This window comes from Shewanella sp. SP1S1-7, assembly GCF_031932105.1.
Lineage (GTDB): Bacteria > Pseudomonadota > Gammaproteobacteria > Enterobacterales > Shewanellaceae > Shewanella > Shewanella baltica.
Genome location: NZ_JAUOEU010000026.1, coordinates 1 through 57,671, shown reverse-complemented (window position 1 = coordinate 57,671; position 57,671 = coordinate 1). Strand labels below are relative to the sequence as shown.

The window sequence follows — 57,671 nt, the reverse complement described above, 5'->3', positions numbered from 1 at the left end:
GCCGAACAGATTCGCCCATCACCAGCATAGCGTCGATCGTGACATCTAATTTATTAAAACTGCGGCATAAACGCCCTTTGGAAATCGAATTAAAACGAATACCTTGATTGGGGATAACCCAACGGACTCGACTTCCCACAGGGCGATCTTTGCCATAGTCGCAGGCAATTAGCTGCTCACCAAATTTAAGCCAAGTGAGATTTTTAGTGCTGTCTTGAAATACCACTTCACCATCAAAAATATTTCTTAGCCCCATCTGCCTAGCCACAGCTTCATTTCGTGGCCGCGATAACACCTCGAAAGGTGCACCTTGCTGTAGCATCTTGCCTTGGCTGATCAAAATCATCGAATCAGCCAGCAGTAAGGCTTCATTTAAGTCGTGGGTGACCATTATCACTGGGCAAAGTAACTGCTCTTTGAGGCGCGCAAGTTCAAGGTATAAACGCTCGCGAGTTTCCCTGTCCACCGCAGAAAAAGGCTCATCCAGCAACAAAACCGACGGTTCGCGGGCAAGCGCTCTCGCTAAGGCGACGCGCTGGCGCTGGCCGCCCGATAAATGCGCCGGTAATCTATCGGGTAATCCCTGTAGATTGACCCGTTCGAGCCAATCTTTCGCGCGCGGTATGCGCTCAGCCTTGGGAATATGATCAAGCCCAGCAACCACATTCTCTAGGGCGGTAAGGTTAGGAAATAGTCCAAAATGCTGTGGCATATAACCGATATGGCGTTGCTGCGGGCTTAAGGCGATGCGCGCTTTATCATCAAACCAAGGTCGATCGCCAAAGTGGATTTGTCCCGTATCGGGATGATTCAACCCAGCGATCATCCGTAGCAGCGTGGTTTTTCCACCGCCAGACGGCCCTACCACAGCAAGTACTTCACCCGCTTTACAGCGAAAATCGGCGTTGAGTTTAATGTGTTTATGATTTTGGATCTGACACTGCAGATCAGCGATGATTTGCGCCACGCTGACCTCCTAAACGCCGCGATAGACTGGTTGTTAGTGCTAACGCCGTCACGGCAAACAGCAATAAGACTAATGACATAGTGCCAGCAGCATTAAAATCGAATGATTGCACACTGTCATAAATTGCAATCGAAATCGTCTTAGTCTCGCCAGCAATATTGCCGCCCATCATCAGCACAACGCCAAACTCCCCAAGCACATGGGAGAAGCACAGAACTAATGCCGTTAGCACACCCGGCCACACCATAGGCAATTCAATTTTAAGTAGAATTTTAAGTCGACTCATGCCGCAACAAGCGGCTGCGTCGCGAACATCATTAGGTACAGTTTCAAAGGCGCGTTGTATCGGCTGCACTGCGAAGGGAATATTAACTAAAACGGAGGCGATAACCAGACCAGAAAAGTGAAACACGAGTTGCTGACCCATGACTTGCTCAATCCATTGTCCGAGCCAACTTTGACTGCCAAGCCCCACCAGCAAGTAATAACCAATCACAGTTGGCGGCAATACTAAGGGCACCATGATCAGCGCCTCGACCCAAGATTTGCCGACAAATTGACGATAGGCTAATGCCCGTCCAGCCAAAATAGCTAAAGGAATCAACACTAAAACTGTGATGCCACTCAGCTTGACCGATAACCAAAGTGCCTGCCAATCCATCATGGTTGCTCTGGCAATGAAAAACCATAATCGGCCAAAACACGACGAGCACTATCGGCTCTTAAATAATCGTAAAAATGCTGAGCTGTTTCACCCGCCTTGGCCATTAATGCCATACGCTGAAACAGTGGACTATGCATTTTTGCTGGCACTATGGCGTAATCACAATGTTTGGCAAAAGTAGGAGACATAGCTAAAGAGAGCGCAATAATCCCGCCCTGGGTTGAACCACTAATCGCAAACTGCCCTGCTTGGGACACATTTTCCCCGAGGATCAATTTAGGTTGAATCGCATCCCACAACTGCACAAACTGCAATGCTTCTTTGGCCTTTTCGCCATAGGGAGCGTGATCAGGATTAGCAATAGCAAAACGGGTAATTTTTCCTGCAGCGAGAGCGTCGGCTAACCCCTTAAGTTCAGGATCAACGGACAAACGACCAGTTTTAGGTACAACAATAGCGAGTTGCCCTTGGGCATAAAGCACGCCAGCATCGCGGGCAACGCCAGCACTATGCAATTGTTGAATATATTTTTCATCCGCAGATAAAAATAATTCATAGGGCGCACCGTTTTGGATTTGAGTAGCAAAATTGCCCGATGATCCATAGGATATTTTTACTTTTAGCCCAGTTTCATTGGTAAATTTTTGGCTAATATCATCGAGGGCAAAACGTAAATCTGAGGCAGCGGCAATTGCGGGAATCCCTGTATTATCCGCCGCTCGACTGAACGATGGCGCGACCGCCAAGCACCAGAGTAATGCAAAAACACAGGTATGGAAGAAACGGGTCAAACTCTGCATTGGGTCACCTTAGTGCAATATTCGCGCGGGTCTTAAACTGGCAAGCTGCGTTGCGACTACGAGTATCTCTGCCACGCGACTAGTCTTTGTGTTGCCATAGCTTAGCCGCTTGTTCATCGGCATCTTTCGCTTCAACCCAACTTTTACCTTGCTCGCCCGCTTCTAATTTCCAGAATGGCGCTTTGGTTTTTAAAAAGTCGATTAAGAATTCACAGGCAGCAAAAGCGGCCTTGCGATGGGCGCTGGTTACGCCGATAAACACAATCTGCTCACCCAGAGCCATAGTACCGACACGGTGAATAACCGTCACTTTATTGAGCGGCCAGCGGCTACGCGCCTCGGCAACGATTTGTTCTAACACGGCTTCGGTCATACCCGGATAGTGCTCTAAGGTTAAGTCTGTCACCGCGGCCCCATCGTTAAAATCACGCACTTTGCCGACGAAAGTGACTACGGCACCATCGCTATCATCTTGAGCTAACTGCCGATATTCGTCGGTCACACTAAAATCGATTTCTTGCACTCGAACTGCGGGTAATAAACGCATATTAACCTCCGGTAACCGGCGGGAAAAAGGCGACTTCATCACCATCGTTTACAGGCGTATCCCATTGACTAATGGTCTGATTTACCGCCACCAGCAATTTGTCAGAGGTTAATACTTTAGCCCATTTGTCGTCGGTTGCCGCCAGCGTTGCCCGTAACGCTTCGGCAGTTTGAGTCTGCTCGCTCGCCTCTAGACTTAATTTAGCTGTGCCCAACAATTCTCGAACTTGAGCAAAAAACAACACGTTAATCATAGTCTTCTCTCGTTTTTGATCCGCTAAACCTTAAAATGTCCCGACTTGCCGCCACGCTTTTCCAACAGACGGACTTGGGAGATCACCATATCTTTTTGCACGGCCTTGCACATGTCATAGATAGTTAACGCCGCCACTGAAGCTGCAGTTAACGCTTCCATCTCTACGCCCGTTTTACCGGATAACTTGCACAGGCTAGTAATACGCACGCGGTTATGTTCAGGTTGTGCCTCTAAATCGACTTCAACTTTCGTTAGCATCAGCGGATGGCAGAGAGGGATAAGATCTGAGGTTTTTTTCGCAGCTTGAATGCCCGCAATACGCGCGGTCGCAAACACATCACCCTTGTGGTGGCTGCCACTCATGATCATCTCGAGTGTCGTGCTCGCCATCTCGATAAAAGCTTCTGCACGGGCTTCGCGCTCGGTAACGGCTTTTTCAGTTACATCGACCATATGGGCATTGCCATCGGCATTAATATGAGTAAATACATTGCTCATTGGAGCGATCCTTTAATTGAGGTCAAAACAGGGTACAAGGGAAATTGAGCTTTTACTCGCGCTAAATTGGCTATAGCCACAGACCTAAAATCAGGTCTAGCCGCCAATAGAGGCAAGATGCTGAGTGACACCTGTGATGCCTTGATGCAAGTAATGGGTTTCTTTCTTCTGGGCTAATTGACCGTGCAGACGCTCAATTAATTCCGCTTGCTGGTTAGAATGCTGTAGCAGATCACGTAAATCGACACCGGATTCCGTAAAGAGGCACAAGTGCAATTTACCCTTAGCAGATACCCGTAAACGGTTACAGGTAGCACAAAAATTATTGGCATAGGGCATGATCAAGCCGATACGGCCCTGATAATCGCTGCGGCTGAAATTTTGGGCTGGACCATCGGAGGCACTTGGCGTATCTAATTGCCAGCCATCTGCCAGTAACTGTGCTTTGATGTCGGCGCCCGCTAGGTGATGGGCTTCAAAATACTCACGACCAAGACCCGTTTCCATCAGCTCGATAAAACGCAGGTCGATTGGCGTGTGTTTAATCCAGTGTAAAAAACGTGGCAAATCTTTATCGTTTAAACCTTTAAGCAGTACGGCATTGATTTTTACTCGCTCGAAACCTGCCGACAAGGCGGCATCAATCCCCCGCATCACTTCATCAAACTTATTTTCGCCGGTGATCTGGTAAAACATTTTGGGATCTAAACTATCCACGGACACATTGATACGACGCAAGCCAGCATCGAACCATTCTTTGGCATGCTTTTCGAGTCGATATCCATTAGTCGTCGTCGCAATAGTATGAATGCGCGGGTTATCAGCGACGACACGAATGATGTCGGTAAAGTCTTTACGCAGGGTAGGTTCACCGCCTGTAATGCGGATTTTTTGGGTGCCGACTTGGCTAAATGCGGAGACCAAGTTTTCTATCTCATTGAGAGATAAGAATTTTGGTTTACCTTCTGGATGATAACCATCAGGGAGGCAGTAACTGCATTTGAAGTTACAAACGTCAGTGACTGACATCCGTAAATAGTGAAATTTTCGACCAAAGCTGTCTTGTAATTGAGACATGATCACCTTTCCAAGTGTGGGAGGTGAGAGCATTTCTTATCCCACCCCGGTGGCATTATTACCACGGCTACACCTCCATATCTTTCGACTTAGGCAGGCAAGCTCGGAGAACCGTCGTCGGTGATTATAGGCCGAAAGTACTCACTAGCTATACCCCTAAACAGGTATTTATTAACCTAGATCACGCTAGCGTGAATAATCTGTGACAGTCCTCACCTAAAGATTTGTATTGAATTAGACTAAACAGCAACTTAATCCACTGTGACCTTATCTTATTTTCAGGTAAGGTGGTGCAAGCAATAAAACGCCCGTTTACAAACTACAACACTCGATAAAAATCGGGGAAACGTGAAGGAAGAGGTGAACTGATGGAACGCGAATCAATGGAATTCGATGTTGTTATCGTCGGCGCAGGTCCAGCAGGCTTGGCCACCGCGTGTCGATTAATGCAAATATCACAGGATTCAGGTAAAGAAATTACCGTCTGTGTGGTCGAAAAAGGCTCAGAAGTGGGCGCGCATATTCTGTCAGGCGCAGTGTTCGAGCCAAAAGTGCTGGACGAGCTATTCAGCGACTGGCGCGAGAAAGACGCCCCAGTAAAAACCGCTGTCACCCACGACGAAATCTACCTACTCAGCTCAGCCACCGACGGCAGAGTCATGCCTAATGCTTTTGTGCCAAAAACCATGCACAACGACGGCAATTTTATTATTAGCGTTGGTAATCTGTCCCGCTGGCTTGCCAATCGCGCAGAAGAACTCGGGGTCGAAATATTTCCCGGCTTTGCCGCCAGTGAGTTGCTATTTAATGCCGATAACAGCGTTAAAGGTATTTTGATTGGCGATATGGGCGTGGGCGCCGATGGTGAGCCAAAAGACAGCTTTATGCCCGGCATGGAACTGCATGCTAAATATACTGTTTTCTCCGAGGGTTGCCGCGGCCACTTAGGCAAGCAACTGATCGAAAAATACCATTTAGATAATGGTAAAACACCCCAGCATTACGGCTTAGGCTTCAAAGAAATTTGGAAAGTCCCCGCCGAGCAACATGAGCAAGGCAAAGTGGTGCACACTGGTGGCTGGCCATTAACCGAGGGCGCATCGGGTGGCGGCTTTCTGTATCACATGGAAGACAACCAGATTGCGGTCGGTCTCATTATCGATTTGAACTACAAAAATCCACATCTGAGCCCATTTGACGAATTCCAGCGCTATAAAACCCATCCTGTGATTGCAAAGTATTTAACCGGTGGCGAACGTCTCAGTTACGGCGCCCGTGCTATCACTAAAGGCGGCTTGAACTCGCTTCCTAAGATGAGCTTCCCCGGCGGCCTGATCATTGGCTGTAACGCAGGTACGTTGAACTTCGCTAAAATCAAAGGCACTCACACTGCGATGAAGAGCGGTATCGTTGCGGCAGAAACCTTAGGCAAAGCCATGATGGCGGGTGTTGAAGGCGGTAAAGATCTCGACTGTTACCAGACTCATATCGAAGAAAGCTGGCTACATGAGGAGCTGTATAAATCGCGCAACTTTGGCCCAGCGATGCATAAATTTGGCACCTATTTAGGCGGCGCATTCAATTACATAGATCAAAACTGGTTTGGTGGAAAGTTCCCGATCACGCTACGTGATGAACACCCAGACTATGCACAAATGGCCTCAGTGAGCGCTTACAGCAAGATTGATTACCCAAAACCCGATGGCAAGCTTAGCTTCGATAAACTGTCCTCAGTGTATCTGTCGAGCACTTATCATGAAGAAGACCAGCCTTGCCATTTACGTCTTAAAGACAGCAGCATTCCACTGGGCATCAACCTGACTCAGTTTAATGAGCCAGCACAACGTTACTGTCCAGCTGGTGTGTATGAAATTGTCGAAGAGGCGGGTCAGCCTAAATTTGTAATCAATGCGCAAAACTGCATTCACTGCAAAACCTGCGATATTAAAGATCCTAGCCAAAACATCACTTGGGTTACGCCGGAAGGCGGTGGTGGTCCTAACTATCCCAACATGTAATTAGTTGCCAACAAATGTTAATAACGGCGCTCAATAGAGCGCCTTTTTTTCACCTTTGACACAAATATCTCACTTTTTTTGCTTGCCCTTAGCTACGACATTAGCCACAATTACCACACAAAAAAGAGTTCGTTTTCAATCACCATCTCATTTCCATCTATACTCTACATAATTAGATCTACTGCAAGACCAACGGGTTAAGCCAAATAAGTTTTTTATACGCTGTTTTATTCGGCATTCGGCCTAGACTAAGGTTAACTTTTCACATTCCTGTCCGATAATCTTTTACCGTACAAGAGTGCGTTGACCGATAACGCAAAACAGTCCAACACAGGCATATTGATATTTATGATATTTAATAACCTCACCATTAAGCAGAAAATTCTGCTAACAGTGACATTTGCAGTACTGCTGTCGACCATACTCGTCGGCGTATTAAGCCAACGTAGCGCTAAAAATGTCGTACAACAACGGATGTTAGGTTCGGAACTGCCGAGTTTGATGATGCAGATCCGCAATAAGATCGATCTCGACATCTCCACTTTAATGAATGCTGCAGAGCAATTGGCCAGCAGCCGCATGTTACTGCAATGGCTCGAAGATGGCAGACCGCAGGCCCAAGAAACCCAAGTGGTTGCTCAACTGAAAGACATCACGCGTCAATATAAGCTAGCGCAAGCCTCCTACGCCGACAGACAAACTGCCGCCTATTACACTCAGGATGGATTTTTGCGCGTGCTCACCCCCGCGCAGGATGGCTGGTTTTTTGGTTACCGCGACAGTGGCCAAGAACGTATGTTGAACGTATTCACTGAGGCCAACGGCGAAGTCAAACTCTTCATCAACTACCAACAACCCAATGGTCGTGGCTTAGTTGGGCTCGCTAAATCACTCGATGATATGGTGCGCTTACTAAGCTCGTTTAAGATTGAGGAAACGGGATTTGTTTACTTAGTTGATGCTAAAGGTGAAGTGAAACTCCACCCAGATACGGGTCAAATTGGTAAGAGCAACTTAGGTAACTTATATCAAGATGCAAACTCAAGCGCCATACTCAACCGTGGCGATTTCAATCTTATCGAAACCAAGATCAATGGCGAAAACATGCTGGTTGCCAGTAGCTATATCGCATCTATGGATTGGTATTTAGTGGCACAAGTGCCAGAAGCCGAAGTGTTTGCGCTATTAACCGAAGCCGCTTATCAGATCTTAATCTGGACGCTGATTATTGCTGCGGGCTTTATCGTCCTCGCTATCGCTGTTGCGGGCTCTGTGAGCCGCCCCATAGCCCAAGTTGCCGCTATGTTCCGCGACATAGGCGAAGGTGAAGGTGACTTACGCCAACGCTTACCCGTCAATGGTGAAGATGAAATTGCGCAGCTCGCTAAAGGATTTAACAGCTTTATCAGCAAGATCCAAGATTCGGTCATCGAAGTAGCGCAAACCAGCGAACAACTCGGCTTCTCGGCTAAGGATGTGTCGAATCAAGCACAGCAAACCTTAGAAGACAGCCACGAGCAGAAAGATCGCACTATGATGGTGGTCACAGCCATTAATGAAATGGGCGCGACGGTTAACGAAATCGCTAGTAATGCCGCCCAAGCAGCGGTTGCGGCAAGAGATGCCGACACTGAAGCCAGCAGCGGTCAAGTGGTCGTGACCCGTGCCCGTGATACCATTAACCAATTGTCGAAGGACGTTGGCCAAGTAGGTGAAGTGATTGAGTCCCTCGCGACCCACACTAAATCCATTGGTGGGATTTTAGATGTGATCCGCGCTATCTCTGAACAAACCAACTTGTTAGCCCTCAACGCGGCCATCGAAGCGGCACGTGCCGGTGAAGCTGGGCGCGGTTTTGCTGTCGTCGCCGATGAAGTACGTAACTTAGCATCACGCACAGCAGCATCGACCAATGAAGTGCAAGGCATGATCGACAAGCTGCAATCGGAAGCCAGCCGCGCGGTTAATGCGATGGCTCAGAGTCGTACTCGCTCCCACGAGGGGGTTGTGGCCGTCGATGAAGCTAGCAAATCGTTGATTGGTATTAGCGACCGCATTGGTCTTATCAGCGACATGAACATCCAAGTTGCTGCGGCAACGGAAGAACAATCCACTGTAGTGGAAGACATCAACCGTAACGTCACAGAAATCAATGACATTACTCAACGTACTGCCAATACTGCACAAGCGGCAGCACAGGCGAGTTTAGCCTTGAATCAACTGTCACACCGCTTAGATACCTTAGTGGCCAAGTTTAAGGTGTAACACCTTAAACTTACGCCATAAAAAACGCCTTAGATGTTTCCATCTAAGGCGTTTTTCTTTAATTCGAAAAAGCGATTAATCCATAGCAATGAATTTAATCGTTAATGGGTATTTATATACCTTACCCTCGCTGGCCTTAATAATCGCCAGCACAGTGCACACCAAATCGAATATGCCGAGTATGGCTAAAAAGATGAAACCTATTCCGACCAAAGCTAATACGCCACTGATGATTGCATAAATCAGCAGGCTCAATTTAAAGTTCAAACAACTACGGCCACATTGATCGACAAATGCGGACTCTTCACGCTTCATTAGCCAGATAATCAAAGGACCCAGAATCGAACCCAGCGGCACTAGGTATCCAACAAAGCTTGAGGCGTATACCAGTAAGCCAAAATCTTTATCACTTTTTGTAACGGGTTCAATCATAAGGTCATCCCTGTATTATCATTATGAATATAAATACTTATTTACCGCTCGGCCCACATAAGCGCATTTGCCAATCTTCTACTGTCTGTGATGCTAAGCGCCGTTGTAGGCTATTAACCCAACTCTGCGCTAATCCCTCGCAGCAAGCTAAACGATCATAGCCGCTGGCATTAAATGTTGGCGAAAAATAGAGTGCCATAGCCTCGGCGACACTGATGTCCGTGCGGCGCTCAATCAATTCAATCTTATCGTTTAACTGAATAATCCCAGGCGTTAATACTCGATAAAACCAACCACATAATTGGCTCTGCTGCATGGCGAGGGCAAATTCTTTGTGCCCAAATTGCAGATTCAACTTAAAGCAAGGTGAACGCGGCTGAGTGACCTGCACTGTTACGGCGCCAATTTGTAAGATATCACCAATATTAACTTGGGTTTCGTTCAGCCCAACGGTACTGATGTTCTCCCCCATACTGGGCGCATCTTCGAGTTGAGTAATTAAATCCCAACGACGATATTGGCCGTAATGCTCGCGGGGAAAATGATGTAACACGCGATCGAGTCCGCCATGGTGTTTAGGATCGGCCTGTGCGTCCCCGTCTACATGGTCGATATGCACTAACAGTTGTTGAGCCGCTTGCTTGCCATCAATCCCAGTAGCAACACCGGACATGTCTTGAAGATGGGTTCCTAAGTACAATCCTGATAACTTATTGATCAACAACTTTGACATCTGTCACTCCCAATCCATAACCCATCTCGCATTACCGCCAGAGTGTAAACCGCGATACGCCAGTAACACAATCAACTCACTCAATAACTCATAAATGTAGACGACATCTTACCGCCAATAAGCACGGGGCTGAATCTATGAATGATTTAACACCACTTGATTTCGACCGGCTTCCTTAGCCTGATACAAGGCCAGATCGGCACGCTTGATCAGATCTTCCGCAGGCTCTTGCGCCTGATGCTCAGCGACGCCAATACTGGCAGTAATAGAAATGTGTAAACCATTCACTTTAATTTCCCGCTGAAAAATAAGCTCACGGATCTGCTCAGCCAGTTCTGCCGCTTGGGTTAAATCCATCCCCGGAAGTAAAATCAAGAACTCCTCGCCGCCCCAACGGCATAAGATATCCTGTTGCTGCAGTGCGCTCCTTAGCATATTTGTCATGGTTTTTAATACTAAGTCACCAATCCCATGCCCATAGCTGTCGTTCACTTTTTTAAAATGGTCGATGTCCAGCAAGAGTATTGAAATCGGCGATTGTGTCAGCTTAGCTTTATCTAATGCCTGCCTAAAGTACTCATCAAACACCTGACGGTTAGCGGCGCCAGTGAGCTTATCGGTAGACGCCATCACTTCTAATTTGCGTTGATAACGACCTAAGGTCATGTTAGAGATGAATAAAATCCCAAGAGTCACCATTAGGCTTAACGCCAAGTTGCCCCAAAAAGTATTCAGTAACTCGCGTTCCTGTGGCGCATCTTCCTGCTCAACAATCAAATACCACTTAAATTCGGGGACTAGACGGCTGTTGAGATAAACGGTTTTACCATTTCTCTGGTAGCTAAAAGCCGCACTTGGACTCGTTAAAATACGCGTCGCTAAATTTTCAAGCCCTAAGCTGGTTTGCAGCGAATCTGCACCATCATATTCATCTCCATGCAAGGTGACATTGCCCTGCCTATCGGTAAAGAACACTCGGCGGTTATAACGTTTTTGATAAAGTTCGATGAGGGACTTAACCTTTTCAACCGCCAAACCCACTCCGGTAACGCCTATAAATTTGCCTTCAAAATCAAAAACTTTATAGTTCACGAAAACGGTTGTTTTACTGCGGTCCGCCGTATCGGCGTCGATATTAACCTCATAATGCTCAGATTCGGGTAAAGATCGCACTCGAAAGTACCAAGCATCATCTGGCTCAACATCTTGGATTTGTTTTAAAATCCCCGTGGAGTGGTAATAATTTCGGCTCTTTTCTGACACAAAAAAACTGGTGACAGTATCGTATTTTTCTTGGATTTCCTTAAGGTAACGGATCAGCTTTTCTGGCTCTTGCTCGTGACTTAATGTCCAATCGCGAACAAAGGTATCCTGCGCCATCAAGGATGAAATAAAGATAGGTCGCAGCAAATCCTGCTGAATTTCAGAGTAAATATTGTCACTTGTGAGTGGTAGGGTATTACTCTCGATTTGTTGACTCAGTGAGTCATGGGCCACCTTGTAACTGATACCACTGGTCACTAAAAAGGCGACCAAAAGCAGAACAGAGAGCAACCAAATAAATTTATTCTTATCATTCCAAGCGTTATTGCCCATTCTCAACTCCAAAGACTACAGAACACCTTGAGTGGCTTATTATTTTAATGTCACGATAACTATTTTAGTTGAATAAATGTTAACGCAATTGCGCCATGGCCGCACAACATTTCAACCTTATGAATGTTCTGCGATGGAATAACTTTATTTTGAGCAAAAAAATGCCTCGTTGGGGAAACGAGGCAAAAAAACATACTAACCAATAAATGGGAGAAAAACACAAGAAAACGTTAAGGGACAAGAGCTATGCGCCACAAGACATACTCTAGCAAGGGCGTATGACAGAAAGATGACTCAAACGGCTCACCCACAGATTTTTCATGCGATTTGCTTCGCCTCTAAATACTGTTTTAGTGCCTCACCAGGAATAGAACTATCGGTTGCCACTGCAAACGCCGCCCACACTGCGCCTTCTGCCATTGCCTCAGTAATCGACTGGCCTGTGCATAGACTATGAATAAGCCCTGCGGCATAGGCATCGCCAGCGCCTGTAGTATCAACTACAGTGGCAGGGATAGCCGCAACATGCTGCACTTGATCGTGCGTGTAAACCTTAGCCCCATTGATGCCATCGGTGACAATAAAATAACCTAATGAATTGCCAGCAATACTCACACCATACTCCCAGAATGCCGCTTCACACCTCCCCTGCATATCGCTCATAGAGGCCAGCAAAATATGACAAGGTCTCTGCCTATCATCCTTGGCTAATTGCGCGACCACTAGGCAATGTTCTAAAGCTGTTTTTGCCCAACTAACAGTGCCTTCTGCGGAAGTATTAAAATATAACGCATCCCATGGTTGCCATTTCGGCGGTACCGATAATTCAAATATGGGTCTTTGAGGCCGAATAATTGTTCGCTCGCCGTCTGGCGTCATTACGAGCAGCATTTCGCAAGTGTTACCGGCACGGCGCTGCACTAAACGGCAATCGAGCCCTTGAGTGCTAGCTTCTGCAATCAACCAATCCCCCATATCATCACGACCAACTTGACTCACCAACGCGACGCTATGCCCAGCCCAAACTAAACCTAATCCGGTATTTGCCCCGCCACCACCTAGCCTTTGCCCACCATCTTGATAATGGAAACGCCCACCTGTTTTTAAAGGTTTATCAAGCAATAAGATCCGATCACAGTTGAGATTGGCAACTAACATAATATTCGCCATTACGCGGCTCCAAAAGACAAAAAAGACTCAAGGCCAGAAGATAAAAACAAAGAAATATCAATCTAGAGCAAAATGCTCATAGGTACAATCCAATCATCAAGATAGCAACACAATCAGGCTATGGCTGACGCCTGTGTAAGCATTTGTCCCGAATAAGATAAGGAGAAAAGTCCATCACCATACGGTAAAACTGACTATTTCAGCTCAACCCTCTGTTTAAAATAGATTTCTATATTGCATGACGCCCAACGGCATAAATGCATACAACAAACTTCAAACCAGCTCAGTTAAATAGCAATAACTGTCGTTAAAATATGTGAAGTGAATAAGGAATTAAATTTATGAATGGAATCAAACGCTATGCTAATGGAAAGATGGGATACCGCTGAAGAAAAAACAGAGCAGCTACGCCGTTATCAGCTCTGCCTAGATGAGTTTAATGAGTTAGATTTTCACGATGTGTATGTGGCAGAAATAAAACAAGAATACCAACAACTTGCAGAGCTAGTAAAAGTGCAGTCAACGTCAGCTCCCGAACGTTAACTGCACTTACCTATTTAGTCACTTAACCATAAATCTTCAATTACTTTATTGGCGTCAATGGTGATAAAGACGCAAATTGTACTGCCAACGTCCAATCTGTGATGACCATATCTGACGGCTGCCAACTGTCATCAACCCACTCATAAATCAATCCTGGATTTTCCTCAGCATTGACTAATAAACGCCGTCCATCTTGCAATACCAGCGTATAATCGAGCCCCTGTGCATCGACACTCTCAATGTCCCCCAAGACATTATGTTTAATGGCCGAAATGGTTCCCGTAGCCTTGGCGGCATCACTCCCCTTTGCACCGCTGTAAAATGTTAACGCCTCGTTTGCGACAGTCTTATGAAAGACAAACTCCTCAGTCACACCCACTACGATCGATTGATCAAGTTCGTACCAGGCGGGTATCCATAATGCGTTAATTGTCATCCCGTTATATCCTGCATAATAATTTTACGGACGGGATCATTCTGCCTTAACCCCGACAGAGAAAATACTCTTCAGGGATAAAATAATTTTGATCCTAAAAAGGCTGACATCACAAAACGCAGTGCTCACTTCCTTTGTAAGATATTCTTAACTCTACAGGTCATATCCGAGATGTTTTAGCGCCAGTGGCTGATGTTGGACTCAATTCGTGTTTCTGTTAGTTTGTAAATCAAATCGACACATTAAGCTGACAAAGTGATCCTGAGCCCAGTAATCGCGTATAGAGTCACACACGATAGATTCATATTCCCATGCTTGCACCGCAGGCCGATAAATACGGAGTTTACTTGCCTATGGATAAGCCCATAACGCAACCCCCTCAAACCCTTAAGCTCATTGGTGAAACTGAGGCAGGAAAGCGTCTAGAGCTTAAGCAGTACTTTAATCAGACATGGGCTCTGTACGAGTCACTGTTTGATTTAATCCAAGAAGATAGCGCCTATTACCTCAAAGCCGAGCCGCTGCGCCATCCGTTGATCTTTTATTTTGGCCATACGGCCACTTTCTATATCAACAAACTCAAACTCGGCAAATTTCTCGACGAACGGGTAAACGATAACTTCGAATCCATGTTTGCCATTGGTGTCGATGAGATGTCTTGGGACGATCTGAACGAGCAACATTACCCATGGCCGAACGTGGCAGAAGTGCGCAGCTATCGCCAACAAGTTAATGCTGTCGTCAATCGCGTGATTGATGAAATGCCTCTAACGCTGCCAATCACTCAAGACAGCCCAGCTTGGATCATTTTGATGGGCATTGAACATGAGCGAATTCACTTAGAAACCTCATCGGTGATCATCCGTCAGTTGCCGCTGGAACATGTCGCGCCCAACAGCCTCTGGGCCGCGTGCCAAGACTTCGCCGCCGCCGAAACCAACCGTTTACTGGCAGTAAAAGGGCAGAGAGTGACCTTAGGTAAAACTGAACAAGATCAAACCTACGGCTGGGATAACGAATACGGCCATGAAATCTTTAATGTTGCCGACTTTAAGGCCTCTAAATTCTTAGTCTCGAATCAAGAGTATCTCGCATTCGTCGAAGCTGGCGGCTATCGCTCACCACAATTTTGGAATGAAGAAGGTCAAGCTTGGCTCGCTTACACCCAAGCTCAAATGCCGCGTTTTTGGCGCTTAAAACAAGATAAATGGTGGCAACGTAACTTAGCGGAAGAAATCCCGCTGCCATTAAACTGGCCTGTAGAAGTGAATCAACTCGAAGCTAAGGCCTTCTGCAATTGGAAAACCGAGCAAAAGCAAAGCAATATTCGCCTACTGACGGAAGCCGAATGGTACATCTTACGCGAGAATGTGCCCGCCGATGCGCCCGATTGGCACGAAGTGCCGGGCAATATTGCTTTGGCTTATTACGCCTCTTCTTGCCCAGTGAATCGCTTCGAACATAATGGCTTTTTCGATATTGTCGGTAATGTTTGGCAATGGACAGAAACCGCAATCGACGGCTTTAACGGTTTTGCCGTGCATCCACTCTATGATGATTTTTCTACCCCCACCTTCGATGGTAAGCATAATCTCATCAAAGGTGGCTCGTGGATCTCCACAGGTAATGAAGCCATTGCTTCGTCACGCTATGCGTTTCGTCGACATTTTTATCAACACGCTGGCTTCCGCTATGTGGAATCCACGCAAAATCCCGCCCAAATGGCCGAGGTCAATGTGTACGAAACTGATGAACTGATTTCCCAATACCTTGAATTCCACTATGGTGCCGAATATTTCGGGGTTGCTAACTTCTGCGTCAATGGCGTGCAGCAAGCACTCAGTGAAATTCAACTCACCCATGCCGCCAAAGCCCTCGACATCGGTTGCTCCGTAGGTCGAGCGAGTTTTGAACTGGCAAAAGTGTTTGATCATGTTGATGGTATCGACTTTTCGGCGCGCTTTATTCAACAGGCCTATGCGCTGACCGAACAAGGTGAAAAACGTTACACCATACGTACCGAGGGCGACTTACAGGAATTTAAGAGCGCGAGTCTGGCTAAACTTGGATATGAGCTTGAGGCGAAAAAAGTCAACTTTATGCAAGGTGATGCCTGTAATTTAAAGCCAATGTATACAGGTTATGACTTAGTTTATGCCTCGAACCTTATTGACCGACTGAACGATCCTAAGCACTTTTTAACCAGTATTGCCCAGCGAATTAATCAAGGTGGATACCTTGTTATTGCTTCGCCGTACACTTGGCTTGAGGATTATACGCCGAAGGATAAATGGCTCGGTGGTGTTAAAATCAAAGGAGAGAACTTCACCACCTTAGATGGCTTGACCGAAACCTTGATCGGCCAATTTGAGCTGGTCGCAGTGAAGGAGATTCCCTTCGTCATCCGCGAGACAAAACGTAAATTCCAACATTCCATCTCCGAAATGACAATTTGGCGTAAGCGTTAATACTCACTCATGGGATAAACAACTGAAGTCTAAATAAAAATATCCGCCAGAAATCCATTTCTGGCGGATGTGTAACATCCAGCTAAGTCATATTTGCAGCATCAACTAAGGTTGAACACGGCAAATACAGCGCAAATACCTACACCTTAAACTGTGCCGTTGTTAAACCAAGCTGATTCGCTAACCCTAACAAACTGCGCGTACTCGCCGCCACTTGGCTGATCGCCGCGCTATTTTCTTCCGCCGCCACGCTCAAGCCCGCAATCCCCTGCGCAATCGTTGCCGAAACCGTTGTTTGCTCCTCCGCGGCGGTGGCGGTTTGGATCATTAATGCCTTTAAGGTTTCCAAACGTAAAGCGATGTCATCCACTGCGGCTTGCATGCCATCCGCATCTTCTGCGGTTTTAGAGGCTTCAGTAGTACAAGTCACACTATGCAGCGCCAGCACGCCAGACTGCTGCTGAATGCCTTTTAGCACTTGGCCAATATCCTGAGTAGCTAACTGAACCTTCACCGCTAACTGACGCACCTCATCGGCAACCACAGCAAATCCACGACCATGCTCGCCAGCTCTCGCTGCTTCAATCGCCGCATTAAGTGACAGCAGATTCGTTTGTTCCGCAATCGCATTTATCACAGCTAATACTGAGCCGATTTTCTGACTATCCGCCTCAAGACTGCCCACCTGTTGATGAATAGTTGCAAAACTGCTCAAGGTCACTTTTAAGCTTTTACGAGTACTAGCCAAGTTTTGCGAAAGAATTTCACTCGAATGGGTACAGGCGGACACTTCATCGGAGGATCTCATCGTATTCGTGCTGATTTCAGCTGCGGCATAACTCATTTCTTCAACTGCAGTAGCCAACATATCGGTTTCTTTGGCCTGCATCTGAATACTGCAATCGGCTTGTGTCATAGCGGCAGAGTTTTGTTCGGCGGCAGATTCAAGTTCATGCCCAACACCCACCAGCTGACTGATGATTTCTTTGAGCTTAGTTTGCATCCGCGCCAACCAACTCATCAGGTGATTATCCGTTTGAACATGCGGTAAATTATGAGTTAAATCGCCAGAGGCGATCATACTGGTCAAGTTACACATGTCCTCAGGCTCACCGCCGAGTGGCTTCAACACAAATCCTGTGACTAACTTAGCGGCAGCGAATGCCAACACTAAGGCCGCCACACAAACAAATAAGCCGATAAATAGCATTCGATAGGCCGGCGCAGCGATTTCGCTCACATCAATTTCAGCCATCAACCCCCAACGTAAGCCAAGTTCAACAACGGGAGAATAGGCAGATAACACCGGATTATGATTGTAGTCATTCACTTGCATCACACCAGTCTTACCCGCCAGCGCCTCTTTCACCGCAGGTGTGTCGACACCATTCTGGGCAACCGTTCCAGCGAAGGAAGCGGTCACAGTGCGATTGTTCGGATCAAGAAAAGAATCGGAACGCATGCGATTATTGGGGCCAATTAAATAGGTCTCGCCACTTTGTCCCATACCTTCGCGGATCTGCATAACTCGGTTGATGCGGTCGATTGATACTTGAGCCGCCACCACCAATCTTTGCTGATTGAATTGGATCGACTGACCAATAAATGCTGCCGGTTGACCATTAGAAGGTGCGTATGCGGAGAAATCTTGCAGTAACACTGTGCCTGAAGCCCCCAATGCCTTGTTATATAACTGCGCTAACCCCGAATCATGGTAGGGCCCAGTGCGAAGATTTGTGCCGAAATCAGACTCCTTCGCGGCGGTGTAAAACACAGTGCCGTCATCCCGAATGATGAACAGATCATAGAAACCTAAAGACTTATTTAACGACTTTAAGGTCTCATCAAGGTCGGAGATAGTATCGAGGCTTTTTTGGCTGGCGATCACCGCACTGACGGCCTGCAGGTTATCTGAAAAGTCCTGAAACATACCGACAATCTGTCGCTGCTTGATCTCGCGCACCGCCACTAAACGAGACTGAGCCTCGGCAAATAACTCATCCCGAGCAATGTAAGTCACTATCGCGGTAGCAAATATGAGGGGTAATAGGACAATCAATAAACTGATCAGCTGAATTTTACGAGTAAAACCCATGGTGAGACTCCTTGTCGCGCTTCTAATTCCATTCATTCACTTTTTGCAAAATTAAATCTGCCCTAAAACTATAGGAGAAGAATCTCAGCTAAACAAAGCGACGCAGACTATTTTCATCAAAAGTTCACCAAAATGCTGCCAACCAACTATTTTTAAATAGAAAAATGATTAATAACTTTAAATGACAGCCAAGCCATACCGACCATTTCACACAAAATGATATAGTGGAAAACACGTTATAAACCGAACGTTAGCATCACCTTATATTCAGTACGCATATCCACACGGCAAATGATGCATTGAAATTTACCTAATATGCATATAAATTCATCTCAAGCCAATTTATAGAGGATTAAAAATGAGTTTACTCGAGCAAGTGTCTGTATCTAAAAAAGCCAATATTTACTTTGATGGTAAAGTTGCCAGTCGTAGCGTATTTTTTGCCGATGGTAGTAAGCAAACCTTAGGCGTAGTGCAGCCTGGAGAGTATGAGTTCTCGACTTCACAAGGCGAAATCATGGAAGTGATTAGCGGCCGTTTTGAGGTGTTACTACCAGAAACGACCACTTGGCAAGAGTTTAGCGAAGGAACTCAGTTTGAACTGGCTGCAAATGTCAGCTTTAAAATTCGTAACACAGCCATTGCAGAGTACTGTTGCAGCTACCTCTAATCATCTTGATTGAGTAAAAGTTTCAATATCAATTATGAATCTAATGCTCACAGTGACGGTTTATCTCAGCACTGTGGGTATTTTGTCCTACCGAACCATCTCTCCTTGCCACAATCTCACCCTCTGCATGCTTTATCCGTTTGGCTTTTTATCAATCTGGCCGCTTTGTTAAACTGACTCAGGACAGCTTAAACCTCGCGACTTAAAGAAGACTAAATCGGGCGTGTTGATATCGCCGATAAAAACAACACTAGACGACCGGTCTATTTTGATTTATCCTAGACCACATGAAAATTGAAACTCAATCCACTCGCCAGCACATTCTCGACATCGGCTATAAGCTGATCGTACGAAAAGGCTTCTCCAGCGTCGGCTTATCGCTACTGCTGCAGGCCGCCGAAGTGCCTAAAGGCTCGTTTTATCATTACTTCAAATCCAAAGAACAATTTGGTGAAGCGCTCATAACTGATTATTTTGAGAAATATCAGTTAGATTTAGATGCATTATTCAATGACTCGACACTGACAGGCTATCAGCGCTTGATGCAGTACTGGCAACAATGGTTGCACGTACAAGCTGATGGTTGCGTAGATCAAAAATGCCTCGTCGTGAAACTCAGTGCTGAAGTGGCCGATTTATCCGAAGCCATGCGAGTTGCCTTACTTAAAGGTTCCGCCGGCATCATAGACAGGTTAACCACTTGTGTTCAAGTTGGCATAAACGACAGTTCAATCGCCGAGCAAGATCCGCAATCGACCGCTGAAATGTTGTATCACATGTGGTTAGGTGCCAGCTTAATGAACAAGTTAGGCCACAGCCCCACGGCACTCGAACGTGCGCTCGTGACGACTAAAGCTATTTTAACGCCTAAAACGGCCCTTTAACTTAATACCGATTCAAGACCGATATTTGCTGATATCAGTCAGCCTAGATTTTTAAAGAATACATTTTCACGCCACAAAATTAGACGACTGGTCTACTAATTTAACGAGCGATTAATTAACGCAGCGCATTTAACACTGCTAATTTAAAGTAGCTCACTTAAAGTAATAAGGGATAAATCATCCATGCTAAATTTTAACTATTACAACCCAACCCGTATCCGTTTTGGTAAAGACACTATCGCCGAAATTGATGCTTTAGTACCGAGCGATGCTAAAGTCATGATCCTCTTTGGTGGCAGCAGCGCCAGAAAAACCGGCACGCTAGATGAAGTTAAACAGTCATTGGGCAATCGTTTCATCGTCGAGTTCGATGGCATTGAGCCCAACCCAACCTATGAAACCTTAATGAAAGCCGTCGCCCAAGTGCGTGAGCAGAATATCGATTTTCTCCTCGCTGTGGGTGGTGGCTCTGTTATCGATGGCACTAAATTTGTTGCCGCGGCTGCGGTATTCGAAGGCGAACCTTGGGACATTCTCACTAGCTGGGGCGCAAAAGTAACCCAAGCTATGCCTTTTGGCTCAGTATTAACCTTGCCTGCGACGGGTTCAGAAATGAACAACGCCAGCGTAGTGACCCGTAAATCACTGCAAGCTAAGCTGCCATTCCGTAATGACTTGGTTTATCCACAATTCTCAATACTCGACCCGACGAAAACCTTCACCCTGCCAGAACGCCAAGTGGCCAACGGTGTCGTCGATGCTTTTGTACATATTACAGAGCAATACCTCACTTACCCCGTTAACGCCGCCGTACAGGACAGATTTGCCGAAGGACTGTTACAAACCTTGATTGAGCTTGGTCCACAAGTGCTAGTTCAACCCGAAGACTACGACATTCGCGCTAACTTAATGTGGGTCGCCACTATGGCACTCAACGGCACGATTGGCGTAGGCGTTCCGCACGATTGGGCAACCCACATGATAGGCCATGAACTGACTGCGCTTTACGACATCGACCATGCGCGTACATTGGCAATCGTATTGCCTGCCCTGCTGCAATGTACCAAAGAGGCTAAGCGCGAAAAGTTACTCCAGTACGCAGACCGAGTGTGGCACATCAACACAGGTACCGATGACGAGCGCATCGATGCCGCTATTGCAAAAACTAAGGCTTTCTTCGAAGCCATGGGCATACCGACACATTTATCTGCCTATGATCTCGATGCCAGCCACGTTGATATCCTAGTAAAACAGCTTGAACTGCACGGCATGGTGGCTCTTGGCGAACACGGCAATATTGACCCAGCAATGAGTCGTGACATTTTGACCTTAGCCCTATAACGCCAAACCGTATCCTGATTGAACTAAACCCAAAGCTCACACGTATAGATGTGAGCAACTAAGGTAAAGGTATGAAAATGAATATATTAATGGTACTAACTTCACACGATAAACTCGGCGACACAGGTTTAAAAACCGGCTTTTGGCTCGAGGAATTCGCCTCACCTTTTTATGAGTTTAAAGATAAAGGTTTTGACATTACCTTAGCCTCGCCATTGGGCGGTCAACCACCGCTCGACCCTAAAAGTGATGAGCCAGACTTTCAGACCGAAGCCACTGCGCGCTTTAGTAAAGATCCTGAGGCACAAGCACTGCTGGCAAATACGACTCGCTTAAGTGAAATCAATGCAGCGGATTATGATGCGGTTTTCTATCCAGGCGGCCACGGCCCACTGTGGGATCTTGCCGAAGATAAACACTCAATCGCCTTGATTGAACAGTTCTATCAAGCGAATAAACCCCTAGGGCTAGTCTGTCATGCACCTGCGGCATTGCTGCACCCTAAAGCCAGTGATGGTAAGCCATTGGTCAGCGGTAAGCGGGTTACCGGTTTCAGTAATTCTGAAGAAGAAGCCGTGCAACTCACTCATATCGTGCCATTTCTAGTCGAAGACATGCTGCAGAAAAACGGCGGCACTTATGTCAAAGGTGATGATTGGACAAGCTTTGTTGTCGCAGATGGCCATTTGATCACAGGTCAAAACCCAGGATCATCCGAAGCCGTTGCGCAGGCCATAGTCGCGCAACTGAACGCTAGAGGCTAGAGGCTAGAGGCTAGAGGCTAGAGGCTAGAGGCTAAGCGATAAATGACGCGACACGCTCAGCTTGAAGTGAATAATGACAAGCTCGAGTGTGCTAAATGCGGTAGAAATAGCTATCGCACCATAATGGTGCGATAGCTAAAAATGTACTCTCACAATAGAAAGGGAAGCCAATGATCACCTTGCACCATCTCAATAAATCACGCTCTAAACGTATCATCTGGTTGCTAGAAGAACTCGGTCAACCTTATCAAATTAAGAGTTATCAGCGTGATAGTCAGACTTTTCTCGCGCCACCCGAACTCAAGCAAATTCATCCGTTAGGCAAATCACCCGTTATCGAAATGGACGGTCAAGTGATTGCCGAGTCAGGCGCGATCACTGAGTATCTGATTGAAAAATATGCGACAGACACCTTAGCGCCAGCAAGAGACAGCGCTGACTACGTCGATTATCTGCAATGGTTACACTTTGCCGAAAGCTCAGCCATGCTACCTTTGTTACTGCGTATGTTCGTGCAAAAGGACGGCTGTAAAACCAACTTCCTTGAAGGTTATGCCGCGATAGAAGTCAGTAAGATAAGCCACTACTTCAATGATATGTTGGCCGGTAAAACCTACTTGGTTGCAGACAAGCTCACAGGTGCGGATATCATGATGTCCTTCGTGGTGGAGCTACTGGCTAACAGTGGCGACCTCGAAAAATTCGAACACATTCAACGCTATGCCACTCAATTATCCCAACATGCCGCTTGGGTTAAAGCGAGTGAGATCGAGAAACAACTCGACGCAAGCGTGTAATTTACAACTCGAGTTCGGGTACATGAGTGTGCCCGAACTTCAGCTCGTTCAACCCAGTCCGATTTCTAGCTCCCCTTTACTGTCTCGCTTTACGCCTTCCATGTAGCGACGCCGCATAACAAACACCATGATTTTTGATGTAAAAGAGACTAATCTTGATTAACTCTCTCTCAAGGCTACAGGGACTTTAGCATGCGTTCACTCACACTCATCGGCTTAGTGCTATTTAGCATGTTAGCGCAAGCGACGGTTTATAAATGGGTCGATAAAGATGGTAAAGTCCATTACTCAGATGAGCCGCAGCCCAATGCCCAAGTCGTTGAGCTAAAAGAGAAGACCTTAAATCAAATTGCCCTTCCCCTACCTAAGACAAACTCAAATAACGCAAACCAAGCAATTGAATCTATTCAATATAAAGTTAATATCACTTCCCCAGCAGAAGAAGAAACCGTCAGAGATAATAATGGCGATTTCGACGTCGTTGCGACTATCACCCCTGAGCTAAAAAGCCAGTATTTAATGGTCCTCAAACTCGATGGCACCCCCGTCGGTCAGCCGCAAATTGGCGGTACCTTCAAACTCAAAAACATCGACCGGGGTGAACATACCTTAGTCGTTGACGCTTTGACTCAAAACGGCAAAGTCTTTGCATCAAGTTCACCAAGAAAGATATTTCTTCATCAAGCAGCTAAGCGTTAATGCCACTCAATGCATAGATAAAGTTAGTATAAGAACTTTAAATACATAGAGTTAGATTAACCACCCCAGACTAAACCGTTTGATGAAGACAAGTTGCAGCTTGCACCAGATTGGTGCACCATAGTGGTGCAACCCTATTTCTAGGAACGGTCGATGGATAAAGAGACACTGCTCAATCATTTAGTTACCGCTGTACTTGTCATCGATAAGGATCTTAAGCCTTGTTATGCCAACGCAGCAGCAGAGCAATTATTAGGTGTTGGCAGCCATAGACTCGTAGAACAAGCTTTGCCTGAGCATTATCAAATCCTCGGTGTCGAAGCCCAGTTATTGAGGGATGCGGTAAAAGCTGGCCAAGGTTTAACGGTCAATACGGCGGCCCTAGTCACGCTCGATGGTCAGCACCATACCGTTGATTTAACCCTTATTCCACTCGATGATGAGGCTGAACTCAGCCTGCTCGAACTGCGCCAAGTCGACCAACAAAGACGTATTCATCAGCAACTGAGTCAAGATGCCCAGCAGCAAGCGGCGCAGTTTTTAGTGCGCAACTTAGCCCATGAAATCAAAAATCCTTTAGGCGGCCTGCGCGGTGCAGCGCAATTGTTATCGCGGGAGCTGGATGATCCGGCGCTGAAGGAATTCACTACCCTCATCATAGAGCAGGCCGATCGACTGCGTAATTTAGTGGATCGCCTGCTCGGCCCCCAAAGGCCGACGCAGCACAGTCTGCACAACATCCATCAAGTGGTGCAAAAGGTCTATAAGTTAGTTGAAATGGCACTGCCCGCTAACATCCAACTCAAACGGGATTACGATCCATCCATTCCCGATATCGAGATGGACCCAGACCAAATGCAGCAAGCCGTGCTCAACATTTTACAAAATGCGGTGCAGGCGCTTGAGCATACAGGCGGCGAGATTTTGATCCGCACTCGCACTCAACACCAAGTCACCATAGGTTCACAGCGCCACAAGCTAGTGTTAACCCTATCGATTGTCGACAACGGCCCAGGTATACCGCCCGAGCTAATGGACACATTATTTTATCCAATGGTGACAGGTCGTGAGCAAGGTTCAGGTTTAGGCCTCTCAATTGCCCATAATATTGCCCGTTTACACTCTGGCAGAATCGATTGCCTCTCAAGCGCTGGGCACACCGAATTCATCATTTCATTACCGATTTTAGGCGCGAAATAATTTCGACATACCGTATGAGGAAGCAAGATGCGAATTAGTGAACAAGTGTGGATCCTCGACGATGACAGCTCGATACGTTGGGTACTCGAAAAGGCACTTCAAGGTGCCAAGCTCAGTACAGCCAGCTTTGCCGCCGCCGAATCCCTGTGGCAGGCCTTAGAAATATCGCAACCGCACGTGATAGTGTCGGACATCCGTATGCCCGGCACAGACGGGTTAAGCCTGCTAGAACGATTGCAGGTGCATTATCCCCATATTCCCGTGATCATTATGACGGCGCACTCAGACTTAGACAGCGCAGTCAGTGCCTATCAAGCGGGCGCATTTGAGTATCTGCCTAAACCCTTCGATATCGATGAGGCTATCTCTCTGGTCGAGCGCGCACTGACACACGCCACTGAACAGAGCCCAGCACCCGCGCAGGAAGCCCAAGTAAAAACACCCGAAATCATAGGTGAAGCGCCAGCGATGCAGGAAGTGTTTCGCGCCATAGGCAGGCTTTCACGCTCGTCGATCAGCGTGCTGATTAATGGTCAATCGGGAACGGGTAAAGAGTTAGTGGCTGGCGCGTTACACAAGCACAGCCCACGTAAAGATAAGCCGTTTATCGCGCTGAACATGGCAGCGATCCCTAAGGATTTGATCGAATCTGAGCTATTCGGCCACGAAAAAGGTGCCTTCACTGGCGCAGCCAATGTCCGCCAAGGTCGCTTCGAGCAAGCAAACGGTGGCACGCTCTTTTTAGATGAAATCGGCGATATGCCGTTAGATGTACAAACACGGTTACTCAGAGTACTTGCCGATGGCCAGTTCTACCGCGTCGGTGGTCATAATGCGGTGCAAGTGGATGTGCGCATCATAGCGGCGACCCACCAAGATCTTGAATTATTAGTGCAAAAAGGCGGCTTTAGGGAAGACTTATTCCATCGCCTCAACGTGATCCGTGTGCACTTGCCACCACTGTCACAAAGACGGGAAGACATTCCCCAACTCGCCACTCACTTCCTCGCCTCTGCAGCAAAGGAAATTGGCGTGGAAACTAAGATCATGACCAAGGAGACTGCGGTAAAACTATCCCAATTACCTTGGCCCGGTAATGTCAGGCAACTCGAAAACACTTGCCGCTGGTTAACCGTTATGGCATCAGGGCAAGAAATTTTACCCCAAGATTTACCGCCAGAATTACTGAAAGATCCTGTAAGTATCACCCACACGGCGAAAGGCAGCCAAGATTGGCAATCGGCCCTGACTGAGTGGATAGATCAAAAACTCTCGGAAGGAAACAGCGATCTGTTAACTGAGGTGCAACCCGCATTCGAACGCATACTGCTAGAAACTGCGCTGCGCCATACCCAAGGCCATAAACAGGAAGCGGCGAAACGTTTAGGCTGGGGACGAAATACCTTAACTCGGAAATTGAAAGAACTGTCGATGGATTGAGTAGATAAAATAACGTTATTACTCGCTATAGCGATACAAGCTTATTAATCATCAAAAAGTAAAAGGGATATATTCATATCCCTTTTTATTTGAAATTCATTTTCATTGGCATTAATTAAATATGCCAAATCAAAAAATTAGAATTGATAATGCACACCTACAGCGAATTGCTTAATATCGGTGTCTATATCTTTTAATCCTAAATAGCTACGGTCTGCATCTAAATCACCCGTAGTGACATCATAGCTTACACGGATATTTAAGTGTTCTGTTACGGCGGCATTAACGCCTACACCGTAAGTCCAACCAAAACCAGTAAAGTCTTCATCGTAACCATAGCCATCAACATTCACAGCCATAGATGCGATACCCACTTTGGCATAGGCAGAAAAAATATCATTGATTTGTGCAGTAAATTTAGGCGTGAAGCTTAATGCGCCAGCACTAATATCAACATCCTTATCGCCTAAGTCGCCAGTAGCGAACAGGTTAGCTTCTAAACCAAACCACTCATTGAAGTTATAGCCACCGTATACGCCCACACCAGTACCGGTTTCTGAACCATCAAAAGCATCAGCTGTGACTCTATTTAATGCGCCACCCACATAAAATCCAGTAGTGTCGGTTGCAGCAGATACTTGAGTAGCCGCGAATGCTGATAGTAAAGAGATAGCAACAATTGATAACTTGTTCATCATATTTCCCTAATGATTTAACGTAAGTATTAGACAGCGCGGATATTACAATAAGCAATTAAGAAGTGTCATGGTTTAAATTATCAAAATACAAACCATACAGCATTGATTCAGCTTGAGTCGAAAAATGGAAATCTTAGTTATTCGTTATGTAGCAAAACCATATTTACTGTAAGTATACTGTTTAAATTGAAACAATTAACGATGTTAACTTAGCACCCGCAACAATCCTATAAAACTGGCATATAGCCAACGGATGAGGGAACGACGCCTTCTCACATCCAAACATTCGGATACGACAACTCTGCCAGTCACCACGCAAGTAATACGGGTGCGCCAAAAGAATAATGGCCAGATATGGACTCGATAAGTTTGGTTAGATATTTCGAAATCAATTTTCTGCGGTAGGTAATAAAGATGTTTACGCAGGACTAACTGACTCCAAGCCCCCACTATCACAGGAGTGACTTCACTATCTGCTTGATTCACTCTCGAGGACTGCGCTTGAGTTGAAACCGTAATTTCCGCATCTGCTGGAACGCTAACATCACGAATCTCAGATTCGACTATCAACTCAAAGCGAGTCGATAGCCTCTGATAGCGACATATCAATCGAGTGGAATGATCCCATCTGTGACCTTGCTTCTGCATCCATGCCATCGCTTGCCCTTACTTTATGTTTCGTTGACTTCAGGTTTGACTGGATCTTGGTGAATAATCACCTCGGCATCTTCAAAGGCGGCCTTGACCTTTATCCCTGTCGTATCGGCAATACTGTGGGCTTCATTCAAACTCAGATTGCCATCAAGCTCTAAATGGAATTGGATAAAAACGGTTTTGCCAGCCTGACGAGTACGCAAGTCATGCAGCCCTTGTACCCGTGGATCTTCCATTGCGATTTGCGTGATTTGCTGGCGAGTTTCTTCGTCTAACTCTCGGTCTAACAAGGCTTGAATTGAGCGATAACCTAAGCCAAAGGCTTGATGACCAATATAGAATGCAATCATTACTGCAAACAATCCGTCAGCCCACCACCAACCATATTGGGATAGGACGAGTGCTAGTAATACCGCACCATTAAGGAATAAATCTGATTTATAGTGCAGCGAATCAGCTTCAACCACAGTACTTTTTGTTGCCGCCAATGCGCGTTTCTGCAACATGACCAAGGCTAACGTGATCACAATCGCTATGACAGAAACCACCACACCTATGGTGGCATTTTCAACCGGAACAGGTGTTAATAACCGCTCGCCACCATAGAAAAGTAATAAAAATGCTGAGCCCATAATAAAGGCGGATTGCGCTAGAGACGCTAACGGCTCAGCCTTACCATGGCCATATCTGTGGTCATGATCCGGCGGCACAAGCGCGTAACGAATGGCAATAAAATTGATAATAGAAGTGAGAGCGTCGGCAAAGGAATCCGTCAAAGATGCCAACATACTGGCAGAGCCGGAATAAAGCCAAGCGAACAGCTTGATAAGAATAAGGATCAAAGCGGTAGCCACGGAAGCGCGGCTAGCCAGTTTGACCCAAAAATCGTATTGGGAAGTCTGAGTCATAAGGGATCTATCTTGGGAAGCTATGACCCTATTGTATATCAGCTAAGACGCTTAACCGCGAGGTTCTTTACCAGCTTGTGCTTCAAATCGCGCTTTAAACTTAGCTTGCTGCTCTGGTGTCAACAGATTGTAGATTTGATTATGCAGCTTCATACGTTCAATGGCTTGAGCTTGACGCTGTTCTTGCTGCGCGCTCATCAGTGCCTTGGCTTGCACTTCATCAAAATTAGGGGCCGTCATCAAGGCCTGCATTTCAGTGCGATGGGCCAAACGCTGCTCTTTCGTTGGGCGGCTATCGGCACGCGCGGCTTTCTGATCGGCAAACAGCTTTTTGATATCAGCTTTTTGGGCATCGGTTAAATCCAGCCCTTCAAACATACGATGCAAGCCACGCTTATCCATATGTCGGCCGCCATGTTCCATACGATCGCCCATCATGCGGTCGCCTTTGTGGAATTCAGAACGGGAGAAATCACAGCCACCGTCTGTCGGTTCGGCATTGACTGTTGTCGCTAAAACCGCAGAACTCGCTAGAATGGCAAACAGGCTCGCTTTCAAAGGTGATAATGTTTTCATAGTGTTAACCTCAGTGGTTCAACTTTAATATGGCAAATAAAAGATACAGTGACGACCCTTTTAAGCCGAGTCACTTTCGACCCTTCCAGTCTAAACCCCTATATGTAAGTGAGGACGTTGCCTGAGTAAATCACTGTAAAGTTGCATCAATTCAAAAGGTGGCCGACATTCTGTCATTGATGCGCCTTGAATTGAATCACCCTAGACGCTCTGAAACTCTTATCCTGAGGCTGCTTGGGTATAACAGATTCTCTATTCTTTACTTTGGCTTACATTGCTACACAGCAATTGACATCAAAACAGGTATACTCAGCCAAAGCGCTAAAAGTGCCAGTATTACATGGGCGCATAAGGCCATATTACAGAGATTAAGGAACAATATGAGTCGGATATTATTAATCGATGACGATCTGGGTTTATCTGAGCTGCTAGGGCAACTGCTCGAGTTAGAAGGGTTTCAGTTAACCTTGGCTTACGATGGTAAACAGGGTTTAGATCTGGCACTAAATGCGGATTACGATCTAATCTTACTCGATGTCATGCTACCTAAATTGAACGGTTTTGAAGTCCTGCGTGCACTGCGTCAGCACAAGCAAACGCCAGTATTAATGCTGACCGCTCGCGGCGATGAAATCGATCGCGTTGTTGGGCTTGAAATTGGCGCCGATGATTATCTGCCAAAGCCGTTTAATGACAGAGAGTTAATCGCCCGTATCCGCGCCATTATTCGTCGTTCGAACTTAACAACCCAAGAAATCCATGCCGCACCAGCCCAAGAGTTTGGCGATCTGCGCTTAGATCCATCGCGCCAAGAAGCTTACTGTAATGAGCAATTAATCATACTCACAGGCACAGAATTCACTCTGCTGCACACCCTTGCGCTGCACGCGGGAGAGTTGATGAATAAGGAAGAGTTGAACGAGAAAGTACTCGGCAAAAAACTCATGCCCTTCGATCGCAGCTTAGACATGCATTTATCGAATCTACGTAAAAAACTCCCCGAGCGTAGCGATGGTCGGCCAAGGGTGAAAACCATCCGTGGCAAAGGTTATATTTGGCTCCCTTAATGGCGGTATCGACTGTGCCTAATCGTTTATTTATCAAATTATTGCTCGGATTCTGGCTTTGCAGCTCGCTGATCATTGCCTTGGTCGGTCTGTTGCCATTGCTGCAACAGAGTCACGATCGTGCGCCGCTGCCACCTCACCTTGAAAAAGTCCTATCGACTATAGCTAAGCGCATTCAAGAAAACCCCGCCTTACTGGAGTCCGATTTTCTTCGCCGCTGGGAAAGACATCGAGACATGGAAGGCAAACCTCTGCGGGTTTATCTCGTCAACAGCCAAGGCCAAGTGATCAACACCCACAGGGTGAGTCGCGGTGTGCGCAGCTTTATGCTGATGGCAGATGAAGAAAAACAACCGATTAGCCATCAATTTAAAGATGAGTTGGTGTTTGGCCCCTTTCAATTCAATCTGGGCGCCGAGACGTATTCACTCTACGGCCGGCTGCCGGATAACCATCCGCGGCCTTGGTTTTTCTTCTTCGCCGAAAATAAGTTATTAACTTTAAGCCTAGCAATTTTCCTGTCGGGACTATTATGTGGCCTGCTTGCTTGGCATCTAGGTAAGGCATTAAATTCACTTAAAAAAAGTGCCAATGCCCTCGCAGAGGGTGACTTAAGTCATCGTGTCGATAAGTCCACTACACAGCGTAAAGATGAAATAGGCCAATTAGCTAAGGCCTTCAATAGCATGGCCGACTCCATCGAATCTATGATGAACAATCAACAGAGATTGATGGGCGATATTTCCCATGAACTGCGTACCCCATTGACGCGACTGCAATTATCCCTCGCCCTCGCCCGTAAAAAAGGTCAACAGACCGCCGAAACGGAACGCATAGGTTATGAAACCGAGCAACTCGAAAAGCTTATCAGTGAATTGTTAGAACTCTCGCGGGTCAAGCTCAGCACTAACGAAACCAAAGTACATTTAGGCTTGGCAGAATCCCTGAGCCAAGTTTTAGACGATGCAGAATTTGAAGCAGAACAGCAAGGTAAAAGCATTACTATCGATATCGATGAAGAAATTGAGTTAGCGCATTTTCCTAAATCACTTTCCCGCGCGATTGAAAATCTGCTGCGTAATGCAATTCGCTATGCCGCAAGCGACATACAGTTACAGGCAAGTGCAACAGCTGATCAAGTAAAAATCACGATAAAAGACAATGGACCAGGCATAGATGCCGCCGAACTCGATGCCATTTTCAAACCCTTCTATCGCCCTGACTCTGCACGGCAAAGAGAAAGCGGTGGCTGGGGACTTGGGCTGGCAATCACTGAAGCGGCGATTACCGCCCACAAGGGTAAGATTAAAGCCGAGAACCGTATCCCAACCGGACTTGAAGTGACGATCACGCTGCCGAGGTAGCAGCTTGACCATGTAGCTGTAATAGCCAATCGGTAAATTTTTGTTTGGTGGGAATTCGCTTATCCGAATGTCCCATCAGCTGACCCATCGCATAGCTAAATTGATAATAGGTCTGCACATCGCCGCATTGTTTGCTGCCATCATCGCTGTTGATCATCGTACCGCGAATATAATTTTTGAGTAATTCATAACGATCAAACCCGGGGCGTTCACCAACGGATAAAATTATGTTTTTATTCCATTTTTTATATTGATCCAGCAAATCACTAAATCGATGACGATAAACCTCCGAGGCTTGCTGCAACAACTCTTGATTAGGCATTACGCGTTCTATCACGAAACGCTTATGGGCTAAAACATCATGTAAGCGCTGGCAATGATGAAACAGATAACACTCAAAAGGATCACTATATTGTTGCCGATCCTGCTTCGCCGAAATCAACCAATCCTGATATTGAGCACAAGCGACAGCGACCACTAGATCAGCCTCTGTTGTAAAATGATTATAGATGGTTCCTTTGGAAATTTGACTCGCAGCAACAAGATGAGAACGGTACAAATCAAAACTTTGATGCCCCCTAAGGCATCGCTGCGCAACCTCAACAAGATAATCCGTTCTTTGTTCCCAGCTACTCATAGCGACCCCGTCACATTTCAATAAACAAAAACATTGCAACCTCACAATCAAACGATAACAGGGTTTGTGACCAGTCGATATTGAGTAATACTGATACCACTATGAGCAAACTCAATACCCCATGTTAAAAATCGAATTACTCGAAAGTTTTATCGCTGTTGCAGAATGCGGCAATTTATCTAAAGCTGCCGATCAGATCTGTCGAACGCAATCGACATTAAGCTTGCAGATAAAAAAACTGGAAGAGAGTGTCGGACAGCCTCTATTGCTGCGCGACAATAAAGGCGTAACGCTCACCGATTCGGGTAAAACGCTACTTAACTACGCATACAAAATGATGCAGCTCAACTCCCAAGCGCTAGACGATCTTAAAGATTGCCAAAACCGAGAGATAATCCGCCTTGGGGTGCCGACCGATTATATTACGCGCTACCTCAGTAGCTGCTTATTGGAATTTATACGAGAGTTCACCTGTATAGAGTTGGTAATAGATACCGATGTCAGTGGTAATCTATTTAAACGCCTCCACCAAGGGGAATTTGACTTAATTGTAGCCACTCACTGGCTGCCACCTGCCCATGGTGAACTGCTGTTTGAGCGTAAGTTTCACTGGGTCGCAGCTAAAGCGGGCAATGCCCACAAGCGCGAAACGATTCCGATGGCACTGTACCCAGAAAATTGTCCTATACGTGCACAGGTATTTGCGAATCATCAGCTCACGATGCGGCCGATAAATGTATTGTTATCGACACCATCGCCACAGGCCTTATGTATGGCGGTAGAAAACGATCTCGCAATTGCGCCCATTGCCGAGTTTCGCATTGATAACAATATGCAGATCTTAGATCCTGTCGAGCACCACCTGCCTGTGCTACCAGTGTTTAACGAAGCCCTGTATCTCAATCCCAACACGCAAACTGACGCTACTCAGCAGTTAATCACACTAATCAAAGCCAACGTCGAAAATCTAGCAGAAGCCAACGACAACTAGCCCTTACGTAAGAGACGATGAAGTGCCGCTATCGGGCACTTCGGCTTACTTAAACGACTGTTGCGGAAGGCGTTGCATTTTATAGACAAAGCAATCTCATCCAGCAAGAGTGACAAAATACATTAGATGTGAGATTGGTATTAAAAATCAAAAAAACTCAACAGAACTTAAACAGTGTCGATAGTAAACTTGTCCACCACTGCCACTAACTTCTGATTGATTAATGATAACTTATGTGTCTCAGCACTACTCGCTGAGCCACTATCTTCTAGTGCTATGACCATGTCTCTTATCTCGGCCATGTTACGACTTATTTCCACAGATACCATACTTTGCTCTTCGGCCGCGGTGGCGATTTGCGTATTAAGATCGCTTACTGTTTCCACAGATTTAATCACCTCATCTAAATTCTGCGTTACACTATTGGTCCAGAGGCTGGTTTGTTCACAGGTACCTTTGGTTTGTTTCATGGTCGCCACTGTTTCATCAATACCTTGAAGCAATTTATCTAATGTTTGCTCGATTTCTGCCGTACTCGACTGGGTTCGACCCGCTAACGCCCTAACCTCATCAGCCACGACGGCAAAGCCTCGCCCCTGCTCTCCCGCCCGCGCAGCTTCAATGGCCGCATTAAGGGCTAATAGATTAGTTTGAGAGGCAATATCACCGATAACCTGCAACACTTTGGTAATTGTCACCGCGTCATCGGAAATGTTGGCAATACTCACTTCGGTAGCTTCAACATCATCAATCAAGCGCTCAACGGTCTCACGAGTATTGGATACGATCTGCTTGATGTCGTTAACTTGGATACTGGCTAAAGTCGCCACATGGGAGCCTTGTGAGGTATTGTTTGCCACATCATTTGCCGTAGCGCTCATCTCCTCGACGGCCGCCACTATCTGCTCAGTCTCTTGCACATGTTTCGTCAGCACCCGACTATTACCGTCCATCAGTTCTTGTAGCGCCCTAATACTTTGCCCTATTCCCTGCGAATTGGCGCAAAGCTCCTTGACGATTGCCTCAAGATTAGCAATAAACAGATTAATGCCAGAGGCTATATCACCGAGATCATCATGGCTATTTACCGGCAACCTCATGGTGAGGTCGGCCTGCCCTTGAGATAGTCCCAAGACAACCTGCTTTAGCTGTAAAATAGGTCGATAAAGACGATTCAAAATAAACAATACGAGTAAGCTACTAATCAACAGCATTATCCCAGAGTTAATCAGGGCTGAATTCAGTGCCTCATCGACCTTAGCAAAAGCAACCTCCTTATCGACATTAAGCACAAGAAACCACTTCTTTTTTCCCTGCAGTAGCGGAATTGCATGGCTGAATATAAGCAAGTCTTTGCCTGCATTGTGATAGTCGCCAGCATAGGTATCATGAGCCACCAGCTGCTCCAATTGTCCCCAGCCTTGTTGACTCATCAACTTACCCGCCTGCAAATGGGGCATATTTGACGCCAGCACTTTACCCGTCTCATCAACAATGGCGGCCGTTGCACCCGAAAAGTCGATCCCTTTAACCGTGTCATTGAGGATCTCTAAGCCAATATCACCGGACAACACACCATCGCCCACATTTGTCACTATTGAGATCACCGGATTGCCTGTCACCATATCGACATAGATATCGGTCAACACCGCTTTGCTATTGTTTCTAGCCAGTTGATACCAGCCTCTAGGCCTTGGATCGTATAAAGTGGGATCGGCAACACCGTCATGCCAAATATCATCATCAACCACACTGGCATAGGAGCTACCATTTTCGAAACCCCAAAATACGGAATACAGACGGCTGTTTTCTTTGACCAACTTAGCCACCATGGCATATTCGCCATTCACTCGGCTTTGTCTGTATTGATCAGCAAGTGCATTGATACTGTTGGCTTTGCTCATGAACCAGCTTTGTATGCTTTTTGCCTCGAAACGAGCAATCGTCTCGAGGTTGCCACGCACTTGCTCGACCGTGTTTGACTTAAGTGTTAAGTAAGAAAACAGGTTGGAAAAAGCCAAGCATAAAGAGACTAAAATGATCACCGATAGAGTGATAGTTTTTTTAAAGCCTATTGTATTCATTACAAATTTACTCTCGTCACTGAGGTATTAACCCAAATGGGGTCACTTTACCTGTGGAATCAATTCCAAGCTGTGCCCTCTACGACTAATTAACCTTCGCAATTTAAAATAAAGTAATAAAAACAACAGCTCAGTAGTCACAGTAAAGAACCCGCCGAATGAAATTGGTTGGTTAGAGCTGAAAATAAAAATGCCAACCTTAAAGTTGGCATTCTTATTACAAAGATAATTTGTGTTTAATCGGCTTAGAAGTAGTAGCCGAAATTAATGTTAACCCGCTTGTCCCAGCTATTACCCATTTCAGGTAGGCCCACATGACCATTGTCACGAGTCGAGGCATACATGTTTTTACCCACAATGAAATCGATCATGGTATAAGTTGGGCCTGCCGAAATCGCACAACCGGTGACGTTTTGATAACTAGTATCAAAGCCATCATCTGCTACATCAGGCGTCACCACACCGAAATCATTATAGAACTTAAGGCTGCCCCAATCGGTTGTCACTGTCTTAGCAAGATTCACACTATAGGCTTGCGCTTTCGATGCTATTTCGTATTGCCAGTTATAGGCTGCGACAGCAATTTTATTACTATCAACGGCATCGGCGGCATCATACTCATACTGCATAGCCTGTAACTGCAGATTCCAGCTGTTATAGCTAGCATCAAAATGGATGGCAACAGCGTAGCGATCACCATTGTTGCCTGTCTTGTTGTTATAAATCTGGCCATACTCAACAGAACCACCAAGGTTTGCACTGCCGCCTTCATAGGTCATCTCATACATTTGACGTAAGTTAAGCTGATTAGTCTCTTCGTTATTGTATTCAGTGCCGTTAACTACGCCACTATACAAGTCGGTTGAATAACGGTCGCTTCGACTCGCACCATATTCCGCGTTCTTAAAGAAAGCGATCTCGGTGCCCCAAGCACCATTTTTATGAACCCCTTTAACCCCTAGGTCATAGTCATCCTCGAAACCTAAGTAATAAGGCACACCAAACCAAAAGCTATTAGAGATAAAACCAGGATTACCGAAGGGCTTTTGCGTCACACCAAACTGCAGTTGCCACTCAGGATTCAAATCATAGAAGCCATAACCATAACGTAATGCCTGCCAACCATCGAAGAAACGGTATTCACTGGCTAAACCCCAGTTACCCAATTTACCATTAAATTTAATCGCGGCCATATCGAAAGTAAAATCGCCGCCTTTATCTTTTGAAGCTTGATCATAATCTTTATAAGCATAATTAACCCTAACGGTTCCCGACACATTAATGCCATCTTCTTTTTCTTGTGCTTGCACGACAGCGCTAGAGAAGAGTAAAAATGTCATAACAGACAACACAGATAATTTAAATAATTTCATATCATCACCAACTTATATTTCAATAAATAACGGCTAAATAACGCCTTAAATAATATTTAATAAACGCAAAAATTAAATAACCGATTACCACTTAATCTTGGTTAAATCGCATTGAATAACTTCATCTTTATTTGCTGGAGTTCCAGGATTTTTAGCCGATTCACATAATAAGGTCGTACCATAGTCATTACGTTTATCGTGGGCGTTGCTTCTAGCCCAAACAGAGACAATGGCACGTTCTTCTGGTTTAGCTTCACAGCTACCGTCAATGTCGAAGGCATGAATGGTGTTTTGATGGAAGTACATCAGCGGGTCTTGCAGATAACTACCAGCTAACCACATGGTATGCCCATTATGCTGCGCGGCATCAAATTGCACTCGACGCATCTTGTCATCTTCTTTAACAGTACGAACCAGTGGTGAGTCTTCGCGTACCGCGAAACTCTTGAACTCATTGGCACATGCTGGCACGCGCATGTTGTAGTAGATCTCTGAAATCGCGTGGTTATGATAGGGATAAAGCGTATCGACTGATTGCACAGTCATACCCACTTCGGCGCCGACCTTATCACCATTGATCTCATCGATACGGAGCAGTCCCCAATGGCCGAAGATCTCAGCGTAGGCATAACCACCACGAATGTTATTGAAGTTCTTATCGTTACGCTTACTCTCTTCGGCGTACATAGGGAACCAGCCCGCCGCAGCCCAAAGATTGGGCAGCGCGTTAGCACTGATGTCGTAAGGGAAAGCTGTTGGCATTTTTACTTCATCGCCCGTCACCATCTTGGCAAAGTTTGTAGTGAAGCTCTTACCGAGTTTCTGAACCTCTTTGTTAGTGACCTTAGTCTTGAAGAACTCTTCAAAAGTAGTGCGTTTAAAATGCTGCGCGACTGGTGAGTTTTTAGTTAACTCTCCACCAGGGTTATAGATCCAGTTAACCTCTTCACGGGCACCAAAGCACTGCTTTGCTTTATCCGGATTGTTGATCACCTGATAAATATTTTTCACCATCAACTTCATATCACGGCGATCCATAACGCACATCTTCTGACCACCTTGGGTCGAGTCGACCATGGCCTCATCTGAATTCAGACAATGACTGTTTTCGCCGTTAGTTAAGGCTACTGCATAGGCTTTTAGATAAGTTAGCGTCTCATCCCACAGCATATCCACATATTTTTGATCATCTTCAGAATATGTTGGAGAATCTCCAAGACATTTGAACTCGACATTATTTATATCATTAGCATCTAAAAAATCAGGTAATTCACTCGCTAAAGCACTATTAGCAATAAGGAGCGACATTGCAATAAAGGTCTTTTTCATTCATCTCACCACTGTAATTATTTTAGGTAGAATCGAATATGAGATGAATAATAAACTTGGAATCAGTTCCAAAAATATAAACAGCACAAAGTTGTAACGGATATATATACAAAAACAGCATTGATGTCACAAAAAATATAATTAAAAAAATCAAGAGTAAATATATAAAAAACCTCTTAGCGAAGCGGGAATGCTAAGAGGTGTAGTAAGCAAGATTAATTAACGATATAACATCATTGCAGGGATAATTACTTCATTAATTAATAGTAAACCCCATTCCTGAGGTGGAGGAGAAAATCGAAGATAGGCCCATTTCTCAATGGGCCTAGAGGTGGAGATTACTCTTGGTGCTTATCAAACTTAAACGTGTGGCAGTTGCTGCATAATGGCTTTTTAGCTTTATGCTCACCATGACACTCTTGGCAAGGTAAGTCTTTGCCATAGTGAAGGTTATTATGGGGATTCTGCCACTTATCCTCTTCACTACGAGCCGTTTTCTTGGCTAAATCGTCCACATCATGGCACTGTAAACAGGCTTGATCCGACGGGAACTGTTTGATGCCATTGTCGTGACATACCTTACAATCTTTGCCAATGACTTCTTTATGCCAAGGGCGTTGCTCAACGGCTTGAGCAGATAGACTCACCAAGCCGACTAAGACCAGCGCGAGTACAATATTTAGCATTTTCATTATTGATTCCTCTTATTTACTGGCCACTTAGGCTTGCATCATGCTACGGGCGGCAGTCATACCCATCACCATACATTCTGGAATTGAGCAGCTACCCAAACGGCTAACGCCGTGAATACCGCCGCAGACTTCGCCAGCAGCATACAAACCTGGGATAGGCTGACCCGTAAGGCTGTCTTTCACTTCCGCCTTAGTATTGACCTGCACACCACCTTGGCAGTAATGCACTTTTGGCCATAAACGAACTACGGTAAATGGTGCTTCAATATATTTATCCTTAGCTTTTGTCATGTTCTTGCTAAATTGCTTATCAACACCCGTTTTGACATAGCTGTTGTATTCTTCAATCTGCGCTTTTAATGACTCGAGTGGTACGCCAAAGTGTTTCGCTAATTCCTCAAGAGTGTCGAACTTCCAACCCACGTTATACTTAAGTACTTTGGCAGTATTAGGATGCTGCTTAGAGTCTTTAAAGCTCGTAATTAAAATGGGAGGAAGCGGTTCACCTTTAGCATCACGACATGCCAACTCAGCATCCGCACGCGTTTTCCGGTCCGCAATCTCATCCATAAAGCGTTTACCTGTCATACAGTTAATGGCAATTGAATGAGGAAAGTTAAAAATCGAATAATTAGATACATAGCCAAAGCCGCCTTCATCAGGCGAAGCCCATGGTCCAGATTGGATATGGGCAAGATGGACAGGTACAGCCCCTAAACGGAACATTTCCAACATGCCCTCACCGGTAGCGCCAGGCGCATTGGTACAACCTACTTCAGAGGTCAGTGTCGGATCTTGTGCCATACGCAAATCGATATTTTGAGCAAACCCTCCAGTCGCCATAATCACGCCACGTTTTGTGCGAATATTTAGCACTTTTCCAGGCTGATCCTCACCAAAATGATAGTTTTCACGCATTTTCACGCCGACAACATTACCCTTATCACCCAATAAAAAGCCTTCGAACTTAGCGCGATTATGGGTCTTTACACCCAATCGGCGGCACTCTTTTAAGAGTGGTTGCGTAATACCGGCACCACAACTCACGCTCGTTTGGTAAGTTCGAGCAACAGAATGACCACCTAATTGCTGCAAATATGGATGAAATTCAGCTCCAGCATCCAACGTCATTTGCAGCGCCTCTACGGCATGTGAAGCCACATGCCGTAATAAGCTCTCGTCAGCAATACCGCGGCCAGAGGCAATTTGATCCGCAACCATTTTTTCAACTGAATCTTCCACTCCTTCTTTTTTCTGCATTGGTGTGCCTGGGGCTGCGAATAAACCCCCATTGATTGCAGAATTACCACCGAAGTAAGACATTTTCTCGAAAATGTGTACATCTTTTGCGCCCTTGCGCGTCGCTTCAATTGCAGCCGCTAATCCAGCAAAACCTGAACCCACGATTAGAATTTCAATCTCTTTATCCCACTTAATACCGTCAGCTTTCTCAGAAACTGCCATCACAGGCGATACCATTGCTACGCCAGTAGCGGCACCTAAACCTTTGATAAAATTACGGCGTCCTAGCAGATTTGCGTTACTCATCTGTCATCACCCTTGTTGTTTTAATAGACATAAACATCATAACGATGGAATACATTCCAAAACGTGAGAACATCAAGACTTACTTCGACTACAAATAAACAACATGACGGAAACATTAACCAACTTCAGTTTTTTTTAGAAAAATGACTTAAGCAGAATTATGGAAATCATTCCAAATAGTGAGTTCACAACAGAATGAAAACTAAATTTAAATAAACCGGTGCTTTATGAATGAAATACGAAAATAGCAACACTAATGTGTTGCCATTTATTTGAAGTAGAGAGATTCGTTAAATCTAACTTTAACGAAATAGTATTAAATTACAGCTTAACTAATACACGCCCTGTGACTTGGCCTTGGATAATTTTATTCGCGAAATCAGGCACCTCTGCCAATGATATCTGCTGGCAAGCTTGCTGATAAAAATGTGCGGGTAGTGCTTTAATCACAGCTTCCCACGCCGATTTTCGCTTCTCAAATGGACAAGAAACAGAGTCGATTCCCAGTAAACTCACACCCCGTAAAATAAACGGCATAACGGTTGTGGGTAATGCAAAACCGCCCGCTAAACCACAGATAGCGGCGGCGCCACCGTATTGCATTTGCGCTAATGCTTTGGCGAGGATCTTGTTGCCAACGGTATCGACCACACCCGCCCAGCGCTGCACCTCAAGCGGCTTAGCATCTTGTTCAAGCTCACTGCGATCAATCACTTCTGCGGCACCAAGCTCCTTCAATAAAGGCGCATTCTGTTCAACTCGACCACTGCAGGCGACCACACGATAGCCAGCATTGGCGAACAAAGTCACCGCCACAGAACCCACACCACCACTGGCACCTGTGACAAGAATATCCCCACTTTGCGGTGTTATCCCAGCCTGTTGCAGCGCTTGCACGCACAACATCGCCGTAAGCCCAGCAGTGCCTATCATCATGGATTTAGCGGCATCACAACCTTGCGGCATGGGCACCAGCCAGTCGGCTTTAACTCGCGCTTTTTGCGCCATACCACCCCAGTGGTTTTCGCCCACGCCCCAGCCCGTCAAAATCACCTGATCGCCAACTTGGTATCTTGCATCCGTCGATTCGCGCACCACGCCCGCAAAATCGATGCCTGGTACCATAGGAAACTGACGAATGATTTTGCCAGCACCGGTCACAGCTAAACCATCTTTATAATTCAGCGAGGAATAGGCGACATCAACCAAGACTTCCCCTTCTGGCAAATCAGCTTCTGTAATTTGTGAAACTTGAGCAAACGTGCGTTTATCTTCTTGCGTCAGTAGTAAGGCATCAAACATAAATTGCTCTCCGAAGGCCATGAAAATCGTATTAAACGATATTCAAAAAGTTACCATAAAAGGCATAGACGCTATTAACAAGCAGACTTATGGCTAATAGTAAACGCTGAGATCTAAACAGATTAAAGAGAATGACCCAGAGTGATCGAGCGCAAAAGATGGCAAAAAATGATGTCTTTATGGCTTCAAACTCGCCTGCTGCAAAGCGCCACTTTGACCCCAGTAGCGGGCAAACTCAACCAAAGTCATTCCGGCATTATTCGTTAGGTTCGCATCACATTCTTTCGCGTATAGCCGCTTTACGATATTGAATTCGGCCTTAATCACAGCGCCCATGATTGCCGTATTACCACGCTTATCTTGCAAACAAGCATTAGCACCATGCTCAAGTAATACATCTGTTGCTGCCTCTTGGCCGTTATAAGCCGCCACCATTAGCGCGGTATAGGATTGACTATTTCTCTGGTCAATAGGGAAGCCCGCATCGAGAAAATGCTCAAGCACTGTGATATCGCCAGTACGCGCGGCAGCAAAAAAGTAGTCCACCAGCAATTGCACTTGTGCAGCATCGGGCTCGTCCGCTTGGCTGACAGTTGCGGATGCCTGAGCCGAACCTGCGCCCATCACGACCGACATACTCAGTGCCGCAATCATCAATAATAAGATCGTAATATTGTGTTTCATCAATAACTCCCGCGCAGCAAAAATAGAGATTTAAACAATAAGAGGTGACGAAATGCCCGCAAGACGCCCTCTTAAACTGGGCAGAAAAGAGCTTGATTACGCCTTGCGGGACTTACTGGGTTTGAGCGGTTTAACGCGAATCTGCACCAAATCGCTCTAAAATGATGCGTTAAATTGAACGCTGTTTAACGTCGGCCAAATCACCTTTTACGGCCTTGGTTAAGCGCTCACCAAACTCTGGGTCTGCACGATAAAAGTGACTCAGCATTTGATGTTTCACCTTAGCATCGTTCACTTTGCCTAAGTCACCGGCCAAGTTAGTGATCAAATCGGCTCTATCTTGCTTACTCAAGCTGCGGTAAAAAACGCCCGCTTGGCTAAAGTTATCCTGCTTGCTAATAGCCGTTTGTTGCACTGTGCCACTGAGCGCAGTCGTTACCGCACGATAACGATTATCTTCGGCCAAGGCTAAATGTACGCTCGGTTGATAATTCACCTCGGACTGGGTATGCCCCATATTGCCCGCGCCTTCTTGGTTGTGGTTTGCCACCGCCACTAAGGGTTTATTAATCGGCAATTGCGACAAATTCGCGCCGAGTCGATACAGTTGAGTATCGGCGTAGGAGAACATACGACCTTGCAATAATCTGTCTTCCGAAGGCTCAATCCCAGGGATCAAATTCGATGGCGCAAATGCCGCTTGCTCAGTTTCTTGGAAGAAGTTTGCTGGCATGCGATTAAGCGTCATAGTGCCCACTTTTTGTTCTGGCACATCTAGCCACACCTTAGTGGCGTCTAACGGGTTGTAATCAAACTTATTAAGCTCAGTCGGGTCGAGTAATTGAACGTACAGATCCCACTTAGGATAGTTACCCTTGTTGATCTCACTATAAAGATCATCAGTTAAATGGTTAAAGTTTTGCCCTTGGACTTTAACCACTTCATCGGGACGTAAGCCTTTAACACCTTGCAGACTCTTCCAGTTAAATTTCACGTATTTAACTTGGTTATCTCGATTCACAAATTTGTACGCATGCACACCGAAACCGTCCATTTCACGATAACTGGCAGGTACACCTAAGTTACTGTAAACCTGAGTCAACATATGGGTTGAACCCGCTTCGTGACTGAAAAAATCGAAGAAACGATTCGGATCTTGCATATTGGTCACTGGCGATGGTTTGAGTGAATGCACCATGTCAGGAAACTTGATCGCATCGCGAATGAAGAATACGGGTAAGTTATTACCCACTAAGTCCCAGTTACCTTGGTCCGAATAAAATTTGGTCGCAAACCCTCGGGGATCACGCAGCGTTTCTGGCGAACCTTTCGAGTGGATCACGGTAGAAAAGCGCACAAATACGGGCGTCACTTTACCTTTTTGTGCAAAGGGTGCCGCTTGGGTTAGGTTACTAAAATCGCCACTCGATACAAACTCACCATGTACACCAGTGCCTCTGGCGTGGACGACACGCTCAGGAATACGTTCACGGGCAAAGCGTTGTAGCTTCTGGATAAGCTGTACATCTTGCAATAACACGCTGCCATTACTGCCCGCGGTGGTCGAGTTTTGGTTATCACCCACAGGTGCACCATTGTCACGTGTCAGGGTATTTGTTGGTAAAGTTTGAGCCTGTACATTCAATGTCAGACCCATAGAAATAATTAAAAGGCTTTTAGTAAGATGCATAACAGTTCCTCTTCTATGCATAACGCCAAGCTCTTTTCTGCCTGCCCGCAGTATAGTTCTGAATTTGTAATTAGAAGGAGCGATCTTTATCGATTATATGAATCAATAAAACCTATTAGACATAAATTGGTAACAACAAAAAGTCCCATTGTCAGATACTGAAGCTAGAGATTGTGGACTAAAACCTCTCGGTTTTAGTCTATTGCGAAGTGGATAAACGTGGGGTGATTAAGAGATATTTAGCAATTGATTGAGCTTCACAACAAGAGCCGTAAGCTAGCATTAATCCTTAATCCCCATCTGTTTTAATCGCCGGTACAAGGCATTACGGCTGATCCCTAAACGCTTAGCGCATTGGCTCACATTGCCATTACAGGCTTGGTATGCCTGCAGCACATTGCTATAAATCGCCTCATTTAGGGAATCCGATTGAACCTTTGTGACATTCGGCTCCACAGCGAACTTACCACTTTGCAGGGGTGATGCAGAAGGTTGACCACTTACCTCTTTAAATTCTTCACATAAAGATGCAGCTTGTAACAGGTCTCCTTTTAACAGCTCGCATGTGAGTTTGGCCGCCAGATAATCGGGTAAATGTTGCCAATTGAGGGTATTGTCCCCTTCTGCCATCAAGCAAGCGACTTGCATGAGGTTATCCAGCTCACGCAAATTCCCCGGCCAGTCGTATTGCATCATTTTCCCTAACAGTTCTGGGCAGATATCCTGCGCGGCGATACGATGTTTACGATGCAATTTATGGATAATACGCTCGATATCCTGCCGCTCACGCAGCGCAGGTAAACGTACTTGCAGACCATTCAATCGATAGAATAAATCCTGCCGAAACAGCCCTTGAGTCACCTGTTGTTCTAAATCCATATGGGTTGCGGCAATGATTTGGATATCGACTTTAAAGCTTTGATTACTGCCAACGGGTACCACTTCGCGCTCTTGCAATACCCTGAGTAAACGACTCTGGGCCGCCAGCGGCATTTCACCAATCTCATCTAAAAACAAAAAGCCGCCGTGGGCTTGGCGAATTTTACCGATAAATCCAGTGCGGTTTGCCCCAGTAAAAGCGCCAGCCTGATAACCAAAAAGTTCAGATTCGACTAATTCAGCGGGCAATGCGGCGCAGTTCACTGCCACTAAGGGCTCGGTGCGACGTGCACTCTGGGCATGGAGCTTTTTAACAAACTGCTCTTTACCTACGCCCGTTTCTCCGAGCACTAGCAGCGGAATTTGCTTGGTGATCACCTTATTGGCATGTTGCCAAGCGCGCTCAAGTTGAGGATCGCGAAACCGAACCCCCAATTGATTGAGCGATTTATTGCTAATCGCAACTCGACCCTTAGCGCTGGGAATGTTTAAGGGCTGAGTCTGTAGATGCAAGTCTAAATGCTGATTAAAACCACCCGCACGGCTCCAATTATCGCCTAAGTACTGCTCAACGCTATCACCCACCTTGGCTTGATTAAGCAATTGTTTCGCCATGGGATTACAACCCACAATGCGGCCATCGCTGTCGGCAATCACTATGCCCTGCCAACCCGAATTCAGTAAATTTGGCTGCGCCGCTAAATCGATTCGATAATGGCTATCGGGCAGATGACACAAAAGTGCGGTTTCGACCTGCTGCGCCAAGCTCGACACTAACATCAGCGTCTGCTGAGTGTGTCTTTGCTGCTCGCTGGTGATATCTATCACCCCGAGCATCTCACCTTGGGGGGAAAATATCGGGCAGGCGGTGCAACTCATAAAACGATTCTGGCGAATAAAATGCTGCTCACCCACCACAGATACGGCTTGTTTGGCGGTGAGTGCCGTCCCTATTGCATTGGTGCCTTTGTGCTGCTCGAGCCAATTCACCCCGATATCCAAAGCCACGTCCGCCAGTTTTGTGGAGTAACGACTCACGCCCCAGTGCCTAAGCACATAACCATCGGCATCGGAGAGCAAGAGTCGGCTATTAGAATGCGCCATCAACTGATTGAACAAGGGCAAAGCATGGGATTGCACTAATGCAATGAGCATTTGATATTGCTCATGTTTCTGCTTTAGTTCGCTGGCATCGAGCCTAAGCTCTTGGGGTAACTGAAATTCTGACAAGCCAGCGCCAATGCTGCGCTGCCACGAATCGGCCAACCACGCCTGTGTCGATGGTAAATGCGGTTTAACTGTCATAGCCGTGCCCCCCGAGCTGTGTTCCGTTTCAGCACACTTGAGTGTGCCGTTCGATGACAAAGTGACCACAGGACACACCTCACTCCCTGAGTGCCCATACTGTTTCAAATCTGCAAAATTAGCTTTTCATCATACTGTTAGCGCAACAAGTGTACAACTCTTGCCAGTTTGGCACCCTCCTTGCGATGCACCTTAGGTATGCAAGTCTCAAGTGTTACGTTAGAGAACACTAAGCTAATCAACAAGAAGGAATGATTCTATGATTTATGCTCAACCCGGAACCGCAGGCGCAATCGTTAACTTCAAAGAAAAATACGCCAACTTCATCGGCGGTAAATGGGTCGCCCCAGTCAATGGCAAATACTTCGACAATCGCTCACCCGTGAATGGCCAAAACTTTTGCCAAATCCCGCGATCCGATGCGCAAGATATTGAATTAGCGTTAGATGCAGCCCACGCAGCCAAAGAAGCATGGGGTAAAACTTCAGTCACCGAACGCTCAAACCTGTTACTGCGCATTGCCGATCGGGTCGAACAAAACCTCGAATATTTAGCCGTCGCCGAAACCTGGGAAAACGGTAAAGCAGTGCGTGAAACCTTAAACGCCGACTTACCCTTATTCGTCGATCACTTCCGCTACTTTGCCGGTTGTATCCGCGCACAGGAAGGCTGCGCCGCCGATATCGACGGCAACACAGTCAGCTATCACTTCCCAGAACCGCTGGGCGTGGTCGGCCAGATCATTCCTTGGAACTTCCCACTCTTGATGGCGGCATGGAAAATCGCCCCAGCGCTAGCGGCGGGTAACTGTGTGGTACTCAAGCCTGCGGAGCAGACGCCAGTCTCGATTCTGGTATTACTCGAGCTGATTGAAGACCTATTACCCGCGGGTATTCTTAACGTAGTCAACGGCTTTGGCGCAGAGGCGGGACAAGCTCTGGCCACCAGCAAACGCATTGCTAAGCTTGCGTTTACGGGCTCCACCGAAATTGGTTATCACATTTTAAAATGCGCCGCCGAATCCTTAATTCCATCGACCGTTGAGCTTGGCGGTAAGTCGCCTAACGTGTTTTTTGCCGATGTGATGGACCATGAAGACGAATATTTAAATAAAGCCGTCGAAGGTATGTTACTCGCCTTCTTTAACCAAGGAGAAGTCTGTACTTGCCCATCACGGGTGCTAGTCCAAGAGTCGATTTTCGATCGCTTTATCGAAAAAGTGCTCGCCCGCGCGCAAACCATTAAGCAAGGCGATCCCTTAGATACCGACACTCAAGTAGGTGCTCAAGCCTCTAAAGAACAGTTCGATAAAATCTTAAGCTACTTAGCCATAGGTAAGGCTGAAGGTGCAGAAGTGCTACTGGGCGGCACACTTTGCCAACTCGATGGCGGCCAAAGCGAAGGTTATTACATCAGCCCGACGATTATGAAAGGCCACAATAAGATGCGTATCTTCCAAGAGGAGATCTTCGGCCCTGTGATTTCGGTCACCACCTTCAAAGATGAAGCCGAAGCCTTAGCGATCGCGAACGATACTGAGTACGGCTTAGGCGCTGGTGTGTGGACGCGAGACATGAACACGGCTCAACGTATGGGACGCGGCATTCAAGCGGGCCGCGTGTGGATTAACTGTTACCATGCCTATCCTGCCCATGCTGCTTTTGGTGGTTACAAAAAATCCGGTATTGGCCGCGAAACCCATAAGATGATGCTCAACCATTATCAAAATACCAAGAATCTCTTGGTAAGTTACGATGTGAATCCACTGGGTTTCTTCTAAGAAGCTTTGTGAAGAATGGTTTTATCTAAGAGGCTTGCTATAAAGGACATCTCTAACCAGCTACAGCAGTTGTTCTTAGCGGTTGCAGCTAAGCGTTGTTGAAGATGGTGCATTCGCAGTGATTGCTGTGTAAAAATCACATAAATAAGAAAGGGCGATTCGCCCTTTCTTTGTTTCTGCCTCATATATTAATAAATCAAATTTCTACACAAAAAATACTTACAAAAACATACCGCCAGAAGCTTCGATACGCTGGGCATTAATCCAAGCGGCCGCAGGCGATAACAAGGCACTAATCGCGCCGCCGATATCGTCCGGCAAGCCCACACGTCCTAACGCAGTTTGCTGCGCTAAAAACTGGTTCATCTGTTCATTATCCCGTACAGCACCGCCGCCAAAATCTGTTTCAATCGCCCCAGGGGCAAGCACATTGACCCGAATACCCCGTGGGCCTAACTCCTTCGCCCAATACTTAGTCATAGTTTCGACCGCGCCCTTCATAGTGGCATACGCGCCAAATCCAGGAATCGCAAAACGCGTCAAGCCGGTGGAAATATTGACAATGCTTGCCCCATCCATCAGCTGCGGCAATAAGGTTTGAGTCAAAAAGAACGGTCCTTTGACGTGGATGTTCATCAAGGTATTGAACTGTTCGATACTGGTTTCCGCCATAGGCACATGAATCCCGATACCAGCATTGTTAATCAAATAGTTAAACGACTCCCGCTGCCAAGTATGATCTAATACAGTGCTCACTTGGGTGGCAAACTCGGCAAATGAGCCGCTATCGCTCACATCCAGCGGCAGTGCTACCGCTTTGCGTCCCAGCCATTCAATCTCGGCGACCACTTCAGCAGCCGCTGCAGCATTCGTTTGATAGGTCAGGATAATATCTATCCCCTGCGCCGCTAATTTCAGGGCAGTGTTTTTACCTAAACCGCGGCTAGCGCCAGTGATAACTGCAATTGGAGTCGTGTTCATGGTCAGTCCTTATAATCGTCGCTGGAAGTGAAACCTAAGCCTTGAGGCCTAACACAGCTTATTACTTGCAATTAACGAGATAAACACACTATAAATGCTAAGACTGTTAGCCAATAAAGGACAATCGCCGTGCAAGATCGACTGCAAGCCATGCAAATTTTTATGCGGGTCGCTGAATTACAAAGCTTTACCCAAGCGAGCGTCAGCTTAGGTCTATCGAAAACCCATGTGTCGAATGTGGTGGCGCAGTTCGAAACATTTCTAGGCGCGCGCTTGTTGCAACGCACCACGCGGACGGTACGCTTAACCCAAGATGGCCAGAGTTGTTATGAGCGCTGTAAAAGTTTACTGGCGGAATTTCAAGAATTAGAAAGCCTGTTCCAACTGCAAGCCGAGCAAGTATCTGGGCGGCTCAGAGTCGATATGTCGACAGGCATTGCCCGCAACTTAGTGCTCCCTAAACTGGCTGAGTTTATTGAGCAATATCCGCATATCGAGCTTGAACTGAGCAGCACAGATCGTAAGGTGGATGTCATTGCTGAAGGGTTCGACTGTGTGATTAGGGTAGGCAGTGTGCAGCAAGAAGGATTAATAGCGAAAAAGCTGGGGCGTTTTAAGATGCTGAACTGTGTCAGCCCAGCTTATATTGCCCAATACGGTAAACCCGAAAGCCTTGAAGATTTGACCCAACAAAACCACAAACTCGTCCACTACGTAAGCCAATTAGGTGGCACTGACTCAGGCTTTGAATATCAAGAACCCCACACTCATCAAGGGAACCTTACTATCCAACTGCCTAAATTGATTACGGTAAATAATGCCGATGCCTATAGCTCAGCCTGCTTGGCGGGGCTGGGGATAATTCAAGTTCCCAGCATAGGGGTGGCTAAATATTTACACACTGGAGAGTTGGTCGAGATCCTGCCAAATTACCCTGCGCCGCCCATGCCTGTAAGCTTGCTGTATCCCCACAGGCGGCATTTATCTAAACGCCTGCAAGTCTTTATGGCGTGGTTAAATCAGCAGATGACGCCGTTTTTAGTCCCACATTAGAGACTTTTCGATGGCCGCTAAACGCTGAGCCAATTCGGCCATAGCGGCGGCCGTTTGCGGATCGCTTTGGGGATCAACAACTTCAATCAGCTTAAGTTTCGGCCGCGCCGTTAACCAAGAGCTGCCCGCAGTAATGACTAAATCCAGCACAAACTGACCGTAATAGTGCAGTCGCAAGCGGTTATCGGCTATGGGCCAGTGTGAGTGCAGTAAAAATGAATCATACATTTGCGCCAAAGAGGTTGTCGCAATGAGCTTAAACGCTTCATCAAGCAGGCTAAACTCGGTTGATTCTTCGAAGGGACAATCAAAAGAAGTAATGACCAAATACCCTAAGGTTTTATTGGGTAAAACGCAGCGATATTGGCCTTCAATCACTAAGCCTGCAATAAAGGCATGAGTATGTTGGCCATTGAAATACAAAGGCATTTGCAGTGGATTAAGCTCAAGTCCATTAGTACGTGCTGTTAGCAGTGAAAACCCCGTTATCGGTTGCATCCTTTACCCCACTTATCTCGCCTATCCGCGAACACACATGTCGCGTGGCTCTTGCGGATTCAAATCACTAGGGCTGGCGGCTTTTCCAATAACAACCCAATAAGATCAAGTAACCGACAAAATATGCCACGAGATCGAGTGGATCAAAATGGCTACCTATCACTATCCGCGCTAAGCGATTTCCGCCCAAGCCAAGCTTGTCGACTAAACCCCAATACTGGCCAAACTCGATAGCAAAGGCAAACAGCAATACCGCAAACGCCAGCCAAGGAGTTTGAAATAAGCGCTTAATGCCATCGCCGGTGTTTTTTGCTGCGGTATTTTCTACCGGATGGGTGACAGGAACGACAACGCGCGCCATGCAAAACAGCAAGATCACCACCAATACATCGCCCACAAAACCACGGATAAAACCCGCAGGCGCATATAAAGCGATTAAGACTTCAGTCAAAAATAATAAAACGGCATAAATAAAAAAGGATTTACGACTCGGATTGCGGCTGATGAAAGCGCGAATAACGGCGGTAGACATAGATAAGTTAGTCCCTTCACTCGGTTGAGGTGGCAGAATTTACCGTAATACCAAGAGGTTAACAAGTGAGCTTTCGTTAACATTTAAGGCTCGTCACCCAGGCAAGCGTGTCACTCAACCCCATCAACTCACTGAATGTTCGCGCCTCAAAATTTAAGCGAGGTTTAAGTTTGGGTTAAGTAGCCTACACCTAAACCCACTTAGGAGCGTCACACCATGTCATCAAACACACTGCAAACCATCAAAGTCTGGGACCTGTTGATCCGCATATTCCATTGGTCACTCGTCGGTTTTTTTGCCTTAGCCTACCTCACTGAAGGCGAAGACGAGTGGATGACCATCCACAGTTACGCAGGTTACAGCATCTTAATTTTACTGGTGTTTCGTCTGCTGTGGGGCGTGATTGGTACCCACAATGCGCGCTTTAGCAACTTTATCACTCGCCCTAAAGAAGTGCTGGTGTACCTCAAAGGGCTCATCACAGGCAAAGCCAAAGACTACATAGGCCATAACCCCGCTGGAGCAATGATGATAGTGGCCTTGATTGCCAGCATCGCCATCACGGGATTCTCAGGCATGGCTCTATACGCCACCGACGGACACGGCCCATTAGCCACGAGCTTTTTCGCCACTTGGCCCGAAGGCGCCATAAAAGAAGTCCATGAATTCTTTGCCAACTTCACCGTGTTCCTTGTGGTCATCCATGTTGGCGGCGTCATCGTCAGCAGCCTGCTACACAAAGAAAACTTAGTCAGAGCCATGGTCACGGGCAAGAAACAACGCCCAGTGGAACAAAAAGATTAATCCATTAGCCATTTTGCTTAGCAACAAGACATCCAGCCCAAAAGGAATGCCCTATGAACAGATTAACCAGATACACGAATAAAAGTCGCCTTGCTATCGTCGCGATTTCAACCTTGCTGCTAACTAGCCTTAGCGTTAGCGCCGCTAACAGTAAAGTGCAAAGCCTGCCACTGAGCGCCGAGCGTATTGGCACACAACTGCAACGCTATCAAGCCCAAGGTGCTGGACCTTTTAGCGCCGCCGCGGGACAAAAGCTTTGGCTACAGGACATGGACGGGCGCAGCTGCGCCAGTTGCCATACCGCCAAAGTCACCGACATGGGGATGCACCAAAATACCCGTAAACCCATTGACCCTATGGCGCCGTCGATTACCGCAGATCGGTTAACCGACTCAGCCAAAATTGAGAAATGGTTTACCCGTAACTGTAACTGGACCTTTAAACGCGACTGCACGCCGCAGGAAAAAGGCGATGCCTTACTCTGGTTAAGCCAGCAATAACTGCAATTTTTCAATCAATTAAATTCACTGCCTTCAATTCAAGGTAACGGCACAAAAAGGAAGATGTCATGACTAAACAAGCGCACCCTATTAGCTGGTTCTTAGGTTCATCACTCACAGCCGCGGCATTAGCCATTGGCGTTATCGGTGTCAGCCTAACCTTAACCGGCACAGGCTATGCGGACGATGGCCGCGGGCTTAGCCGCGCCATTCCACAAAATGCGGAATATACGGCAGAATGTGGCAGCTGCCACATGGCTTATCCCGCGAACTTACTCCCCGCCGACAAATGGCGCGCCATTACCACCAATCTTGAGAATCACTTTGGTGACAACGCCAGCCTAGATCCTCAAGTCACTGCTAGGATTGAGGAATATCTGGTTCAACATGCGGCACAAAATGGTAAGGTGATGAAAAACAGCACGCCACTGCTTGCGGGCGCTGGGCCGCAGAAGATCACAGAACAGGCATTTTTTATTCGCAAACACGATGAGATCCCAAGGCGTATGGTGCAAGATAACCCCAAAGTCGGCTCATTCAGTCAATGCAGCAATTGTCACAACCTCGCAGAGAAGGGCATATTCGATGAAGATACCGTTAATATTCCTGGCTTTGGCCGTTGGGATGATTAGCAGTCCAAGCTGCAATGCCCACGACGATGATCTTTCAAACAAGGTGGTCGAGTGGGTTAAGGAGGGCAAGGTTTTGCCCTTCGACACCATAATGCAACGCTATGAATCACGGCTAAAGGGACGGTTGCTCGATCTCGAAGTCGAGCAAAAACATGGAAGGATCATCTACGAGCTCGAAATCCTCCGTGACGATGGCATAGTGTATGAAATCAAGATTGACGCCAAAACCGGCGAGTGGCTAAAGGAAAAGGTCGACTGATGCGTTTGTTATTGATTGAAGATGATACTGATCTGGTCGCGCGCCTCATCCCCGCCCTTAACAAGGCGGGTTATACCGTCGAGCACGCCGATAACGGTATCGACGGTGCCTTTTTAGGCGAAGAAGAAAACTTCGAAGCCGTGATCCTCGATCTCGGTTTACCCGGCAAACCCGGTTTACACGTCCTCGGCCAATGGCGACAAAAAGGCTTAGCCATGCCAGTGCTGATCCTCACCGCTCGCGATGCGTGGCACGAGCGGGTCGATGGCCTCAAGGCGGGTGCCGATGATTACCTTGGCAAGCCTTTTCATATTGAAGAACTACTCGCAAGGCTCGAAGTGTTGATCCGCCGCCACTTTGGCCGCGCCGACAATGTGTTGCAACATGCGGGCGTTTCCCTCGATGTCGACAAACAAGCCGTCACCAATGTCGACGGTGAAGTGATAGAGCTGACTAAGATTGAATATCGCCTACTGCATTATTTAATGGTCAATCCCAGCAAAATCGTCTCTAAGTCAGAGCTCAGTGAACGCATTTACGAAGAAGATCAAATCAAGGACAGCAATGTCATCGAAGTGTACGTCAACCGCCTGCGCCAACGCTTAGGCAAGGATTATATCGAAACCCGCCGCGGCCAAGGTTATCGACTCAAGGAGTAAAAGGCGTGTATTCACTCAAGGGTTATCTGACGCGCAATCTGCTGATCACGCTCACCTTTGCCATGGTGCTGTTACTGTATTTTCTGTACCAAGGTATCCAAATATTGACCCAAGATTTTGTTGCCTCGCGATTGCAACACGATGCCGACAGCCTGATCTCCGCCCTGAATAACAATCCCGATGGCACCTGGGCGCTCACCACCGACCGCTTGCCCAATGTGTACCACAGGGTTAATTCTGGGCATTATTTTGCGATTCAAATCGGCGAGCAAACCCTGCGCTCACGCTCCCTATTCGACCATAACGTGAACATGCCAAAACTGGCCGCAGGTGAGCACCACCAAGCCACAGAGTTTATTGGTAAAGAACATTGGCTGATGTTCAGTCAGGCCGTAATCAAAGATGATCAATTAGTTACCCTGTGGGTGACAGAAGACATCAGCGAGCTTGAACAAACTCAAATACACTTTTTAGCCTTTGCCAGCGCGGCGGTGTTACTCACGATTGTTATTCTATTACTAGCGCAGTATCAGCTACTGAAACGCGGCTTTAAACCCTTAGAGCAGATGCCTGAAGCCATACGGCAGATGCGCACCCAAGGGCAAGAAATCAATCCAGACCAAATGCCGAGCGAAATCATCCCGCTGATTGAGGAGATAGATCGTTTAGTCAATCAATTGGGCCAGCGAGTGCAACGCTCCCGTAATGCCTTGGGTAACTTAGCCCACGAAATGAAACGTCCGCTACAAGGGCTGCAGTCCTACCTAGAAAGCCTTCCACCGGAACAGAGGAATGAGGGCAGCAAGGTGCTCGCAAACCTGCACCACATCATTGAGAGAGAGCTTAAGCGCACTAAGATAGTCGGCATGTCCACTCCGGGGCGTTATACCGTGCTCGATGACGATCTCGCGCCGCTGATTCAAGTGATGCAGCGTATCTACCCAGACCGCATTATTCATAGTCATTACGCGAGTGGCTTAGTGATGCCATTTGACCGCGATGACTTACTCGAACTCTTAGGCAATTTACTGGATAACGCCTGCAAACATAGCCGCAAGAACATTGAGATCCGTATAGTGCATCAAACGGCTGCCACCGCAGGTTATGGGATCATAGTGAGTGATGATGGCGAAGGCGTCTCCGATGCCGCATTGTCGATTATCATCGAGCGCGGCATTCGGTTAGATGAAAGTATCCAAGGCCATGGCTTAGGACTATCTATCTGCAAAGATATCGTTGACAGTTATCAGGGCGAACTTAGCTTTAGCCACGCGAAACAAGGTGGACTCGAAGCCAGCGTATTTCTGCCGATCCCAAGTTAAGCGGTATACTCAGCCAAACCGTGCTTAATTAATCCTGCCGCCACATCATTCAGACCAGCGAACAGACTTAAGTATTCGCGCCATAATGTCGCACCATTAAGCCCTTTGCATAACACACGTCAGAGATTTATATGAAAGTTATCGACCTAAAATCGGCCCCGCAGCATATTCCACTGCTAGCACAATGGCATCATCAAGAATGGGCACATTTAAGTTCCGCGGACGCCACAGTCACCACACTCATTGAGCAGATGAGCGAGTACCTCTCTGACGCCGCTATTCCTAAGATGTTTATCTGTGAAGAAGCTAACCAAGTCATGGGCTCCTCCTCATTAACCGCAGCAGATATGGATACCCGAACCGACTTAAGCCCTTGGCTGGCGAATGTGTATGTTAATGCACATTATCGAAATAAAGGATTAGGGAAATTACTAGTCAATGCCGTCGTTGATTATGCCAAAACACTCGGATTACAAAAAATCTATTTGTTTACCGCAGACAAAGCAGACTTTTATCAGACACTTGGTTGGTCAAAGATTTCACGGGAAGATTATATGGGCGAGATGGTCACGATAATGGAATATGAATTTAAGAAGTGAATGTTTAAGGAGAGTGAGCAAGCCCCACGACGGGCGTCGTGAAGCTGTACATGCTGGCTAAATATCTAGATGTGATATCCAATACTTAGCGACAAGCCAATGGCTTTAGTCAATTTCTATATCCACGCCGAAACGATTGGATAGTTGGCGTTGCTCGTGCAGAATTTCAATTCGGCGGCGAGTGTCTTGGGTCAACTTGTCTTTGAGGCGCAAACCACTAGTAATAGCGGCTTTTTTTGCTTTCTTGCTCTTAGTTGTCGTTGCATCCGTTGGACTCTCGACGGCTTGAGATTCGATAGACATAGCTAACTCCTTTAATTAGAACCTTAAATAGGCTCTTCCAGTAAATCCCTGCTCAAAACGAACAAACAGGTCATCTTTATAATGAGTCAATTCGCCATTCACTATTTAAGTAATAGATAATTTGGCGACTCATAAACTTACGGCCCATATCATTTACCTAAGCCAACAAAATTAAATTACATGCTAACAGGATAAAAATAATCGAGACGTAAGGTCGAAATGAAAAACTGAGTATTGATTGACTTCATCGGCGTAACAGAACCCTAACGAGCCCTAAATTTCCAGCGACAAAGCGGCATAACATAGGTAGAGAAAGAACAGGTGGTAATGCAGAAAGGTTGGTAAGCTCAAGCGGCAAAGCGCTGCTGCGCAACAATTAGGCTGCGCAACAGTACTACATCTAGCCTAGATTTACGACTTATATGGCATAGCGCCAAGGTAATCTTTCTTGCCAATTTCAACACCGTTGTGGCGCAAAATCGCGTAGGCTGTTGTTACATGGAAGTAAATGTTCGGAATCGCATGCTCAATAGCAAACTCATAACCCGTCAGATATTTTCCTTCCCAACGTGGTTGTGAGACATGGATCGTAGCCGCATTAGCAAAATCATCCGCTTTGAACGTCGCTAAGTAAGCTAATACAGAGCTAATACGCGCTTGCAAATCAGCTAAAGTCGTTTCGCTATCATCGTGCTTTGGCACTGTATCTAAGTTATCGGTCAAACGTGCCACGCCAATTTTGGCAGTATCGCAGGCAATCTGAACTTGGCGAATAAGGTTAAATTGATCCGGCGCTAAACGTGAGTTTAATAGCACAGCCATATCGACTTTCTTGAGGTTTGCGAAGCATTCGCCCTTTTCAAGAATAACGCTTAAATTTTTCAGCATCTTGCTAAATTGTACAACCGTTAAATCATAAAGCATGGCATTGACCTCAGTGATGGACGCTACAAAACTGCAGCACTTAAGACTATCTTGGGGCAAATAATTCAATTTCAATCATTCTTGGAATTTAAGTATTTACTTAACAATAAACACATCAAAATAAGCCCTATTAAGCAGCTAAAAATGACAAGAAACAGGTGGAGCCTTGTGAGACGGAGCATTTATTAAGCGAAAAGAGGTTAATATTCAATCAGAAAAACAGTAATAGACGGGACAAAATTTGGACAATTGAACGAATAACAGCTTGAGATATCACCAATAATGTTAATTTCTCCACAACGAAAAAAGCCTCTACATTGCTGTAGAGGCTTTAATCTTTATGTTGGCGGAGCGGACGGGACTCGAACCCGCGACCCCCGGCGTGACAGGCCGGTATTCTAACCAACTGAACTACCGCTCCTTTAGTCTAACGTTTGCACGTTAACCTAAATTAGGCGCTTGGCGATGACCTACTCTCACATGGGGAGACCCCACACTACCATCGGCGCGTTTGCGTTTCACTTCTGAGTTCGGGATGGGATCAGGTGGTTCCACAAGGCTATTGTCACCAAGCAAATTCTGTTTATTACCGTGTCCATCGCTGGACCACGTTAATAATAATTCGGAAAGCTGATTGTCTTATTAAGTTAAGACTCACTTTGAGTTCATACTTTATCAAGTATCT

General features: G+C 46.4%; 56 protein-coding genes, 1 tRNA gene, 1 rRNA gene and 1 riboswitch (1 of these 59 running past the window's edge). Of the genes, 24 read left to right on the top strand and 34 right to left on the bottom strand.

Features of this window, described 5'->3' with window-relative positions:
* From Q4Q49_RS17495 to moaA, 7 genes are all read right to left on the bottom strand, one after another.
* Positions 1-967: the 5' portion of an ABC transporter ATP-binding protein gene (locus Q4Q49_RS17495; RefSeq protein ID WP_173497784.1), read on the bottom strand. The gene continues 137 nt to the left of window position 1, outside the view; the window shows 967 of its 1,104 coding nt (coding positions 1-967); it begins with the start codon at positions 965-967; its stop codon lies beyond the left edge, outside the window.
* Positions 948-1,628 (bottom strand): molybdate ABC transporter permease subunit, encoded by a 681-nt coding sequence (gene modB / locus Q4Q49_RS17490; RefSeq protein ID WP_105251087.1) that lies wholly within the window; start codon positions 1,626-1,628, stop codon positions 948-950. Before modB ends, Q4Q49_RS17495 begins: the two co-directional genes overlap by 20 nt.
* Complete coding sequence (gene modA, locus Q4Q49_RS17485; RefSeq protein ID WP_311999968.1) at positions 1,628-2,431, bottom strand: molybdate ABC transporter substrate-binding protein; 804 nt, start codon at positions 2,429-2,431, stop codon at positions 1,628-1,630. The genes modB and modA overlap by 1 nt, the downstream gene beginning before the upstream one ends.
* 79 nt (positions 2,432-2,510) lie before the next feature.
* A complete protein-coding gene (moaE, locus tag Q4Q49_RS17480) occupies positions 2,511-2,978 on the bottom strand; it encodes a molybdopterin synthase catalytic subunit MoaE (RefSeq protein WP_113941349.1) in 468 nt (155 codons plus the stop codon).
* Between the two features lies 1 nt (position 2,979).
* Positions 2,980-3,231, bottom strand: coding sequence for a molybdopterin synthase sulfur carrier subunit (gene moaD / locus Q4Q49_RS17475; protein ID WP_006079756.1), 252 nt, complete (start codon positions 3,229-3,231; stop codon positions 2,980-2,982).
* A gap of 23 nt (positions 3,232-3,254) precedes the next feature.
* On the bottom strand, positions 3,255-3,731 hold the full coding sequence (moaC, locus tag Q4Q49_RS17470; RefSeq protein WP_006079755.1) for a cyclic pyranopterin monophosphate synthase MoaC: 477 nt from the start codon (positions 3,729-3,731) through the stop codon (positions 3,255-3,257).
* Positions 3,732-3,827: 96 nt separating this feature from the next.
* Entirely contained in the window at positions 3,828-4,808 is a 981-nt protein-coding gene (moaA, locus tag Q4Q49_RS17465; RefSeq protein WP_105251082.1) for a GTP 3',8-cyclase MoaA, read from the bottom strand.
* Positions 4,796-4,929: riboswitch (molybdenum cofactor riboswitch) on the bottom strand. Its footprint overlaps the gene before it by 13 nt.
* A gap of 247 nt (positions 4,930-5,176) precedes the next feature.
* On the opposite strand from moaA, the gene Q4Q49_RS17460 reads away from it, so the two are divergent.
* Both Q4Q49_RS17460 and Q4Q49_RS17455 read left to right on the top strand, forming a co-directional pair.
* Positions 5,177-6,826 (top strand): electron transfer flavoprotein-ubiquinone oxidoreductase, encoded by a 1,650-nt coding sequence (locus Q4Q49_RS17460; protein WP_300481692.1) that lies wholly within the window; start codon positions 5,177-5,179, stop codon positions 6,824-6,826.
* 348 nt (positions 6,827-7,174) lie between these two features.
* Positions 7,175-9,091 carry a methyl-accepting chemotaxis protein gene (locus Q4Q49_RS17455; RefSeq protein WP_311999967.1) on the top strand — a complete coding sequence of 639 codons (1,917 nt, stop codon included), beginning with the start codon at positions 7,175-7,177 and terminating at the stop codon, positions 9,089-9,091.
* Positions 9,092-9,166: 75 nt separating this feature from the next.
* Here Q4Q49_RS17455 and Q4Q49_RS17450 read toward each other — a convergent pair whose 3' ends face one another.
* The 4 genes from Q4Q49_RS17450 to Q4Q49_RS17435 all read right to left on the bottom strand — a co-directional run bounded on the left by Q4Q49_RS17450 (position 9,167) and on the right by Q4Q49_RS17435 (position 13,022).
* Positions 9,167-9,523, bottom strand: coding sequence for a DUF4870 domain-containing protein (locus Q4Q49_RS17450; protein WP_311999966.1), 357 nt, complete (start codon positions 9,521-9,523; stop codon positions 9,167-9,169).
* A 37-nt stretch (positions 9,524-9,560) separates the two neighbouring features.
* Positions 9,561-10,256: an MOSC domain-containing protein gene (locus Q4Q49_RS17445; RefSeq protein ID WP_311999965.1), complete on the bottom strand. Its 696-nt coding sequence runs from the start codon at positions 10,254-10,256 to the stop codon at positions 9,561-9,563.
* A 135-nt stretch (positions 10,257-10,391) separates the two neighbouring features.
* Complete coding sequence (locus Q4Q49_RS17440; RefSeq protein WP_311999964.1) at positions 10,392-11,852, bottom strand: sensor domain-containing diguanylate cyclase; 1,461 nt, start codon at positions 11,850-11,852, stop codon at positions 10,392-10,394.
* 318 nt (positions 11,853-12,170) lie between these two features.
* A complete protein-coding gene (locus tag Q4Q49_RS17435; protein ID WP_311999963.1) occupies positions 12,171-13,022 on the bottom strand; it encodes a PfkB family carbohydrate kinase in 852 nt (283 codons plus the stop codon).
* Between the two features lie 360 nt (positions 13,023-13,382).
* Here Q4Q49_RS17435 and Q4Q49_RS17430 point away from each other — a divergent pair, with 360 nt between their 5' ends.
* Positions 13,383-13,565, top strand: coding sequence for a hypothetical protein (locus Q4Q49_RS17430; protein ID WP_311991354.1), 183 nt, complete (start codon positions 13,383-13,385; stop codon positions 13,563-13,565).
* Positions 13,566-13,605: 40 nt separating this feature from the next.
* Here Q4Q49_RS17430 and Q4Q49_RS17425 read toward each other — a convergent pair whose 3' ends face one another.
* On the bottom strand, positions 13,606-14,001 hold the full coding sequence (locus tag Q4Q49_RS17425) for a hypothetical protein (protein ID WP_011845532.1): 396 nt from the start codon (positions 13,999-14,001) through the stop codon (positions 13,606-13,608).
* A 353-nt stretch (positions 14,002-14,354) separates the two neighbouring features.
* On the opposite strand from Q4Q49_RS17425, the gene ovoA reads away from it, so the two are divergent.
* Positions 14,355-16,469, top strand: coding sequence for a 5-histidylcysteine sulfoxide synthase (gene ovoA, locus Q4Q49_RS17420; protein ID WP_311999962.1), 2,115 nt, complete (start codon positions 14,355-14,357; stop codon positions 16,467-16,469).
* Positions 16,470-16,608: 139 nt separating this feature from the next.
* Here the strand turns inward: ovoA and Q4Q49_RS17415 are convergent, their stop codons facing one another.
* On the bottom strand, positions 16,609-18,564 hold the full coding sequence (locus tag Q4Q49_RS17415; protein WP_311999961.1) for a methyl-accepting chemotaxis protein: 1,956 nt from the start codon (positions 18,562-18,564) through the stop codon (positions 16,609-16,611).
* Positions 18,565-18,922: 358 nt separating this feature from the next.
* Between Q4Q49_RS17415 and Q4Q49_RS17410 the strand changes: the two genes are divergently transcribed.
* The 8 genes from Q4Q49_RS17410 to glnG all read left to right on the top strand — a co-directional run bounded on the left by Q4Q49_RS17410 (position 18,923) and on the right by glnG (position 26,359).
* Complete coding sequence (locus tag Q4Q49_RS17410) at positions 18,923-19,234, top strand: pyrimidine/purine nucleoside phosphorylase (RefSeq protein WP_006086532.1); 312 nt, start codon at positions 18,923-18,925, stop codon at positions 19,232-19,234.
* 287 nt (positions 19,235-19,521) lie between these two features.
* The gene (locus Q4Q49_RS17405) at positions 19,522-20,118 is read left to right on the top strand and encodes a TetR/AcrR family transcriptional regulator (protein WP_311999960.1); all 597 of its coding nucleotides are present in this window, start codon (positions 19,522-19,524) and stop codon (positions 20,116-20,118) included.
* Between the two features lie 183 nt (positions 20,119-20,301).
* On the top strand, positions 20,302-21,459 hold the full coding sequence (locus Q4Q49_RS17400; protein WP_311999959.1) for an iron-containing alcohol dehydrogenase: 1,158 nt from the start codon (positions 20,302-20,304) through the stop codon (positions 21,457-21,459).
* 71 nt (positions 21,460-21,530) lie between these two features.
* Positions 21,531-22,223, top strand: coding sequence for a type 1 glutamine amidotransferase domain-containing protein (locus tag Q4Q49_RS17395; RefSeq protein WP_011982143.1), 693 nt, complete (start codon positions 21,531-21,533; stop codon positions 22,221-22,223).
* 170 nt (positions 22,224-22,393) lie between these two features.
* Entirely contained in the window at positions 22,394-23,020 is a 627-nt protein-coding gene (locus Q4Q49_RS17390; protein WP_311999958.1) for a glutathione S-transferase, read from the top strand.
* Positions 23,021-23,212: 192 nt separating this feature from the next.
* Positions 23,213-23,719, top strand: a complete 507-nt coding sequence (locus Q4Q49_RS17385; protein ID WP_311999957.1) for a DUF4124 domain-containing protein — start codon at positions 23,213-23,215, stop codon at positions 23,717-23,719.
* A 153-nt stretch (positions 23,720-23,872) separates the two neighbouring features.
* Complete coding sequence (gene glnL / locus Q4Q49_RS17380; RefSeq protein ID WP_311999956.1) at positions 23,873-24,919, top strand: nitrogen regulation protein NR(II); 1,047 nt, start codon at positions 23,873-23,875, stop codon at positions 24,917-24,919.
* A gap of 27 nt (positions 24,920-24,946) precedes the next feature.
* Positions 24,947-26,359: a nitrogen regulation protein NR(I) gene (glnG, locus tag Q4Q49_RS17375; protein WP_311999955.1), complete on the top strand. Its 1,413-nt coding sequence runs from the start codon at positions 24,947-24,949 to the stop codon at positions 26,357-26,359.
* A gap of 137 nt (positions 26,360-26,496) precedes the next feature.
* On the opposite strand, the gene Q4Q49_RS17370 is transcribed toward glnG, so the two are convergent.
* From Q4Q49_RS17370 to Q4Q49_RS17355, 4 genes are all read right to left on the bottom strand, one after another.
* Positions 26,497-27,054 carry a porin family protein gene (locus Q4Q49_RS17370; RefSeq protein ID WP_071940491.1) on the bottom strand — a complete coding sequence of 186 codons (558 nt, stop codon included), beginning with the start codon at positions 27,052-27,054 and terminating at the stop codon, positions 26,497-26,499.
* 207 nt (positions 27,055-27,261) lie between these two features.
* On the bottom strand, positions 27,262-27,714 hold the full coding sequence (locus Q4Q49_RS17365; RefSeq protein ID WP_311999954.1) for a hypothetical protein: 453 nt from the start codon (positions 27,712-27,714) through the stop codon (positions 27,262-27,264).
* A gap of 14 nt (positions 27,715-27,728) precedes the next feature.
* Positions 27,729-28,619 (bottom strand): cation diffusion facilitator family transporter, encoded by an 891-nt coding sequence (locus Q4Q49_RS17360; RefSeq protein ID WP_311999953.1) that lies wholly within the window; start codon positions 28,617-28,619, stop codon positions 27,729-27,731.
* A gap of 51 nt (positions 28,620-28,670) precedes the next feature.
* Positions 28,671-29,195 (bottom strand): Spy/CpxP family protein refolding chaperone, encoded by a 525-nt coding sequence (locus Q4Q49_RS17355; RefSeq protein ID WP_259484016.1) that lies wholly within the window; start codon positions 29,193-29,195, stop codon positions 28,671-28,673.
* A gap of 380 nt (positions 29,196-29,575) precedes the next feature.
* Between Q4Q49_RS17355 and Q4Q49_RS17350 the strand changes: the two genes are divergently transcribed.
* Both Q4Q49_RS17350 and Q4Q49_RS17345 read left to right on the top strand, forming a co-directional pair.
* Entirely contained in the window at positions 29,576-30,262 is a 687-nt protein-coding gene (locus Q4Q49_RS17350; protein WP_106648428.1) for a response regulator, read from the top strand.
* The gene (locus Q4Q49_RS17345) at positions 30,262-31,626 is read left to right on the top strand and encodes an ATP-binding protein (protein WP_311999952.1); all 1,365 of its coding nucleotides are present in this window, start codon (positions 30,262-30,264) and stop codon (positions 31,624-31,626) included. The genes Q4Q49_RS17350 and Q4Q49_RS17345 overlap by 1 nt, the downstream gene beginning before the upstream one ends.
* On the opposite strand, the gene Q4Q49_RS17340 is transcribed toward Q4Q49_RS17345, so the two are convergent.
* Positions 31,610-32,263: a TetR/AcrR family transcriptional regulator gene (locus tag Q4Q49_RS17340; RefSeq protein ID WP_006086514.1), complete on the bottom strand. Its 654-nt coding sequence runs from the start codon at positions 32,261-32,263 to the stop codon at positions 31,610-31,612. The two genes, Q4Q49_RS17345 and Q4Q49_RS17340, sit on opposite strands and share 17 nt — an antisense overlap.
* 121 nt (positions 32,264-32,384) lie before the next feature.
* Between Q4Q49_RS17340 and Q4Q49_RS17335 the strand changes: the two genes are divergently transcribed.
* Positions 32,385-33,254 (top strand): LysR family transcriptional regulator, encoded by an 870-nt coding sequence (locus Q4Q49_RS17335; protein WP_311999951.1) that lies wholly within the window; start codon positions 32,385-32,387, stop codon positions 33,252-33,254.
* A gap of 167 nt (positions 33,255-33,421) precedes the next feature.
* On the opposite strand, the gene Q4Q49_RS17330 is transcribed toward Q4Q49_RS17335, so the two are convergent.
* The 9 genes from Q4Q49_RS17330 to Q4Q49_RS17290 form a co-directional block, all read right to left on the bottom strand.
* Entirely contained in the window at positions 33,422-35,338 is a 1,917-nt protein-coding gene (locus Q4Q49_RS17330; RefSeq protein WP_311999950.1) for a methyl-accepting chemotaxis protein, read from the bottom strand.
* Positions 35,339-35,583: 245 nt separating this feature from the next.
* Positions 35,584-36,711 (bottom strand): hypothetical protein, encoded by a 1,128-nt coding sequence (locus Q4Q49_RS17325; RefSeq protein ID WP_409373245.1) that lies wholly within the window; start codon positions 36,709-36,711, stop codon positions 35,584-35,586.
* A gap of 84 nt (positions 36,712-36,795) precedes the next feature.
* The gene (locus tag Q4Q49_RS17320; RefSeq protein WP_311999949.1) at positions 36,796-38,040 is read right to left on the bottom strand and encodes a hypothetical protein; all 1,245 of its coding nucleotides are present in this window, start codon (positions 38,038-38,040) and stop codon (positions 36,796-36,798) included.
* Between the two features lie 338 nt (positions 38,041-38,378).
* A complete protein-coding gene (locus Q4Q49_RS17315; protein ID WP_006086511.1) occupies positions 38,379-38,732 on the bottom strand; it encodes a cytochrome c3 family protein in 354 nt (117 codons plus the stop codon).
* A gap of 27 nt (positions 38,733-38,759) precedes the next feature.
* Positions 38,760-40,280, bottom strand: a complete 1,521-nt coding sequence (locus Q4Q49_RS17310; RefSeq protein WP_311999948.1) for a flavocytochrome c — start codon at positions 40,278-40,280, stop codon at positions 38,760-38,762.
* Positions 40,281-40,601: 321 nt separating this feature from the next.
* Entirely contained in the window at positions 40,602-41,582 is a 981-nt protein-coding gene (locus tag Q4Q49_RS17305) for an MDR family oxidoreductase (protein ID WP_311999947.1), read from the bottom strand.
* A 177-nt stretch (positions 41,583-41,759) separates the two neighbouring features.
* Positions 41,760-42,266: an ankyrin repeat domain-containing protein gene (locus Q4Q49_RS17300; protein ID WP_011982132.1), complete on the bottom strand. Its 507-nt coding sequence runs from the start codon at positions 42,264-42,266 to the stop codon at positions 41,760-41,762.
* 169 nt (positions 42,267-42,435) lie between these two features.
* Positions 42,436-43,956 (bottom strand): catalase, encoded by a 1,521-nt coding sequence (locus Q4Q49_RS17295; RefSeq protein ID WP_311999946.1) that lies wholly within the window; start codon positions 43,954-43,956, stop codon positions 42,436-42,438.
* Positions 43,957-44,238: 282 nt separating this feature from the next.
* Positions 44,239-46,140 carry a sigma-54-dependent Fis family transcriptional regulator gene (locus Q4Q49_RS17290; RefSeq protein WP_311999971.1) on the bottom strand — a complete coding sequence of 634 codons (1,902 nt, stop codon included), beginning with the start codon at positions 46,138-46,140 and terminating at the stop codon, positions 44,239-44,241.
* A 259-nt stretch (positions 46,141-46,399) separates the two neighbouring features.
* On the opposite strand from Q4Q49_RS17290, the gene Q4Q49_RS17285 reads away from it, so the two are divergent.
* A complete protein-coding gene (locus tag Q4Q49_RS17285) occupies positions 46,400-47,920 on the top strand; it encodes an aldehyde dehydrogenase family protein (protein ID WP_311999945.1) in 1,521 nt (506 codons plus the stop codon).
* Between the two features lie 219 nt (positions 47,921-48,139).
* On the opposite strand, the gene Q4Q49_RS17280 is transcribed toward Q4Q49_RS17285, so the two are convergent.
* Positions 48,140-48,901, bottom strand: coding sequence for an SDR family oxidoreductase (locus Q4Q49_RS17280; RefSeq protein ID WP_311999944.1), 762 nt, complete (start codon positions 48,899-48,901; stop codon positions 48,140-48,142).
* Positions 48,902-49,030: 129 nt separating this feature from the next.
* Between Q4Q49_RS17280 and Q4Q49_RS17275 the strand changes: the two genes are divergently transcribed.
* Positions 49,031-49,954: a LysR family transcriptional regulator gene (locus tag Q4Q49_RS17275; protein ID WP_311999943.1), complete on the top strand. Its 924-nt coding sequence runs from the start codon at positions 49,031-49,033 to the stop codon at positions 49,952-49,954.
* Here the strand turns inward: Q4Q49_RS17275 and Q4Q49_RS17270 are convergent.
* Complete coding sequence (locus tag Q4Q49_RS17270) at positions 49,940-50,452, bottom strand: hypothetical protein (protein WP_311999942.1); 513 nt, start codon at positions 50,450-50,452, stop codon at positions 49,940-49,942. The genes Q4Q49_RS17275 and Q4Q49_RS17270 overlap by 15 nt on opposite strands.
* A 67-nt stretch (positions 50,453-50,519) precedes the next feature.
* Positions 50,520-50,984 carry a DUF2809 domain-containing protein gene (locus Q4Q49_RS17265; protein WP_063884927.1) on the bottom strand — a complete coding sequence of 155 codons (465 nt, stop codon included), beginning with the start codon at positions 50,982-50,984 and terminating at the stop codon, positions 50,520-50,522.
* A gap of 216 nt (positions 50,985-51,200) precedes the next feature.
* Here Q4Q49_RS17265 and Q4Q49_RS17260 point away from each other — a divergent pair, with 216 nt between their 5' ends.
* From Q4Q49_RS17260 to Q4Q49_RS17230, 7 genes are all read left to right on the top strand, one after another.
* Positions 51,201-51,788, top strand: a complete 588-nt coding sequence (locus Q4Q49_RS17260; protein ID WP_311890411.1) for a cytochrome b/b6 domain-containing protein — start codon at positions 51,201-51,203, stop codon at positions 51,786-51,788.
* Positions 51,789-51,841: 53 nt separating this feature from the next.
* A complete protein-coding gene (locus Q4Q49_RS17255) occupies positions 51,842-52,288 on the top strand; it encodes a DUF1924 domain-containing protein (protein WP_311890410.1) in 447 nt (148 codons plus the stop codon).
* Positions 52,289-52,356: 68 nt separating this feature from the next.
* The gene (locus Q4Q49_RS17250) at positions 52,357-52,920 is read left to right on the top strand and encodes a diacylglycerol kinase (RefSeq protein WP_311999941.1); all 564 of its coding nucleotides are present in this window, start codon (positions 52,357-52,359) and stop codon (positions 52,918-52,920) included.
* The gene (locus Q4Q49_RS17245; RefSeq protein ID WP_012196525.1) at positions 52,913-53,179 is read left to right on the top strand and encodes a PepSY domain-containing protein; all 267 of its coding nucleotides are present in this window, start codon (positions 52,913-52,915) and stop codon (positions 53,177-53,179) included. Before Q4Q49_RS17250 ends, Q4Q49_RS17245 begins: the two co-directional genes overlap by 8 nt.
* Positions 53,179-53,838 (top strand): winged helix-turn-helix domain-containing protein, encoded by a 660-nt coding sequence (locus Q4Q49_RS17240; RefSeq protein WP_012586486.1) that lies wholly within the window; start codon positions 53,179-53,181, stop codon positions 53,836-53,838. Before Q4Q49_RS17245 ends, Q4Q49_RS17240 begins: the two co-directional genes overlap by 1 nt.
* Before the next feature lie 5 nt (positions 53,839-53,843).
* Positions 53,844-55,160 carry a sensor histidine kinase gene (locus Q4Q49_RS17235; RefSeq protein WP_311999940.1) on the top strand — a complete coding sequence of 439 codons (1,317 nt, stop codon included), beginning with the start codon at positions 53,844-53,846 and terminating at the stop codon, positions 55,158-55,160.
* A 131-nt stretch (positions 55,161-55,291) separates the two neighbouring features.
* Entirely contained in the window at positions 55,292-55,759 is a 468-nt protein-coding gene (locus Q4Q49_RS17230) for a GNAT family N-acetyltransferase (protein ID WP_311999939.1), read from the top strand.
* Between the two features lie 105 nt (positions 55,760-55,864).
* Here the strand turns inward: Q4Q49_RS17230 and Q4Q49_RS17225 are convergent, their stop codons facing one another.
* From Q4Q49_RS17225 to rrf, 4 genes are all read right to left on the bottom strand, one after another.
* Positions 55,865-56,062 carry a hypothetical protein gene (locus Q4Q49_RS17225; protein WP_006079715.1) on the bottom strand — a complete coding sequence of 66 codons (198 nt, stop codon included), beginning with the start codon at positions 56,060-56,062 and terminating at the stop codon, positions 55,865-55,867.
* Between the two features lie 411 nt (positions 56,063-56,473).
* Positions 56,474-56,986 carry a DUF1993 domain-containing protein gene (locus Q4Q49_RS17220; RefSeq protein ID WP_311989491.1) on the bottom strand — a complete coding sequence of 171 codons (513 nt, stop codon included), beginning with the start codon at positions 56,984-56,986 and terminating at the stop codon, positions 56,474-56,476.
* Positions 56,987-57,330: 344 nt separating this feature from the next.
* Positions 57,331-57,407 (bottom strand) — tRNA-Asp (locus Q4Q49_RS17215).
* Between the two features lie 36 nt (positions 57,408-57,443).
* Positions 57,444-57,559, bottom strand: a 5S ribosomal RNA gene (gene rrf / locus Q4Q49_RS17210).
* Positions 57,560-57,671 lie beyond the last annotated feature (112 nt).

Bases quoted from the DNA above. Each gene is read 5' to 3' on its own strand.
- modB (WP_105251087.1), bottom strand. From the start codon at position 1,628: ATGGATTGGCAGGCACTTTGGTTATCGGTCAAGCTGAGTGGCATCACA.
- modA (WP_311999968.1), bottom strand. From the start codon at position 2,431: ATGCAGAGTTTGACCCGTTTCTTCCATACCTGTGTTTTTGCATTACTC.
- moaE (WP_113941349.1), bottom strand. From the start codon at position 2,978: ATGCGTTTATTACCCGCAGTTCGAGTGCAAGAAATCGATTTTAGTGTG.
- moaD (WP_006079756.1), bottom strand. From the start codon at position 3,231: ATGATTAACGTGTTGTTTTTTGCTCAAGTTCGAGAATTGTTGGGCACA.
- moaC (WP_006079755.1), bottom strand. From the start codon at position 3,731: ATGAGCAATGTATTTACTCATATTAATGCCGATGGCAATGCCCATATG.
- moaA (WP_105251082.1), bottom strand. From the start codon at position 4,808: ATGTCTCAATTACAAGACAGCTTTGGTCGAAAATTTCACTATTTACGG.
- Q4Q49_RS17460 (WP_300481692.1), top strand. From the start codon at position 5,177: ATGGAACGCGAATCAATGGAATTCGATGTTGTTATCGTCGGCGCAGGT.
- Q4Q49_RS17455 (WP_311999967.1), top strand. From the start codon at position 7,175: ATGATATTTAATAACCTCACCATTAAGCAGAAAATTCTGCTAACAGTG.
- Q4Q49_RS17450 (WP_311999966.1), bottom strand. From the start codon at position 9,523: ATGATTGAACCCGTTACAAAAAGTGATAAAGATTTTGGCTTACTGGTA.
- Q4Q49_RS17445 (WP_311999965.1), bottom strand. From the start codon at position 10,256: ATGTCAAAGTTGTTGATCAATAAGTTATCAGGATTGTACTTAGGAACC.
- Q4Q49_RS17440 (WP_311999964.1), bottom strand. From the start codon at position 11,852: ATGGGCAATAACGCTTGGAATGATAAGAATAAATTTATTTGGTTGCTC.
- Q4Q49_RS17435 (WP_311999963.1), bottom strand. From the start codon at position 13,022: ATGGCGAATATTATGTTAGTTGCCAATCTCAACTGTGATCGGATCTTA.
- Q4Q49_RS17430 (WP_311991354.1), top strand. From the start codon at position 13,383: ATGCTAATGGAAAGATGGGATACCGCTGAAGAAAAAACAGAGCAGCTA.
- Q4Q49_RS17425 (WP_011845532.1), bottom strand. From the start codon at position 14,001: ATGACAATTAACGCATTATGGATACCCGCCTGGTACGAACTTGATCAA.
- ovoA (WP_311999962.1), top strand. From the start codon at position 14,355: ATGGATAAGCCCATAACGCAACCCCCTCAAACCCTTAAGCTCATTGGT.
- Q4Q49_RS17415 (WP_311999961.1), bottom strand. From the start codon at position 18,564: ATGGGTTTTACTCGTAAAATTCAGCTGATCAGTTTATTGATTGTCCTA.
- Q4Q49_RS17410 (WP_006086532.1), top strand. From the start codon at position 18,923: ATGAGTTTACTCGAGCAAGTGTCTGTATCTAAAAAAGCCAATATTTAC.
- Q4Q49_RS17405 (WP_311999960.1), top strand. From the start codon at position 19,522: ATGAAAATTGAAACTCAATCCACTCGCCAGCACATTCTCGACATCGGC.
- Q4Q49_RS17400 (WP_311999959.1), top strand. From the start codon at position 20,302: ATGCTAAATTTTAACTATTACAACCCAACCCGTATCCGTTTTGGTAAA.
- Q4Q49_RS17395 (WP_011982143.1), top strand. From the start codon at position 21,531: ATGAAAATGAATATATTAATGGTACTAACTTCACACGATAAACTCGGC.
- Q4Q49_RS17390 (WP_311999958.1), top strand. From the start codon at position 22,394: ATGATCACCTTGCACCATCTCAATAAATCACGCTCTAAACGTATCATC.
- Q4Q49_RS17385 (WP_311999957.1), top strand. From the start codon at position 23,213: ATGCGTTCACTCACACTCATCGGCTTAGTGCTATTTAGCATGTTAGCG.
- glnL (WP_311999956.1), top strand. From the start codon at position 23,873: ATGGATAAAGAGACACTGCTCAATCATTTAGTTACCGCTGTACTTGTC.
- glnG (WP_311999955.1), top strand. From the start codon at position 24,947: ATGCGAATTAGTGAACAAGTGTGGATCCTCGACGATGACAGCTCGATA.
- Q4Q49_RS17370 (WP_071940491.1), bottom strand. From the start codon at position 27,054: ATGAACAAGTTATCAATTGTTGCTATCTCTTTACTATCAGCATTCGCG.
- Q4Q49_RS17365 (WP_311999954.1), bottom strand. From the start codon at position 27,714: ATGGCATGGATGCAGAAGCAAGGTCACAGATGGGATCATTCCACTCGA.
- Q4Q49_RS17360 (WP_311999953.1), bottom strand. From the start codon at position 28,619: ATGACTCAGACTTCCCAATACGATTTTTGGGTCAAACTGGCTAGCCGC.
- Q4Q49_RS17355 (WP_259484016.1), bottom strand. From the start codon at position 29,195: ATGAAAACATTATCACCTTTGAAAGCGAGCCTGTTTGCCATTCTAGCG.
- Q4Q49_RS17350 (WP_106648428.1), top strand. From the start codon at position 29,576: ATGAGTCGGATATTATTAATCGATGACGATCTGGGTTTATCTGAGCTG.
- Q4Q49_RS17345 (WP_311999952.1), top strand. From the start codon at position 30,262: ATGGCGGTATCGACTGTGCCTAATCGTTTATTTATCAAATTATTGCTC.
- Q4Q49_RS17340 (WP_006086514.1), bottom strand. From the start codon at position 32,263: ATGAGTAGCTGGGAACAAAGAACGGATTATCTTGTTGAGGTTGCGCAG.
- Q4Q49_RS17335 (WP_311999951.1), top strand. From the start codon at position 32,385: ATGTTAAAAATCGAATTACTCGAAAGTTTTATCGCTGTTGCAGAATGC.
- Q4Q49_RS17330 (WP_311999950.1), bottom strand. From the start codon at position 35,338: ATGAATACAATAGGCTTTAAAAAAACTATCACTCTATCGGTGATCATT.
- Q4Q49_RS17325 (WP_409373245.1), bottom strand. From the start codon at position 36,711: ATGAAATTATTTAAATTATCTGTGTTGTCTGTTATGACATTTTTACTC.
- Q4Q49_RS17320 (WP_311999949.1), bottom strand. From the start codon at position 38,040: ATGAAAAAGACCTTTATTGCAATGTCGCTCCTTATTGCTAATAGTGCT.
- Q4Q49_RS17315 (WP_006086511.1), bottom strand. From the start codon at position 38,732: ATGAAAATGCTAAATATTGTACTCGCGCTGGTCTTAGTCGGCTTGGTG.
- Q4Q49_RS17310 (WP_311999948.1), bottom strand. From the start codon at position 40,280: ATGAGTAACGCAAATCTGCTAGGACGCCGTAATTTTATCAAAGGTTTA.
- Q4Q49_RS17305 (WP_311999947.1), bottom strand. From the start codon at position 41,582: ATGTTTGATGCCTTACTACTGACGCAAGAAGATAAACGCACGTTTGCT.
- Q4Q49_RS17300 (WP_011982132.1), bottom strand. From the start codon at position 42,266: ATGAAACACAATATTACGATCTTATTATTGATGATTGCGGCACTGAGT.
- Q4Q49_RS17295 (WP_311999946.1), bottom strand. From the start codon at position 43,956: ATGCATCTTACTAAAAGCCTTTTAATTATTTCTATGGGTCTGACATTG.
- Q4Q49_RS17290 (WP_311999971.1), bottom strand. From the start codon at position 46,140: ATGACAGTTAAACCGCATTTACCATCGACACAGGCGTGGTTGGCCGAT.
- Q4Q49_RS17285 (WP_311999945.1), top strand. From the start codon at position 46,400: ATGATTTATGCTCAACCCGGAACCGCAGGCGCAATCGTTAACTTCAAA.
- Q4Q49_RS17280 (WP_311999944.1), bottom strand. From the start codon at position 48,901: ATGAACACGACTCCAATTGCAGTTATCACTGGCGCTAGCCGCGGTTTA.
- Q4Q49_RS17270 (WP_311999942.1), bottom strand. From the start codon at position 50,452: ATGCAACCGATAACGGGGTTTTCACTGCTAACAGCACGTACTAATGGA.
- Q4Q49_RS17265 (WP_063884927.1), bottom strand. From the start codon at position 50,984: ATGTCTACCGCCGTTATTCGCGCTTTCATCAGCCGCAATCCGAGTCGT.
- Q4Q49_RS17260 (WP_311890411.1), top strand. From the start codon at position 51,201: ATGTCATCAAACACACTGCAAACCATCAAAGTCTGGGACCTGTTGATC.
- Q4Q49_RS17255 (WP_311890410.1), top strand. From the start codon at position 51,842: ATGAACAGATTAACCAGATACACGAATAAAAGTCGCCTTGCTATCGTC.
- Q4Q49_RS17250 (WP_311999941.1), top strand. From the start codon at position 52,357: ATGACTAAACAAGCGCACCCTATTAGCTGGTTCTTAGGTTCATCACTC.
- Q4Q49_RS17245 (WP_012196525.1), top strand. From the start codon at position 52,913: ATGATTAGCAGTCCAAGCTGCAATGCCCACGACGATGATCTTTCAAAC.
- Q4Q49_RS17240 (WP_012586486.1), top strand. From the start codon at position 53,179: ATGCGTTTGTTATTGATTGAAGATGATACTGATCTGGTCGCGCGCCTC.
- Q4Q49_RS17230 (WP_311999939.1), top strand. From the start codon at position 55,292: ATGAAAGTTATCGACCTAAAATCGGCCCCGCAGCATATTCCACTGCTA.
- Q4Q49_RS17225 (WP_006079715.1), bottom strand. From the start codon at position 56,062: ATGTCTATCGAATCTCAAGCCGTCGAGAGTCCAACGGATGCAACGACA.
- Q4Q49_RS17220 (WP_311989491.1), bottom strand. From the start codon at position 56,986: ATGCTTTATGATTTAACGGTTGTACAATTTAGCAAGATGCTGAAAAAT.